Origin of the sequence: Consotaella aegiceratis (assembly GCF_036541425.1) — a bacterium.
GTDB lineage: Bacteria > Pseudomonadota > Alphaproteobacteria > Rhizobiales > Rhizobiaceae > Consotaella > Consotaella aegiceratis.
This window is the reverse complement of the sequence record NZ_JAZHFT010000003.1, coordinates 230078-286999: the sequence shown is the minus strand read 5'-3', so window position 1 is coordinate 286999 and position 56922 is coordinate 230078. Positions and strand designations below refer to the sequence as shown.

Here is a 56922-nt window from a genome sequence, read left to right as displayed (position 1 = left end):
GATGTCGCGGCGGTCTTCGGCTGCTGGACCTCGGTCTCGCGCAAATCGGTGCTGCCGGTGTTCAAGGAGCTGAATTCGATTCTCTTCTATCCCGTCCAGTACGAGGGCGAGGAATCGGAGCGCAACGTGTTCTACACCGGCGCCGCCCCCAACCAGCAGGCGATCCCGGCCGTCGACTACCTGATGGGCGAAGGCGTCGAGCGCTGGGTGTTGGAAGGCACCGACTACGTCTATCCGCGCACCACCAACAAGATCCTCGAGCAGTATCTCATGGACAAGGGCGTCGCCGCCGAGGACATCAAGATCAACTACACGCCGTTCAGCTTCTCCGACTGGCAGACCGAGGTCTCGGCCATCAAGGAGTTCGGCTCGGCCGGCAAGAAGACGGCGGTCGTCTCGACCATCAACGGCGACGCCAACGTGCCGTTCTACAAGGAGCTCGGCAACCAGGGCATCGAGGCAACCGACATCCCGGTCGTCGCCTTCTCGGTCGGCGAGGAAGAGCTGGCCGGCATCGACACCGCGCCGCTGGTCGGCCATCTTGCCGCCTGGAACTACTTCATGTCGATCGATACGCCCGAGAACGAGGAGTTCATCGACAAGTGGCATGAATTCATCGGCAATGACGAGCGCGTCACCAACGATCCGATGGAAGCCCATTACATCGGCTTCAACATGTGGGTGAAGGCGGTCGAAAAGGCCGGCACGACCGACGTGGACGCGGTCATCGACGCGCTGCCCGGCATCGAGCAGGCCAACCTCACCGGCGGCACCTCGACCATGTTGCCGAACCACCACATCACCAAGCCCGTGCTGATCGGCGAGATCACTGACGACGGTCAGTTCGACGTGGTCGACGAGACCGACGATCTGGTGCCCGGCGACGCTTGGTCCGATTTTCTGCCGGAATCGAAGAAGCTCGAGGCCGACTGGGTCGATCTGAAGTGCGGCAACTACGACACCGAGGCCAAGAAGTGTCTCGGCGAGACGGCCGCGGCGCAATAGCCGCCGCCCGCGACGACACGCTCGTCGAAGATTTGGGGGCGGCCATGCGGTCGTCCCCTGCCCGTTTCTCATAATCCGGGTCGCTTGATGCTCCGCTTGCTCCAGGGTCTCGTGACGCTTTGGCTTTTCGCCGTCGTTGCCATGCTCGCTCATCCCGCTTCGGCCGCCGACGGGGATGCGGCGGCCGTCATCCAGAAGTTCGGCGGCAAGCACAGCTACGACGAGACCGAGGCGACGATCCAGGAGGCGGCCGCCACCGGCGACCCTGCCGTCGCCCGAGCGCTCAGAGCCTTGCGGGAGGGCGACCTCTATTGGCGCGAAAGCGACGAGGCCGTCTTCATCGCCACCGGCCGGGGCGACACGCTGACCCTTCTCGATCCGATCACCGGCGAAGAGGTCGGCACCGCCGACAAGCACGACTTGTCGAAAGTGAAGGTGAAAAACTCCATCCGCAACGCGGTCACGGCTGCGCTGGGCTCGCTGACGCTGCGCTCCGACAATTCCGCGCAACGGCAGCGCGCCGCCGAAACGCTGTTCTCCGAAGCCGATCCCGAGATGATCGGCCCGCTCGACGACGCCATCGCGGCGGAAACCGACGATACGGTGCGCACGCGCATGCGGGAAGCACGGGCCGCGGCGGTTCTCGTCTCCGACCTGCCGGCGTCGGAGAAGGCCGAGGCCGCTTCGGTGCTCCAGGAGCGCGGCGACCGCGAGGCGTTGACCATGCTCACCCGCTTCGCCGCCTCGACCGACGACGAAGCCGCGCGCAAGGCGGCGCAAAGCGCCATCGCCGGCATCGAGCGCACCATCGCGTTTTGGAACCAGACCCAGAACGTCTGGTATGGCCTGTCGCTCGGCTCGGTCCTGCTGCTCGCGGCCATCGGCCTTGCGATCACCTTCGGCGTCATGGGCGTCATCAACATGGCGCATGGCGAGATGGTGATGCTCGGCGCCTATACGACCTTCGCCGTCCAGGAGGCGATCCGCGACAACGCCCCATGGCTGTTCGAGTGGTCGCTGGCCATCGCCCTTCCCCTCGCCTTTCTCGTCTCGGCCCTGGTCGGCCTGGTCATGGAGCGCGGGCTGATCCGCTTCCTTTACGGCCGGCCGCTGGAGACGTTGCTTGCCACATTCGGCGTGTCCTTGATCCTCCAGCAGACCGTGCGCTCGCTTTTCGGACCGACCAACCGGCAAGTCGGCAATCCGGACTGGATGTCCGGCGCCTTCGATGTCGGACTGATGTCGGTCACCTGGAACAGGCTCTGGATCATCGTCTTTTCGCTGGTGGTCTTCGCCGCGCTGCTCGCCCTTCTCAACCGGACGCCGCTGGGGCTGCAGATGCGCGCCGTCACCCAGAACCGCCGCATGGCGTCCGCCATGGGCATCCGCACGCCGTGGGTAGACGCGATGACCTTCGCGCTCGGCTCCGGCATCGCCGGCATCGCCGGCGTGGCCCTGTCGCAGATCGACAACGTCTCGCCCAACCTCGGCCAGAGCTACATCATCGATAGCTTCATGGTCGTTGTCTTCGGCGGCGTCGGCAATCTGTGGGGTACGCTCGTCGGCGCCATGACGCTGGGCGTCCTCAACAAGTTTTTGGAGCCCTTCGCCGGCGCGGTGCTCGGCAAGATCGTCGTGCTCGTCCTCATCATCCTCTTCATCCAGAAGCGGCCGCGCGGCCTCTTCGCCCAGAAGGGACGGTTCGCAGAGGCATGATGCAAAAAAGCTCGACATTCCGAGATGCCGGCGGCGGCCATGGGCTGATCTCCCCCCTCGTGGCGGAGATGGGCGGCAGCCCGGAGGGGGGGACACGGCGTCCGCGCAATGCAAGGACAGCTCCGGATAGGGCGGGATCACCCCCCCTCTGCCTTGCCAGGCATCTTCCCCACGAGGGGGGAGATCGCGCCAATCGCCAAGAGCAGAGTCAGGCATGCGAACTTCGCCCGCAAGCCGGTGAACGTCCGGCGGAGGCGGCTGGATGATCGTCGCGCGTTTCCTTGGCCCTCGGGTCTTCATCCTGGTCGCCGCGCTGCTGGCGGCGGCCGTGCTGGTGCCGATGTCGACGCTGTGGCTGCCGGCTTCGCATCCGCTTCACGTGCCGGCCTATCTGGTGCCGTTGCTCGGCAAATACATCTGCTATGCCATGCTCGCCCTCGCCCTCGATCTGGTCTGGGGCACGGTCGGCATCCTGTCGCTCGGCCACGGCGCCTTCTTCGCTCTCGGCGGCTACGCCATGGGCATGTACCTGATGCGCCAGATCGGCTCGCGCGGCGTCTATGGCAATCCTGTCCTGCCCGACTTCATGGTGTTCCTGAACTGGAAGGAGCTGCCCTGGTACTGGACTGGGTTCGACCAATTCTGGTTCGCCGCGCTGATGGTGCTCGTCGTGCCGGGCCTGCTCGGCTTCGTCTTCGGCTTTTTCGCCTTCCGATCGCGCGTGACCGGCGTCTATCTGTCGATCATCACCCAGGCGATGACCTATGCGCTGCTCCTCGCCTTCTTCCGTAACGACATGGGCTTCGGCGGCAACAACGGCCTGACCGACTTCAAGGACATTCTCGGCTTCCCGATCCAGGCGGCCACGACACGCGCCGGCCTGTTCGCGGCAAGCTGCATCGCGCTTGCGATCGCCGTCCTTCTCGTCGGCGCGATCACCCGCTCCAAGCTCGGCAAGCTGATGATCGCGGTGCGTGACGCCGAAAGCCGCACGCGCTTCATCGGCTGGCGGCCGGAATATGTGAAGCTCTTCGCCTTCACCGTCTCGGCGGTGATGGCGGGCATCGCCGGCGCCCTCTACGTGCCGCAGGTCGGCATCATCAATCCCGGCGAGTTCGCGCCGGTCAACTCCATCGAGATCGTCGTCTGGGCGGCCGTCGGCGGCCGCGGCACGCTGCTCGGTCCGGTGATCGGCGCGCTCCTGGTCAATTTCGGCAAGAGCTATTTCACGGCCGCCGCGCCCGAGTTCTGGCTGTTCGTGCTCGGCGGCCTGTTCGTGCTGGTCACCCTGTTCCTGCCCAAGGGGATCGTCGGCACCCTCGACCAGGGGTGGTCGGCCCTGCGTGCCCGGCGCGCCTCACGCGAGGCGGAAGCCGGCGAAGCGGTCGAGCCGGTGGACGTCGAGGAAACGGCCCCACGGCCGGCGGAGTAGAGCGATGAGCGAGACCCTACCAGCGACCAGGCCTCGCCAGGAAACGCTGCTCTATCTCGACGGCGTCACCAAGAGCTTCGACGGCTTCAAGGCGATCAACAACCTCTCGCTCGTCATCGAAAAGGGCGAGATGCGCGCCATCATCGGCCCCAATGGCGCCGGCAAGACGACGATGATGGACATCATCACCGGCAAGACCCGGCCCGACACGGGCGAAGTCTATTTCCGCGGCGAGGTCGATCTTACCCGCCACGACGAACCGGCCATCGCCTCCATGGGGATCGGCCGCAAGTTCCAGAAGCCGACGGTCTTCGAGAGCCACACGGTGGAGGACAATCTGCGTCTGTCGCTTGCCGGACCTCGCTCGATCTTCGCCGCGCTGTTTCACAAGAAGACCGAAGAGGAACGGGAGAAGATCGATCGCATCCTCGCCACCACCCGTCTGACTACCAAACGCAAGACCCTTGCCGCGGATCTCAGCCACGGCCAGAAACAGTGGCTCGAGATCGGCATGCTGCTCGCCCAGGACCCCGAGTTGCTTCTCGTAGACGAGCCGGTGGCCGGCATGACCGACGCCGAGACCAAAGAGACGGCGCGCCTCCTGCGCGATATCGCCCGGCACCACTCGGTCGTGGTGGTCGAGCACGACATGGCCTTCGTGCGCGCCCTCGGCGTCAAGGTGACCTGCCTGCACGAAGGCTCGGTGCTCTCGGAGGGCACCATTGAGCACGTTTCCAACGATCCCAAGGTCATCGAGGTGTATCTGGGGCGATAAACAACAACGCCGAACGGCCGGCAAAGGTGACCTTGCCGGAAGAATTGAGGAGTGCCGGTGGCAATCGACGCCCTATTTGCTAAGGACATGAGATATTCGCCCGGCCAAACTACCCGGCGCCAGACCCGATCGGCAGGACATCCTCATGCACATCATAGGTCTTTTCGTTGGTCTCCTCGTCGCCGCAGCCGTTTGGTACTGGCGGTTCAAGATGGTTCATTCCGCAGCGCGCGATTTGGGCGACTTCGCGGCCACGGCGCGAGGCAGGTATCGCCGAAGCCGTTTTCGCGCCATGGCCAACAATTCCACCCTGACCGCGATCGAGGATCCCCGCGCCGCCGCCGCAGTCGTTCTCGTTGCCGCGATCGAAGCCGGCCGTCCGATGACCGACGATGACGAGGCCGCGATCGAGGACTGGCTGCGGACCGTCACCGATGATCCCGATCCGACGGAAACACTGACCTTTGCGCGCTGGGCTGCTCGCCACGCCTACCAGTTCGAGGGCGTCATCCGACCTTTGGCGCCACTCCTAAAACGTTCTCTTGGCCCGCGCGAATGCGATCAGCTCATCGAGGGCGTCAGCAAGCTGATCAACCGTCGCGGCCGTGCCAATTCGGAACAACGAGGCGCCCTCCTTCTCCTTCGCGATACGCTCGTGCCGCAAAGCGTGCGCCCGCAACCTCTATGAGGCTCGTTCGATGCTGACCGTCTCCAACGTCGATCTCTATTACGGCGCGGCGCAGGCGCTCAGAAACGTCACGATCGGGGCCGGCGAGGGCCAGATCACCTGCGTTCTCGGCCGCAATGGCGTCGGCAAGACCAGCCTACTGTCGGCGATCGTCGGTCAGCACGGCATTCGCCGCGGCGACATCACGCTCGACGGCGCCTCGCTCGGCCGCGAGCCGCCTTATGCACGGGCCCGGCGCGGCATCGGCTTCGTGCCCCAGGGTCGGGAAATCTTCCCGCTGCTCACCGTCCGCGAAAATCTCGAAACCGGCTATGCGCCGCTGAAAACCGGCGACCGCTCGATCCCCGACCACGTCTTCGACCTCTTTCCGGTCCTGAAGGATATGCTGTCGCGGCGCGGCGGCGACCTGTCGGGCGGCCAACAGCAGCAATTGGCGATCGGCCGCGCTTTGGTCACCCGGCCGCGCCTACTCGTGCTCGACGAGCCGACCGAAGGCATCCAGCCTTCGATCATCAAGGACATCGGCCGCGCCATCCGCTACCTCAAGGAGCAGTCGGGCCTCGCGATCCTGCTGGTCGAACAGTATCTCGACTTCTGCCGCGAGCTTGCCGACAAGGTCTACATCATGGATCGCGGCGAGATCGTCTTCGAGGGCGTGGCCGAGGACCTGGACGACCCAGACGTCCGCCGTCACCTGACGGTCTAGGCGGGCAAAAGGCGATCTACCGCGCGACGGCGATGTCACCCAGGCCGACGAAGCCGCCCGGCCTCGTCTTGAAGACCTTGAACAGCTTCTCCTTCCCCGGTGTCGACTCGATGAAATCGAGATAGGCGCGCTTCAACAGCCGGCGCGCTTCCAGGAAGATCGCGTCGTCGCCCATCCCGGAAAAATCGGCGGCCGCGAGATACTGGCCCATGCGGCGCATGATGTGCAGCCGAGACACGTTCACGACCTCGGCCTCGTAGGGCAGCAGGAAATAGAGGAAGAAGTCCTCTGCCGACGAGAGCTTCTCGATCTGATCGAGAACCGAACTGCGGGCGTTGTCCGTCATGATGGTCTTCCTTCGCCAGAGAAACCTATTCGGCGGCCTGGGCGGCGGAAAACGCCGTCCAGTAGAGCCGTTCGAGATCCTGCCGCGAGGGTGTCGCCTTGGTGAGCGTCACCTGCGTCCGGATCAAGCCGAGCATCGTCTTCGCGGTCTCGACATCGTCGGGCAGCCCCACCTCGGCCAACGCCAGCCGCAGCCCCGCCAGCCCGGAATGCTTACCGAGGACGAGGGTATGACGGCGGCCGAAGAGAGCCGGCGGGAGCGCTTCGTAGGTCGCCTTGTCCTTGAGAAGCCCGTCGACATGGATGCCGGCTTCGTGGGTAAAGACGGCCTCGCCGACGATCGGCTTGAACACTGGGAGCTGCCGCCCCGAGGCCCGCTCGACCAGGGCCGAGAGATCCATCAGTGCCGTCAGGTCGATCCCCGTCGTCCCGCCGGCGTAGGCGATCGCCGCGGCGATCTCCTCCAGCGCCGCGTTGCCGGCGCGCTCGCCCAGCCCGTTGACGGTGACGCTGAGATGACCGGCGCCTGCCGTTGCTGCGGCCAGCGTGTTCGCCGTCGCCATGCCGAGATCGTTATGAGCATGAAACTCGATGGGCAGGCCCGCTTGGTGAACCGTCGTCACGAGGCGGTGCGTTGCAAATGGGTCGAGAATGCCGAGCGTGTCGGCGAGACGGACACGGATCGCGCCGGCGGCCTTCGCTGTCCGCGCGAGTTCGACGAGAAACGCCGGATCGGCGCGCGAGGCATCCTCCAGGCCCAGCGAAACCGTAAAGCCCTGACTTCGCGCCTCGACGATCAGGTCCGCGACCTTGGCCAGCGCCCAATCGCGGTCGGCGCCGAGCTTGGCCTTGAGCTGGACGTCCGACGCAGGAACCGTGAAATGCAGACGCTCGACTCCGGTCTGCGTCGCGGCCTGCAGATCGCGAGGGTGCAGACGGCACCAAGCGACGGGCACGGCCCGGGTCAGAACGGCGGCGATCGCGCGGATGTCGGCGATCTCGTCGGCACCCATGGCGGGGATTCCGGCCTCGATCTCGGCGACACCGGCGCGGTCCAGCGCCCGGGCGATGGCGATCTTCTCGGCCCGATTGAAGGCCACGCCGGCGGTCTGTTCCCCATCGCGCAAGGTGGTGTCGCATAGTGCGACGGGCTCGGGATAGGTCATGCGGGTCAAGGCTGGCATCGACATCTCCTCACGCATGAAGCGACTGAAAGGATGAAGGTGTTTCCTGGGCGTCCTCTTCCCAGAAGGGCGACATCTCGCGAAGCCGCGCGATGATCGGCGGCAGAGCTTCGGTCACCCGGTCGATCTCGGTTGCCGTGGTCTCGCGTCCCAGCGAGAAGCGGATCGCGCCATGGGCTGCGGTGAAGGGCACGGCCATCGCCTTCAGCACATGCGAGGGCTCAAGCGAGCCGGAGGTGCACGCCGAGCCGGAAGAGGCCGCGATGCCTTCGCGGTCGAGATGAAGCAGAATCCCCTCGCCTTCCACGAAATCGAAGGCGATCGTCGCCGTATTGGGCAGACGGTCATAGGGGTCGCCGACCACGAAGCAGCGCTCGACCGCGCCGAGAACATCCCGCTCGAAGCGATCGCGCAGCACCTTGATCGCGGCGATGTCCTCCACCAGTGTCGCCATGGTGAGTTCGGCCGCCTTGCCGAGACCGACGATGCCCGGCACGTTTTCGGTGCCAGCGCGCCGGCCGCGTTCCTGCTTGCCGCCGAAGATCAGCGGCTGAAATTTGGTGCCGCGGCGCACATAGAGCGCGCCGATACCTTTCGGCCCGTGAAACTTGTGTCCGGACAGCGAGAGCATGTCGATCGCGGTGCCCTTGAGCGTGACGGGCACTTTGCCGACCGCTTGCACCGCATCGGTGTGAAACAGCGCGCCCGCCTCGTGCGCCAACTCGGCCAGCCCTTCGACCGGAAAGATCGTGCCGGTTTCGTTGTTGGCCCACATCAGCGAGACGATCGCCGTCTTCGGCGACAGTGCCGCGCGATAGGCTTCGATATCGAGGCGGCCGTGGCCGTCGACGGGAATGCGGTGAACCTTGATGCCCTCGCGCGCCTCGAGCCAGGCGCAGAGCTGCAGGACAGCCGGATGTTCGACCGCCGAAGTGACGATCTCGCGCCGCGACGGGTCGGCGGCCAACCCGGCGCGGATCGCCGTGTTGTTACTTTCCGACCCGCCGGAGGTGAAGACGATCTCCTCCTCCTTTTCAGCGCCGATCAGCGCTGCGACGGCCTGACGAGCCTGGCGCAGGGCACGCGCCGACTCCGTGCCCATCCCGTAGAGGGTGGAGGCATTGCCGAACTGCTCGGTGAAAAAGGGCAGCATCGCCGCCACGACCTCCGGATGGGTCCGGGTGGTGGCGTTGTGGTCGAGATAGATCGAGGTCATCGCGCCGGCCTCACATGGTGGTGACGGGCATGATGCGAACCGGCCGGTTCAGCATCTGCGTGATGCGCTGGCGCAGTCCTCCGAGCGTCAGCGATGCAATCTGGCATCCGGCGCAGGTGCCGGTCAGGCGCACCCGCACCATCGTGCCGTCGAATTCGACGAACTCCACGTCGCCACCATCCGCCTTGAACACCGGGCGCATCTCGTCGATGACGCCGGCGATGGCGGCAATATCCTCCGGCGTGGCATCGCGCGGCCCTTCGATCGGCGGCGCGATGCCGATGGGCAGGCCCGGCGCTCCCATCGGGCGGACCGGCGGTTTCGCATTGTGGCGAACGACGATCTGCATGCGGCCCGATGTCTGCGGCGAGGGGCTCGCCCCTGGACGCCTGAAAGCCTCAGCGGCCGGGATCAGTCCATCGGCCACCATCGCCGCGTTGGCCTCGGCCAGCAGTGATTCCAGCCGGTCGCGGCAGGCGGTGCAGCCGAGGCCCGCCTTCGTATGGTCGGCCAGCGCCTGGAGGCTCGTCAGGCGATGGCTGCGGATCACCCGCTGGATCGCCCGCTCTCCGACGGTCGAGCAGGCGCAGAGCGGCATGTCGCGAGACGAGGCCGTGCGTCCCTCGCCCGCCGCTCGGGTGTTCCACGCCGTCAGCGCCGTCGCCAGCGCCTCGCATCCCATGACGGAGCAGTAGAGCCTGGAGGCCGGAAGTCCGTCGAGCCGGGCGATCACCTCGCACTCGCTGATCGTCATGGCTTGCTCGACCGTTCGGCCGATCACCAGCTCGGTCAGCACCGAGCCGGCCGCCACCGAAGCACCGCCGCCGAAACTCTGGAAACGGGCATCCTCGATCGTCGCGGTTTCCGGATCGATCCGCAGCATCAGCTTCAGCGCATCGCCGCAAGCCAACGACCCCGCCGCGCCGACCGCGTCAGGCGCCAGAAGGGCACCGGCGTTGCGCGGGTTGAAGAAGTGGTCCCGAACGGCTTCCGAGTAGGTCAGCATCGGCGCTCGCGCCTCCGGTCAGCAGAAGGACTTGCCGCAGCCGCAGGTCGAAACCGCATTGGGGTTTTCGAAGACGAAGCCTGAGCCTTCGAGGCGCGTGACGAAATCGACGGTGACCCCCTGCAGATAGCTGCTCGACTGCGGATCGAGGAGCAGGGTGATGCCGTCCCAGTCGATCACCTCGTCGTCCTCGGCGACGTCCAGTTCGAGCGCCATGCCATATTGCAGGCCCGCGCAACCGCCGCCCTGAACCATGATCCTCAGGCCGGCAACGGGCCGCCCCGCTCCCTCGATCGCGCCGCGGATGGCGTCGCGGGCGTTTTCGGTCAATGCCAACATGTCGGTGCCTCCAAAGCGATGTGGTTCCGCATCAGGCCAAGCAACCGGCGTGCCAAATCATTTATATGATATATTTCAATATCTTGGATTATTTTCGCCGCGCCCGAACCGCGTGACGATTGCGACAATGACGGGTTCGCGACACGACGCGTCCCGTTACAACATGACAAAAAAAGGCCCGCAAGCCGCAAGGCTCGGGGCCCAGAAGCACGGCGCCGGGGAGGACAGCGCCGCGGTCAGGAGGGATCGTCGGACGGCGCGAAGCAGATCGGCTTGTCCGCGCATTCATCGCAGCTTGGCGCGAGGCACAGCGAAAACGCCGCATCCGCACAGATCTGGCGATAGAAGAACTTCTTCCAGCGCATGTTCTGATTGTTCAACTGCACGAGGCGCGGGAACCGTCGCTTCATCAGGGCGGTCAGGCGTGGACGCTCCGGCAGTCCGAGGTCTTCCCAGAGATGGCGGGGCTCCATGGCACGGCGCGCCAGGATGTCGGAAAACCAGACGCTTTCGCGCGAATTCGCCCCGCCGCGCCAGCGCATCAAAAGCGCCAGGGAGGTCTGATCGGCCGGCGGATCGGCGCGCTCCACGTCGAGATCGGGCAGATCCCGGTCCGGGAAATAGGCCGCAGCCAGCGCGTTGAAGCTCGCCCGATCGAGTCCGAGGCGATCCGGCAGCGAGCCCAGCCCGGCGTCGCGCTCGGCCAAGGCGATCGCCAGCATGCAGGCGAAGTCGCGCTGGTCGTCCTCGCTGGTGCCCGGCCTCGTCCGCGTGGGGCGAGGCGCCGGCACCACACCCGGACCGCCCTCCTCCATCTCAACCAGCCGCAGCATGGCTCTGGCATCCTTTGGTGCAGACGCGGGCACAGGCTCCGCAGCCGATGCAGGCACCGGCATTGGCGACCACCATCACCTTGCGCTCGAACTCGTCGTCGTCCTCATCCTCGATGTCGACGAACTCGCCGTCCTCGTCGACACCGCGCAAGGTCATGACCTCCTGGCCGCAGACCTTGAAGCAGCGGCCGCAGCCGATGCATTTCACCGTGTCGATGCCCTCGAGATAGGTCGGCGTAAAGGGCGTTCCGTCGCGGGTTAAGGCTTGCACTAACATCGTTTCGGCTCCTTGCCTGTCGCAATTCCGACAAAAGGGCCATTCGGCGCCGCTCGTGGAATTGCTCTAACCGGTTTCTTGCAAGATGCGGGCCAGTCCGGCGTCGAATGAGGACGACAAACGGCGTCTCAGGCCCGGGCGGCGTCGGGGAAGGTCTCGATCGTCGAAACCGCGTCCGCAGTCAGCTTGTCGCCCGCCTCGGCCAGTTTCTGAAAGCTTTCGAATCCGAAGCGGTGCACGTCTCTCAGATGCTTGGACAGCACCACGAGCCTGCCGGCGATCAGCACGATGCGGCCGAAGCCTTCGTGATGCATCTTCATCATCGGGCCCGCCATGCATCCGGTCTTCTTCTCGATCAGGAGACCGACCGCCGCATAGAACTTTTCGAGCCGCCACAGCGTCTCGGGTTCGGGATCGCCCATGATCGGGATGTCGCGGCGCTCGTCTTTGGTCACGATGTATTCCGCCAGCAGCTCGGCGTCCGACTTGTCCTCCCAGGCGCCGTAGCTGTCCTCCGCCCGAACCACCTGGACGAGTTGGGTCAGAAAGGCGCTGTCGGGCATCACGCCGCCGCGGGGATCGGCTTCGACCAGAGCGCTCATTGGATCGTTTCCTCCTCGTCGTCGTCCATGAAGCTCGGGCGCTCGGGCGCCTGCCCCAGGATCTTGCGCAGCCAGGGCGGCGGCGCGCTCTTCAGCATGGTCTGAACCCGCTCGATGACGGCAGGAATGGGCTCCGCCTCCTTCACCTTGACCGGGTGGATGCCGGCCCGCACCACCTTGGCGGCCGAGGGACCGCCGATGGCGAGCACGAAAAGCAACACCGAGCCCGCTAGCGCATCGACCTTCGGCGTGATGCGGTCCTCGGTATCGTTGTGGGCCCCCGCCTGCTCCGTCACCTGATCGAACTCGACCACCTCGACGAGGTGGGAATCGTTCGCCGTCACCTCGTAGAGGGCGACCTTCTTGGCAGAACCGAAATGCGCGTTGAGGTTTTCGAGGTCGTTGGTGGCGATCGCGATCTTCAGCGGCTTGGACGCGGCGTGCGCCGGCGCGTCGCTCATGGGGACCTCCGTTTCAATGAGACGCAGTCTGCGGGCGTGCATGATCGAACTCCTGACCGATCGGCGCGGCGCCGAAATCGTGCGGTTGCGGGCTGTGATGATGGGCCTGGACGGCGTTGGCGACTTCGTAGAGGAAGGCGCGCGTGCCGCGGTAGCCGACGCGGCAGACATCCTGCACACCGAGCCGGTCGAAGATCGGGAAGCCGGCGCGGATCAGCGGCAAGGCCAATCGCTCGGCCATCTGCCGGCCGTGGCTGTGGGTGATCAGGAGCTCCGCTTCGGCGCGTTCGGCGCGTTCGGCCAGCTCGCCGAGATCGGCGATCGCCACCTCGTCCGCCAGCACCTTCTCGATCACCGTGTTCGACGAGGCGGTCGAGACGGCGGCGACGATGTCGGCGCCCATCGAGGTCAGCGTCTGGCTGAGCGCGAACAGGAGGTCCGGGTCGGCGCCGATCGCAACCTTGCGACCGCCGATATGGAAATGCGCGTCCAGCGACGCGTCGACGAGACGCGAGCGATCGCGCTTGACCACCGTCGGCGCATCGTTCGCACCGGCGAGCCTCATCAGCTCCGCGACGAGGGAATCGACGCATTTGAGGCCGGTCACCGCGGAAAACACCCGGAACGGAACCCCCGTCCGCCGCTCGATCGCCTCGGCCGCTCCGATCAGGCTGCGCCCGACGACCAGCGTCGCAACGCTGCGGCCGAGCCTGGCGATATCGTCGAGGCGGGTGCCGCCCAGCGACGTGCCAGACCATGCATCGGCCACATGACCGTCGAGCGAGGTCGAGATGTCGGGAAGCACGATGGGTTCCAGCCCGAAGGCGCGGATGAGATCGACCAGCGCCTCGATATCGGCCGGCGTCATGTAGCTGGCGGCGAGCAGCGTCACCTGTCGCGGATCGGCCTCCAGGCGCCGCCCGCCGGTATCGGGCACCAGCTCTTCTACGATCGCCTGCACGGCCTTCGCCCAGCCCTCTTCCAGCCCGCCGGAAAAGTCCGGCGTCGAGGCATAGACGATCGCGGTGTCGGCGAGATCCGGCCGGCGCGCGCGCATTGCCTTGAGATCGCCGGCCACGTCCTCGCCACGCGTTTCGGTGAGCGCCGTCGACGCGATGCCGATGAACTTCGGATCATTCTTCTTTTTCAGGTTGCCGATCGCTTCCTCGACCTGATCGGCGCCGCCGAGAATGGTCGAGACCTCGTTCATCGCCGTGGTCTGCAGCGGTACCGCTTCCTTGAAGTGGCGCACCAGGCTGACCAGCGCGAAGGCCGTGCAACCTTGGCTGCCGTGGAACAGCGGCACGGCGCCTTCGATACCGAGATAGGCGAGAGCCGCGCCCAGAGGCGCGCTCTGCTTCAGTGGATTGGTCGATAGCGCGCGGCGCGGGTAGACGATACGGGCCATGGTCGTGGGGCCTCCCTCAACAATCCTCGAAATCGGTGGCGTCGCCCTTGACCACGGCCAGGGCAGGACCCGGCGTGGCCTCGGCGGCAGGCTGTATTTCCCAGGGGGCCGGCGCCCGCAACTCGTTCCACATCGGATTGTTGACCGAGCGGTCGATGGCGCGCACCAACTCGACCATGCCGACATAGCCGGCATAGGGCTCGTGCTTCTCCTGGTTGACGTCGATCCAAGGCGTTTTTGCCTTGAGCGCCACGAACTGGCTGCGCCCGCCCGACATCAACACGTCGGCCTCGGCGTTCTTCAGGACGCGGTACATCTCCTTCGGCGCCATGTTCTCGAACATATGCGTCTCGTCGCCCATGATCGCCTTGACGCGCGCCTTGTCGCCGTCGGTTGCCTTGCGCATCGAGGTGCCGATCACCTCCATGCCCAGTTCCTGGAGCGCCGAGACCACCGACCAGCTCTTGTGGCCGCCGGTGTAGAGCAGCACCCGCCGGCCGGCGACGCTGGGCCGATAGGGCTCCAGCGCCGCCCAGGCCTTGGCCTCCTCCTCGGAAATCAAGGTTTCGCAACGGTCGATCAGGTCGGGCGCGGCGCCGCGCTCCACCAGCATCCGGCACAGCGTGCGCAGCGCCTGGGAGGTATCGGAAATGCCGTAGAACGAGCCTTCGAACCAGGGGATGCCCCAACGCTCTTCCAGTTCGCGGGCGAGCGCGATCAATGCCTTGGAGCAGATCAGCATCGTCACCTTGGCACGGTGCGCCATCGCCACCTGACGGTAGCGCGCGTCGCCCGAGACCGAGCCCAGGACGCGAATGCCGAGCTTGTCGAGAAGAGGCTTCACCTGCCACAGCTCGCCGGACAGATTGTAGTCTCCGATGATGTTGATGTCGGTCGGCGTCGTCGTCTCGGGCTCGATCGTGCCGATCACATGCTCGAACAGCGCCTGGCCGCCGAGCTTGTTGCCGAGATTCTTGGAGCCGACGAAGCCCGGCGCGTTGATCGGGATGACCGGCGTGCCGAACTTTTCCGCCGCCGCCTTGCACACCGCCTCGATGTCGTCGCCGACCAGCGACGACACACAGGTCGCATAGACGAAGACCGCCGGCGGGCTGTGCTTTTCGATGATCTCGCGGATGGCGCGGAAGAGCTTCTTCTCGCCATGGCCCATGACGATGTCGAGTTCCGACAGGTCGGTGGTGAAGCCGGTACGATAGAGCGTCGAGCCCGAGGAGGCCGAACTGCGATTGTCCCAGCTCATGCCGGAGCAGGCGAGCGGCGCATGGACCAGATGGGCGACGTCGACGATCGGCTGCAGAGCGATCATGGCCCCGTCGAAGGCGCACCCGCCGGCGGCGGCGCCCGGTGTCAGGGCCTTGGAGCAGCCCTTCTTGCGCTGGGTTTCGCTCTTGGCTTGGTTGACGCCGCACGCCGGTTCGTTGAACGCGGCTTCGACACGGACCTTCAGCGCTTCAGCCATCGTGGGATCTCCAGATCGCTTGACAATTCGAGGATGCGGCCCGACCGGCGCGAGGCCGGCCGGGAGCGAAGACCGTCAGCGGGTGAGGTCGAACGAGATGTCGCCGCCCACCGTGCCCGACTCGGTGTCGAGCTTGTCGAAGATCGTGTCGAGGATCTTCACCAGGACGTTGATCGCGCCCTGATAGCCCCAGGTCGGGAAGCGGTGGTGGTGATGCCGGTCGAAGATCGGGAAGGTCAGCCGGATCAGCGGCACGCCGAGATCGCGCTCCAGATACTTGCCGTGCGAGTTGCCGATCAGAAGATCGACGGGCTCGGTGGCCATCAGCGAGCGCAGATGCCACAGATCCTTGCCGGCCCAGACCTGGCAATCCTTGCCGAAGGGCGAGGAGTCGAACAGCGCCTGCATCTGCTTCGCCCACTTCTTGCTGCCGTTGGTGGCCAGGCAGTGGCGCGGCTCGCCGCCGGTCTCCAGCACGAAACGGGCCATCGAGTAGACGAAGTCCGGATCGCCGTAGATCGCGTAAGTCTTGCCGTGCAGGTAGGACTGGCTGTCGGCCATGGCGTCGACCAGGCGGCCGCGCTCCAGCTTCAAGCTGTCCGGGATCGTCTTGCCGGTGATCTCGGTGACCTTCATCAGGAACTCGTCGGTGCCCTGCACGCCCATGGGATAGTGCAGAGCGGCGGTCTCCTGGCCCATCTCCCGGCAGAATTCCAGCGTCTTGCGGCTGCAGTATTCCTGCATCGACAGCGTGGTCTTGGCGTTGAGGCCGGCCTTCACCTCCTCGAGCGTGGTGCCGCCGTCGTACATGCGGAACTCGCCGTCCGAGGGGGTGTCGTAGACGTCCGAAACGTCGCCCAGAACTGTCGCCTCGACGCCCATCAGGTCGAGCATCCGGTTGAGTTCGCGGATGTTGCCGACCGCGTAGCCGTCGAAGCCCGGAATGATGTTCAGGCCTTCGCCGGGGGTGCGCTCGGTGTTCCGCCAGAAGTGCTCCAGGATGCCCTTCTGCATGTTGTCGTAGCCGTCCACATGGCTGCCGACGAAGGCCGGCGTGTGGGCGTGCGGAACGTCGAAGTCGGCCGGGACGGAGCCCTGTTCCTTCGCCTTGATGATGAAGGAGTTCAGGTCGTCGCCGATGACCTCCGCCATGCAGGTGGTGGAGACGGCGATCATCTTCGGCGAATAGAGTGAATGGGCGTTGGCCAGCCCGTCGATCATGTTGTTGAGACCGCCGAACACCGCCGCGTCCTCGGTCATCGAGGAGGAGACCGCCGAGGCCGGCTCCTTGAAGTGGCGCGACAGATGCGATCGGTAGTAGGCCGCACAGCCCTGGCTGCCGTGGATGAACGACAGGGTCTGCTCGTAGCCGGCCGCCGCAAACACGGCGCCGAGCGGCTGGCAGGCCTTGGCGGGGTTCACGCAGAGCGATTCCCGCGCCAGGTTCTTCTCCCGATACTCCCACGACTTCGTCCAGTCGGCGATCTCCACGATCTTTTCGTCGGAATGGCCGTTCTCGAACGCAGTCTTCTTGTTCTTCAGCATCTCCTGGTATTCAGGCTCTTTGAAGAGCGGGCCGTGATCCAGGACCTTCTCGGCTGACTGGGGCATCTCGTCTCATCCTTCTCCTGGCCGTCCGCCTTACGGGACGCGCGCTGAGAGTTGATCGGTGGATAAAGAGGTCGTCTGACGGGGCGGCCGGCAGACCCGCCGCCCCTGGGATCGAAATGTCAGGCAGCGACGTCTTCGGCCGCTTCCGGCTGGGCTTCCCAAGGCGCCTTGAACAGGTTCCAGACCGGATTGTTGATCGCCAGATCCATGTCACGGGCGAAGATGGCGAAGCCGTCATAGCCGTGATAGGGGCCCGAATAGTCCCAGGAGTGCATCTGACGGAACGGAATGCCCATCTTCTGCACCGGGTACTTTTCCTTGATGCCGGAGCCGACGAGATCCGGGCGAATCCGCTCGATGAACTTCTCCAGCTCGTAGCCGGTTACGTCGTCGTAGATCAGCGTGCCTTCTTTGACGTAGTGGCCGGTGCGCTTGTAGTCGTCGGAGTGGGCGAACTCGTAGCCTGTGCCGGCGATCACCATGCCGAGATCGTCATAGGCCGTCACCACGTGGCGCGGGCGCAGGCCACCGACATAGAGCATCACCGACTTGCCTTCGAGGCGCGGGCGGTACTTGGCGATCACCGCATCGACAAGCGGCTGATACTTGGCGATCACCTTTTCGGCGTTGTCCTGGATCGTCTCGTCGAAGTTCTTGGCGATGGCGCGCAGCGACGCGGCGATCTGGGTGGGCCCGAAGAAGTTGTACTCCATCCACGGCACGCCGTAGGTCTCTTCCATGTAGCGGCAGATGTAGTTCATCGACCGGTAGCAGTGGATGAGGTTGAGCCTGGCCCGCGGGGCACGCTCCAACTCGGCGAGAGTGGCGTCGCCCGACCAGTTGCCGACCACGCGCAGACCCATCTCTTCGAGCAGCATACGGCTCGCCCAGGCATCGCCGCCGATGTTGTAGTCACCGATGACGCTCACGTCATACGGTCCGGGCTCGTAGCCGGCGTCTTCCTTGCCCTTGTCGAGAACCCAGTCGCGGATCGCATCGTTGGCGATGTGGTGGCCGAGCGACTGCGAGACGCCGCGAAAGCCCTCGCACCGGACCGGGACGATGGTCTTGTCGATCTCCTTCGACTTGTTGCGCGACACCGCCTCGATGTCGTCGCCGATCAGGCCGATCGGGCATTCGGACTGGACCGAGATGCCGTTGGCGAGCGGAAACAGCTCGGCGATCTCGTCGATTACCTTGGCGAGCTTCTTGTCGCCGCCGAAGACGATGTCCTTTTCCTGGAAATCGGTGGTGAACTGCATCGTCACGAAGGAATCGATGCCCGTCGTGCCGGTGTAGTAGTTGCGCCGCTGCGACCAGGAATATTGGCCGCAGCCCACGGGGCCGTGGCTGATGTGGACCATGTCCTTGACCGGGCCCCACACCACGCCCTTCGAGCCGGCATAGGCACAGCCGCGGATCGTCATGACACCGGGCAGCGACTTGATGTTCGACTTCACGCTGTCGCACTTGGAGGCGATTTCGGTCTCGCCCTCCGGCGCCGCCTTGGCGACGGCCAGGTGCTTGGCGCGCTTCTTCTTCGCCTTGTCGGGATAGGCGGTCAGCACGTCCTCGATGAGCTGCTCGCGCAGCTCCGCATCGGTCAGCAAGGTATCCATAGGCATGGATCGGCTCCTTTGAAGAAAGGGGATGCGAGCCGGCCGGGAGGCCGGCTCCACCGTGCGGTTACGCGGTCGCGGCCTCGGCTTTGGCGATGGCGGCGAGCCGATCCTCTTCGGACTGCATGATGCCGAAATCCATCAGCATCTGCTCCAGCTCTTCCATGGTGATCGGGGTTGGGACGACGCCCTGCCCGGAGTTCGCGTGGATCTTGTTGGCGAGCTGGCGGTACTCGTCGGCCTGCTTGGAGTCCGGCGCATACTGCAGCACCGTCTGGCGACGCAGCTCGGCGTGTTGGACGATGTTGTCGCGCGGCACGAAGTGGATCAGCTTGGAGCCGAGCTTGGCGGCCATCGCTTCGGCCAGCTCCAGTTCCTGATCGGTCTGACGCTCGTTGCAGATCAGCCCGCCCAGGCGCACGCCGCCGGAATTGGCGTATTTCAGGATGCCCTTGGAGATGTTGTTGGCGGCATAGAGCGCCATCATCTCGCCGGACATGACGATGTAGATTTCCTGCGCCTTGTTCTCGCGGATCGGCATGGCGAAGCCACCACACACGACGTCGCCGAGCACGTCGTAGGAGACATAGTCGACATCCTCGTAGGCGCCGTTCTCTTCCAGGAAGTTGATGGCGGTGATGACGCCGCGGCCGGCGCAGCCGACGCCGGGCTCAGGGCCGCCGGACTCGACACACTTGATGTCCTTGTAGCCAATCTTCAGAACATCCTCGAGTTCCAGATCCTCGACCGAGCCCATCTCGGCGGCGAGGTGGAGAACCGTGTCCTGGGCCTTCGCGTTGAGGATCAGGCGGGTGGAGTCGGCCTTGGGGTCGCAGCCGACGATGAGGATTTTCTGCCCGAGCTCGACCAGGGCGGCGAGCGTGTTTTGCGAGGTGGTCGACTTGCCGATGCCACCCTTGCCGTAAAAAGCGATCTGACGAAGTGCGCTCATAACGAATTGTCCTTTGCCGGTGGTTCGTTGCACTGGGTACAAATTCCATGAGAAGGGCGTCGCCGCCGGTCTCTGACCAGGGACTTGCAGGAAGCGTGCCAACTGCGTTCGGATTTTTTAGTTGTTTGTTTTCATGATCTTAACGAAGACACGACACTCGCGACCGGCGCTCCGTCTCGTGTGACGAAGCCGACAAACACCGACAAAGTCGAACAATTCCAGGAAATGTCAGACGCGACGACCACGGCATGACATGCAGGCGGCCCGCCTCACCGAAAGCCGGCGTCACGAGCGGCCCGCCCCGGATAGGCGTCAACCAAAGAAAGCATAATTTATGGAACTATAAATATATAGTCCATATTACACTTTATGACGCAATTTAAACTTTTTTCCTTTATGTAATTATGTGAAAAATCAGGAAGAAATACATATTTTCTTCAAGATCGAATTGGCGGACACAGGGCTCGAACATGCGGATTTCAGACATTCCGTTTGTCTACAAACTCATGGCAGCCGTTGCCCTCCCTCTCATATTGGCGGCTTACCTTGCGCAGTCGAAAATCGACCAAGCGTACGTCGCCTATTCCGAGATGGCGCGTCTGGTCGAGTCCACCGCCGCCATCCAGAAGGCGGCCGACCTGATCCACACGCTGCAGGTCGAACGCGGCACGACCGCCGGATTCGTCAATTCGCGCGGTGCGCTGATGAAGGACGGGATGGTCGAGGCACGCCGAGCCACCGACGAGAACATCGCGGCCTACGAGACCGCTCTCGAAGGCTTGCTGGTCACGCCCGCCATCTCGGAATTGTCGGAACAGGCGCGCGACAGTCTCACGAAGCTCGCCGGGATGCGCGCCGAGATCGACGCCTTGCGGGCGGCGCCGCGGGCGACCTTCGAATTCTACGTCAACACCATCACGCGGATCACCAACCTGGTGGATACGATGATGAGGACCAGCAGCGAGTACCATCTGGCGGCCCGCCTTCTCTCCTACGAGGAATTGCTTCTCGCCAAGGAATATGCCGGCCAGGAGCGTGGGCTCGGCGCCGGCATGATTGCCCGAGGGCGCTTCGATCCGCCGGCGTTCTCGCCGTTCCTCGCCCTCGCCGGCTCTCAGACCATCCTTCTCGATCGGTACAAGGCGGCCCTATCGCCCCAGATGAAGAGCGCTTTCGAAAAGCGCCTGGCAAGTGCCGGCCAGGACAGGATCACGGCGATACGCGGCGAAATGACCAGGAACGGCGTCGATACCGATCTCGGTCAGATTGACAGTGCGGAGTGGTTCTCGGTGTCGAGCCGTCTGATCGACGAGTTGAAGGCGATCGAGGACGAGGAACTCGGCGTAATCCAAACGATGGCCCGCGATTTCGCGGACGAGCAATGGTCGCACTTCCTGAAGCTTTTGGTTCTCAATGGCCTCGCCTTGGCCACGACGGTCGTTGGAACGTTGCTGTTGGGTCGCGCGATCAATCGGCCCCTGCGCGCGCTCGCCCTGTCCATGCGCAAGCTCGCCGAAGGCGTCGTCGACATGCACCTCGTCGACGTCGAGCGGAAGGACGAAATCGGCCAGATGGCCCGCGCCGTCCATCGCTTCGTCGACATCACCCGTGACAAGGCCGAGGCTCAGCGCGACGAGGAACGGCGCCACGCACAGGAGCGGGAAAGCGACCGCGCCGCGGCGGCGGCCGAGCGCATGGAAAAAGCGGCCACGGTCGAACAGGCCCTGGCTGCCCTGGGCAACGCCCTCGACGCGTTGGCGAAGGGAAATGTCGGCGTCCGCATCACCGCCCCCTTCACCGCCGACATGGACACGGTTCGCACGACCTTCAACAACGCCGTCGAGACCTTGGACAAGACGCTTGCATCGGTCACCACGGTCACCCAAGTCGTGCGCCAGGGCGTCCAGGAACTGCGGAGCGCCAGCGACGATCTGGCGGGACGCACCGAGCACCAGGCCTCGTCTCTGGAGGAAACAGCGGCCGCCCTGGGTGAAGTCGCGGGGGGCATTGGAACGACCTCCAAACGCGCGGGCAGCGCCAAGGATCTGGTGACGGAAATGTCGAGATTTGCCGACACCTCCTCCGGAATCGTACGCGAGAGCGCGGCCGCGATCGAACAGATTTCCGAGTCCTCCCGGGAGATCAGCACCATCAGCAGCGTGATCGACGAGATCGCGTTCCAGACCAATCTTCTGGCACTCAACGCCGGGGTGGAGGCAGCGCGGGCGGGCGAAGCCGGCAAGGGCTTCGCTGTGGTCGCCCAGGAAGTTCGCGCGCTTGCCCAGCGCTCGGCCAATGCCGCGCAGGAGATCAAGAGATTGATCGAGCGCTCCCTTCAAGAGGTCGACCATGGCGTCGCGCTTGCCGGAAAAGCCAACGATTCGATCGAGGGCATCGTCGAGCGAGTAGCCCGGGTCCAACGAGAGGTGGAAGCGATCGTCGCAACCGCCACACAGCAGGCCGACACGATCGGAGACATCGACCGGGCCATGTCTCAGATGGACGTCGTGACGCAGCAAAATGCGGCCATGGTCGAGCAGTCGACGGCGGCCATCCATACGCTGGCGACGGAGGCCGAAAACCTGGCCCGGCAATTGGCGACGTTCACATTCACCCGCGACAAGGCCGCCAGGCCACACGCGCCGGCCCGTTCGGCGGCCTGAGCACAACGCGGCACGGACGGCGGCCGTCGCCTTGGCGACGTCGTTCAAGACGGATGGCATCGTCCAGGGCGAGGAAGCCCCTTGGCCGCTCGTCCGGTGGAAATCGGCGGGCCATCTTCCGGTCGTGGCGGGTCGGCTGATATGCGGAGGCCGCATTTAACTGTCCGGCGTTCCGCGCTATGGAACTCGTCCCGAGCGACGCGATCCAGAATCGCGCGCTCGGGAGACTTCGATCTCCGCCGTTTCACCCGCCGGCCAGCGCTGCCGACCGATTCGCTCCGCGGGAACGACACAGGCCTCCTCGCAGATGGATTCCACCGCCGACCCCATGTCCGAACCCCTCGATCAAACCGCCGACGCCCTCCTGTTCGACATGGACGGCACCATCCTCACCTCGCTCAAGGCGGCCGAACGCGTCTGGGGCGCTTGGGCGGCCCGCCAGGGCCTGGATGTCGAGGCGTTCCTGCCGACCATGCATGGCGCCCGGGCCGTCGACACCATCCGCAAGCTCGGCCTGCCGGGCGTCGATCCGCAGGTCGAAGCCGAGGCCATCACCGAGGCCGAGATGCACGACGTGGAGGGCATCGAGGCGATTGCCGGCGCGGCGGATTTTCTGGCAGGCCTGCCCATCGGCCGCTGGACGATCGTGACATCCTCACCGCGCCGCCTCGCCGTTCGAAGGCTCGGCGCGGCCGGGCTGCCCGTGCCGAACCGGATGATCACCGCCGATGACATCACCCGAGGCAAGCCCGCCCCGGATTGCTATCTCCGCGGCGCCGAAATGCTCGGTGTCGCGGCCGACCACTGCCTGATCTTCGAGGACGCGCCGGCCGGCATCGCGGCGGCCGAGGCCGCCCATGCCAAGGTCGCCGTCATCACCGCGACGTTCCATCATCCGGTGGAGACGTCGCATCCGACCTTGCGCGACTATAGCGGGCTGAAGAGCGAGGTTCTGGCCGACGGCCGGCTGCGGGTCTTCGCATCGGACTGATAACGACCGCGACAGGGGGCCGCCGCACCATGATGGCGGCGCCCACCGCGATCATGGCCATGCCGGCGCCCTCCTGTAGCGAAAGGCTATCGCCGAAGAACAGCACGGACCAGACCGCGGCGAAAATCAGATAGGCGTTGTCGAACACTCCGACGACGGGCGAAGGCGTCAGCCGGTAAGCCTGGGCGACGGCAATCGCGATGACGGAGAGGAGAACGCCGAGGAGCCCCACCAGGAGCCAATCGCGCAAGAGCAGCGAGGGCCATACGGCAAGGACGAAGCGATCGCCGTTCGCCGGCCCGAATACGGCGAGCCCGGTAATGCCGGCGGCTCCCGCCAGCGCCAAAGCGATATTGAGGGTGAACGCCATGGCGGCCGCGTCTTCCTCCTTGCAGCGACTCCAGGTGATGATCGCAGCCGCGGCGTAGAAGAACGCCGCCGCCAGAGGCAGGACGATCACGGCAGAGAGGGAAGCGGCCCAAGGATCGACCACCAGCATCACGCCAACCAGCGCCGACAGGATGGCGATCCAGCCGAACACGCCGATACGCTCGCCGAGAAAGACTCGCGACAGCAGCGCCATCCAGACCGGCGCGGTATAGTAGCAGGCCGCAGCCAGGGCGAGGGACATCGACGGCAGCGCGGCGTAATAGCAGCCCCACATCGCCGTCAGGCAGAGGCTGCGCGCCCATACCCACAGTGGTCGTTTCAGCCCCAAGCGCGGATGCCCCGCCCCCCGAACGAGGACGATCGCGCCCGGGATCAGGACGACCGCGAAGGCCGAGCGCAAGAACACGATCTGCGCCAGTCCGAGCCGATCGCCTGCGCTCTTTACGAGAGCGTCGGAGAGCGAGAGCAGAAAAACCGCCAGCACGATCGAGGCGATGCCTCGTGCATGGTCGCCGAACCGGCAGTAGCGATCAAATTTCCATTCCATGAAGACTTGGAAATCAGATCGCAATCCCCTCATAAAATGAGAAATTGCCGTCCATGCATGAGCTACAGGAATGAATTCGTTGTCCCGCTCCTTGCCGGCGCTTTCCCGACTTCGCCCTTTCGAGGCGGCGGCGCGGCTCGAGAGCTTCACGCTGGCTGCGGCGGAATTGGGGTTAACACAGACAGCGATCAGCAAGCAGATCGCCGCCCTGGAGGCGGAGCTCGACACGCCTTTGTTCGTGCGTCGCAACCGCGCCGTGTTTCTGACCGAGGAGGGCCGGCGGTTCGGCCGCATCGTCAGTTCGGCCTTGGCCGAGATCGCCGCCGAGGCGGCGGCGCTGCGTGGCGGTGCCGGACCAGGGGGGCTGGTTCTGCATTGCCAACTCTGCGAGGCGTTCTATTGGCTGATGCCGCGTCTGTCGCGGTTCCACGAGCGCCATCCCGACATCGAACTTCGCGTGATCAGCGCTCTTGCGCCACTGACGCAGGCCGCCGAGCCGTTCGACGTGGCGATTCAGACGACGGGACGGCCGTTCGGGTCCGCCCGCTTGGCGTTCACGGCTTCGGACGAAATCTTTCCGGTCTGCGCTCCGGGAGTGATCTCGCCCAAGCGGCTGCCGATCCCGCCGTCCGATCTGGGCGGTTTTCCTCTCCTGTCTCACCGCGTCGTGCCGCAGGATTGGCTGGACTGGCCCGAATGGTTCGAGGCCATCGGGCTGGACGAAACACCGACGATCCGCCCGAGCTATTTCGACAGCTTCCCCCTAGTCCTGCAGGCGGCGGTCGCCGGCCAGGGCATTGCGCTGGGATGGCGACGCACCGTGGCCGGCCTGATCGGCGAGGGAAAGCTGATCCGTCCGTGTACCGAGACGGCCCTTCGCCCCACCGAACTTTCGGTCTTTCGCGGCATCCGGCGCGGCGGTCATCGCGAGACCGACGCGCTGCTTCGCTGGCTGCGCGACGAGATGGACGAGGAGACATGACGACAGCGATCGTACCGCCGTCGCCCCGCGCTGGCTCAAAGGGTCGTGCTGGTCAGGCGGCGGCCACGATCGCCGCGACGACATCTGCGACGTCGCCCTCGATCGGCACGATCGCCTGCTCGTCCAAAAACTTCTTTTCCATCCGGGTCAGTTCGCCGGACAGCAGCGCGTAATGCGGACCGCCGGAGCGCTTCATGATCTGGCGGGCAAACGTCCTCAGCATCTGGTCGTCGAAGCGGCAGCCGAGGAACAGGAAGCCCCTGCCCTGCCGGCGCGACTTCACCTCGTCAGGAATTGGCGACTGGATGTCGATCTCTGTCAGAACCTCGACATAGTCGCTGTCCGACATCAGGAAACCGTAGTCCTTCTTGGCCAGTCCGTGCGGCTTGTAGACGAGCGAACGCCAGGCCGGATCGGGCCCCGCCTCGCACAGCGCGCCGGAAGCGTCGTAGGTGCGCGTCCAGATCTCGGCCCATTGGCCGTTGCGGGTGACGCCCTGGACCCAGCCCCAATCGGCCGGCCCGGTGCGGTAGGCGTCGATGAGCCCGTCATCGTACCAGACGTCGACCACCAGCGGCGGGCGCACCGAGGCGATCCACTCGTGGACGGGATTGCCACGCACGCCACTTGCAAAGGCCTTTTCGACGATGGCGTTGAGCGTCCCGCGAAAGCGGCGGCTTTCGACGAACTGCGCCACCGACCAGAGATTGCCGGAAGCCCGGCGCGGCGCGCGGACCTGCGCCTCGATGACGGCGGCGAGTGCCGTGGGCGAGGTCGGCACCTCCGACTGGCCGAGTGCGGCGACCCCGGCTCCGAGATAGGGGACGAGCGTGCCGGCACGCACCGCATCGAGGCATTGGTCCAGACGGGCAGACGGCGCCATGGCCGTCAATCCTCGCCGGCGCGGCGCCGCGCCTCGACCGTGATCGGCAGGCGGGGCGACGCCTCCATCGCCGGTAACTCCAGCACCCAGCCATTGGCGAGCCTGGCCCAGCCACCCCAGAGGTCCGGATTTTCGGTCTCGACGATCAGTTCCTCCAGGTCCTTCTTGGCCACATAGGCCTGAAAGCCCTTCGGCGTCTCGCTGATGATCACCTTCATGCCGTCCTCTCCTGGCTGGGCTCGGCCACGAGCTCTCTGGCCCGCATCCCGACGATCGAGCGGCGATCGACGAACTCGACCGCGTAGATGTAGAACTGCTGCAGAAAGACGCCGATGTCGCGCACATAGCCGACGTCCCCCTTCTTCACGACGATCTCGCCGATCTCGCGGCCGGCCATGGTACCGTCGTTCTTGATATGCTTGGTAGAGCGCACCTTGTCGCCCGGCATGAAGATCGGCGGCTTGTAGACTTCGATTTCGCGATCATCCGTCGACATGGGCGGCCTCCAGCTCGATCAGGCGCTTGCGCGCGGTTTCGGCGATCAGCGGTTCCGGATCGCCCATCAGCCTCAGGAGAAGATCGTCCTTGGCGCGCTCGGCCACCACGTGGCGCACGCGCATGTCTTCGTCGGAGACCATCAGCGCGAGCCGGCTGAGCGGCAGGCGTTCGGCCACCGTGCGGCGCACCAGGGGATCGGCGTCGGTCGCCAGCGCCTCCAGCCAGGCCAGCGGCACTCGGCGCGCGACGACCTTGCGCACCTCGGCGTCCGCATCACCGCTCAGCACCGGCAGCATACCCGGTTCGGCCCGGCGCGCCGCGACCACCCGCACGAACGGATCCGGGTCCTCGAACAGGAGATGCTGATCGGACGGCTCCAATCGGTAGGCGACCGCCGTGCGCACGCCGCGATCGGGGTCCTTGAGGCGCCGGCGCGCCTGCACCGCCGGCAGGCGCATGATGGCGATGGCCCGGACCTCCGGGTCGGGATCGTCGAGCAGCGGCGGCAGCCGGAAGACGGTCGCGCGACGCGCCGCCAGAGCCCTCACCTCGAAATTCGGATGGGTCAGGCATTGATCGGCCAGGTCCGGATTGAGCAGAAGAAAGCGCTCCACCCGCTTGGAATAGCGCTCGTCGGCGCAGGCCCAGCCGAGCCCGCACTTGCCCGCCTCGCCGCGCGCCTTGAACTGGCACTGGCCGCAGTCGAGCGCCTTGCCTTGCCAGTCGATCGGTTCAGGTCCGTCGGACATTCGACACTCTAGGCTGGTACGCAGGTCCCCGGTGAAGGGCAGACCTCGGCGCATTGCGGATCGTCGAACTGCCCCTCGCATTCGGTGCATTTCGCCGGATCGACGGCGTAAATGCCCTTCTTCATCTTGATCGCGCCGTTCGGGCACTCGAACTCGCAGGCACCGCAAACGGTGCAGCTTTCGACGACGATGGTCATGGCCATGATCGGTCTCCCGTCTTCAAAAGGGCGGTGTCAGGCAATAGCGGCCCGCTCGATCGCCGGAGCGTTGAGCCGGCGATAGAAAGCGGAAACCGAGGTCTCGATGTAGTCATGGGCGTAGTCGGCGATCGCGGTGATTCCCGCGGCCTCCAAGGTCTCGCGCGGACAGTCGCCGATCTTGGCGCAGAGGATCGCCGAGACGCCCTCCAGCGTCCGGATCACCACGTCGAGGCGATCGTCTTCTCCGACGCCGCCGACGCAGTAATTGTCGGCGCGGCGGTGGGTGATGAAGCGCACGCCCTTGGCGTCCACCTCGTAGATCTGAAATTCCTTGGCATGGCCGAAGTGCTGGTTGATGCGCCCGCCGCCCTTGGTGCAGACCGCGACCAGCATGGGCGACGTGTCTTCGGCCACCGTCTCGCCGGTCTCGGCAACGGCTTCGGCCGCCGCCGCGCGCCGGTCCTCGCGCTCGGAAGCCACCCATTCGCGATAGGCATCCCGCTTCGACGGATCGTAGCTGACCGTCTCGGGCACCTGGTCCATGGTGAACTCCTGGCCGCGATCCTCGCCCAGCAGGCCGACCGCATCGGCGCGGCACTGGCGGCAATGGCGCATCAGATTGGCGCCGCCGCCGCAGGCATCCTGCAGAGCCCGCAATTCCTTGGCCGTCGGGCCGCGCTGGCCGTTGAGGCCGAAGACGGTGCCGTGCTCGGGCGCCGAGATCAGCGGCATGATGTTGTGCAGGAAGGCGCCCTTCTCCTTGACCACCTTGTTCACTTCCAGGAGGTGCTGGTCGTTGATGCCCGGGATCATCACCGAATTGACCTTGACCAGAACATCCCGCGCGACGAGCAGATCGAGGCTCTCCATCTGCCGCTCGTAGAGGATGGTCGACGCTTCGATGCCGGTGCGGCGTTTTCCCTTCCAGAAGATCCACGGATAGATCGCCGTGCCGATCTCGGGGTCGACCATGTTGATGGTAAGCGTCACATGGTCGATCGCCATCTCGGCGATCTCGTCGACATAGTCGGGCAGCGCCAGGCCATTGGACGACAGGCACAGCTTGATGTCGGGCAGCTGCTTCTGCACCAGTTCGAAAGTCGCCTTGGTCTTTCGCCAGTCATAGACGGCGTCGCCCGGCCCTGCGATGCCCAAGACGGAAAGCTGCGGCACCTCGTTGGCGACCGCGATCACCTTGCGGGCCGCCTCTTCCGGGCTCAAACGCTCGGACACGACGCCCGGCCGGCTTTCGTTGGCGCAATCGTACTTGCGATTGCAGTAGTTGCATTGGATGTTGCAGGCGGGCGCGACGGCCACGTGCATGCGCGCGAAATAGTGATGCGCCTCCTCCGAATAGCAGGGATGGTCCTTCACCTTGGCCCAGATGTGCGCCGGCATGTCGGCGGGGCCGGCGGACGAGCCGCAGGAGGAGGACGAGCAGCCGCTCTTCGGGGCGTTTCCCTGCGACAGGCTTTGGGCCAGCGCGTCGCGCGAGCCGATCTTCAGTCCATCGAGGGCAATGACGGTGGCGTTCATCGGCCTGGCAACCTCTCCTGGATGACGGTTCGCACAAGGTCATGCAGGAGCCGTGCCAAACGTACGAACCAAAGCAATATCAAGGCATTGGGATTATCCGGTGCGCCAACTCCCTGTCGCACCTCCGACATCGGGTCTCAAATGCGACATGGATCGTCCGGCGCATCGGGTGGGACGTCCTTGCCGGGTGCCGGCCGGAAAGGTCCGTCCGATTTCAGCCGGCACCTCGAACTTTAACCTGCGCTATTCTTGACTTCCCCGATCAGCTTTCGGTAACTGGACATCCATCCAACCGAAGACCGGGCCGCTATGCTGGCGCCATTTCTCATCATGCTCCGCGAGGGCATCGAAGCCGCCCTGATCACCGGTATCGTCGCCACCTACCTGCGCCAGACGGGTCGCGGCGCCTTCATGCCCGCCGTCTGGGTCGGCGTGCTTCTGGCGATCGCGCTGTCCCTGTTCGTCGGCGCCGGCCTTCAGGTTGTCAGTGCCGAATTTCCGCAGAAGGCGCAGGAATTCTTCGAGGCGATCGTCGGACTGGTTGCCGTCTGCGTGCTCGTCTCCATGGTGTTCTGGATGCGCAAGGCCTCGCGCTCCATCAAGACCGAGTTGCACGACTCCATCGACGCCGCCTTCTCGGGCTCGTCCGGCGGCACCTGGGCGCTGATCGGCATGGTGTTTTTCGCCGTGGCGCGCGAAGGCCTGGAATCGATCTTCTTCCTGCTGGCGATCTTCCAGCAGAGCCAGGGCCCGGCCGCGCCACTCGGCGCCTTGGCCGGCATCCTCGTCGCCGCCGTGATCGGACTGGCCATCTATGGCGGCGGCGTGCGCATCGACCTCAAGCGCTTCTTCCGCTGGACCGGCGCCTTCATCCTCATCGTCGCAGCCGGCATTCTGGCGAGCGCGGTGCGCAACCTGCACGAGGCGGGCGTGTGGAACGGGCTGCAGGAGCGGGCGTACGACCTTTCCGGCGTGCTTTCGGTCGACAGTCCGCTGGGCACGGTGCTTTCCGGCATCTTCAACTATCAGGACGCGCCGACCGTCGGCGAGGCGATCGTCTATGTCGTCTTCCTCGCGGTGTCCCTGTTCCTCTTCTTCCGGCCGGAAAACCGCTCGTCGCAGGCGCCCTCCCCCACCATGGAGCAGACCAATGCCGGCGCCTGACCGCAAGACGCATGCGCCGTCGCGGCGCTGGCTGATGGCTGGCGTCGTGGGCGCTGCGGTGCTGGTCGTGGCCGGCGGCGCCGCCTTCTACTATGCCTCGCTGCACAGCGACAACGGCAAGAGCGCCGGCGATGTCGAGGTCGCCGTCACCGCCAGCGCCTGCGAACCGAACGAGTTGACGGTGCCGGCCGGCAAGCGAAGCTTCGAGATCGTCAACCGCTCCGACCGTCCCGTCGAGTGGGAAATCATCGACGGCGTCATGGTGGTGGCCGAGCGCGAGAACATCGCACCGGGCTTCCGTCAGACCGTTTCGGCGCGCCTCGTGCCCGGCGAATACGAAATCACCTGCGGGCTTCTCTCCAATCCGCGCGGCGTCCTGCGGGTGACGCCGTCCGGCGAGGCCGATCAGGCGCAAGGACAGCAGCCGACGTTGCGCGCCTATCTCGGGCCGCTGGCCGAATACAAGGTCTTCCTGGCGATGCAGGGCTCGGCCATGGTCAAGGATGCCGAAAAGCTCGCCGAGGCCATAAAAGCGGGCGATCTCGACAAGGCCCGGTCGCTCTATGAACCGGCCCGTCTGCCCTACAAGCGCGTGGAACCTATCGCGGTCCGCTTCGCCGACCTGCAACACCGGATCGACCCGGTGGCCGACTATCTGGAGGGCCGCGAAGCGGACCCGGCCTTCACCGGCTATCACCGGCTGGAATACGGCCTGTTCTCCCAGCAGAGCCTCGCCGGACTGGAACCTATTGCCAGCGGGCTGATCGACGATCTCACCGCGCTGAAGGATCGGCTTCGTGGCCAGAAGCTCAGGCCATCCCTTCTGATCGACAGCGCCGCAGGCATGGCCCGGCAGCTCGGCGAGGGGCGGCTTGAACAAGGCGAGGAGCGCTATGCCGGCACCGACCTCGCCGGCGTCGAAGCCAATCTCGCCGGCATCCGCAAGATCGTCGACCTACTCGTGCCGGTCGTCGAACCCGCGTCGCCCGACGCCGCGAAAGCCGTTCAAGCCAAGCTCACCGGCGTCGAGGCCCTTTTGGCCAAGGAAAAGAGCGGCAGCGGCTTTGCCCCTTACGACCAGGTCAGCCAGACCGACCGGGACGCCCTGATCCGCGCGTTCCAGGAACTGGCCGATGCTCTCGACACGCTCTCGCCAGCCATCGGGATCGGTGAATCATGACGGACTCGCAAGCCAAAACCCTGCGTGACAAGCTTTCGGCCAGCCGACGACAGGTCCTGTTCGGCCTCGGAGCGGCCGCCGGCGGCGGCATCGCTCTCGGCTTCGACCCGGCCCGTGCCGAGGGCGATGCCGGCTTGGCCAAGACCGGCGAGAAGCAGGTCGCCGACGCCCCGACGGGCAAGGAGGAGCAGAGCGACCGGCAGCCGTTCTACGGCAAGCATCAGTCCGGCATCGTCAATCCTCGTCCGGCCCACGGCATGCTGGCTTCCTTCGACGTGGTGGCGCGATCGCCGGAGGATCTCGAGCAAATGCTCCGGGCATTGACCTCGCGCATCGCCTTTCTCATGCGGGGTGGTCCGACGCCGGAGCGCGATCCCCGGCTGCCGCCACCCGATTCGGGCCTGCTCGGCCCGACGATCGAGCCCGATAATCTCACGGTGACGGTGGCGCTTGGCGCCTCGCTGTTCGAAAATCGCCCCTGGCTCGAACCGCACAAGCCGAAGCGGCTCATCCGCATGGTCGAGTTCCCCAACGACGCACTGCAAAGCGAGCTGTGCCACGGCGATCTCAGCCTTCAGTTCTGCGCGAACCTGCAGGACACCAACATCCATGCCCTGCGCGACATCGTGAAGAACCTGTCGTCCTTCATGGTGATGCGTTGGATGCAGGAAGGCTCCGTTCCGGTGATGGCGCCGAAGCACGACGGCACGACGGAAAGCGCCCGCAACTTCCTCGGCTTCCGCGACGGCTCGGCCAATCCCGATTCGACGGACGGGCAGATGATGGAGCGGATCGTCTGGGTCGGGGAAAACGACGACGAGCCGGAATGGGCGAAGGGCGGCACCTACCAGGCCGTGCGCATCATCCGCAACTTCGTCGAGCGCTGGGACCGCACGCCGCTGCGCGAACAGGAGCAGATTTTCGGCCGCGAGAAGGACAGCGGCGCGCCGCTGGATGACGGCAGGACCGAGCAGGACGTGCCGAACTATGCCAGAGACCCGGACGGCGTTTTGACGCCGCTCGATTCCCACATCCGGCTCGCCAATCCGCGCACCGAGCTGACGGAGGAGAACATCATTCTCCGCCGCCCCTTCAACTATTCCAACGGCGTGACGCGATCCGGCCAGCTCGACCAGGGACTTCTGTTCATCGCCTATCAGGCCGATCTGGAGAAGGGCTTCATCACGGTTCAGAGCCGGCTCGATGGAGAGCCACTGGAGGAATACATCCAGCCGATCGGCGGCGGCTATTTCTACGTGCTGCCCGGCGCTCACGATCAGGACGACTATCTCGGCCGCACGCTCCTCGAAGCGGCGGCCAACCTCTCGCCAACCCAGTCATGACCAGCAGAAAAGGAAACTGACCATGACCCTGAAGACGTTGCTCGCCGCCAGCGCCCTGGCCGTCTCCGCCAGCACCAGTGCCATGGCGGCCGCCGACGCCACGCTCGACCTGGTCGAGCCGATCGCCGACTACAAGATCTACGTCTCCGAAAAGACCGACGAATTGGTCGAGGACACCCAGGACTTCGTCGACGCCATCAAGGCGGGCGACATCGAAAAGGCCAAGGAGCTCTACGCGCCGACCCGCATGAGCTACGAGGCGATCGAACCCATCGCCGAGCTCTTCAGCGACCTCGACGTGTCGATCGATGCCCGCGCCGACGACTACGAGAAGGGCGAAGAGGACCCGACCTTCACGGGCTTCCACCGCATCGAATACGTCCTGTGGGAGCAAGGCTCCACCGAAGGGCTCGATTCCTTCGCCGACAAGCTGATGGAAGACGTCAACGATCTGGATCAGCGCATCGCCGACCTCACCTTTCCGCCCGAGACCGTCGTCGGTGGTGCGGCAGCGCTGATGGAAGAGGTCGCCGCCACCAAGATTTCCGGCGAGGAAGACCGTTACAGCCACACCGATCTTTGGGACTTTCAGGGGAATTTCGAGGGTTCGGAGAAGATCTTCGAGCTCGTCCGGCCGCTCATCGAGTCGGATGATCCGGAGTTCGTCGAAACCGTTGCGGGCAATTTCGACGACGTCGAGGAGACGCTGTCGAAGTACAAGACCGACGACGGTTACGAGACCTACGACAAGCTGACGGACGAGGACCGCACGCTTCTGTCGGCCCGCGTCAACACGCTGGCCGAGGATCTCTCCACGCTGCGCGGCAAGCTCGGCCTCGACTAAGACGATCGGCGGACGGCATCGCCGCGAAACCGAAAGCCGGGCGCGGGCCTGCGGGTCTCGCGCTTGGCATTGCGGGATGCGGCTCCGGATGGCCCGTTCAGAACTTCACGACGTCGATGCCGTGCTTCTTCAACGCGTAGCCGATCTGACGCGGCGTCATGCCGAGCAGCCGGGCCGCTTTGGCCTGCACCCACCCCGAGCGCTCCATCGCCTCCACCAGCTCATCGCGCTGGCTGCGGCCTGAACCGTTGAGGTGGGCGCCGGTGTCGCGGTCGGGCGATGCCGGCGCAGGCGGCGCGATCGACACCGGAATTGCCGGACGCGAGACGACCGGCGGCCGCGGCGGATCGATCCGCGTGGGCTGTGGCGAGTTGAACACCGGCAGGTGCATGCGGCCGCCGTGCGCCAATCCCCCGACCGGGGCCTCGCCGCCAGACTGCAGCCGCCAGAGCTGTGGCGAAAGACAGGCGTCCTGCTGGCACGCCATGTCGAGTTCCTCGATCACTGGGCCGCTGGTCAACGCCGCGGCGCGGTTCACACAGTTTTCGAGTTCGCGCACATTGCCCGGGAAGGAGCACGCCTGGAGCAGTTGCAAGACCCTTGGGCTGAATCGGAGACGGGTGCCGTTCTCCTGATTGAAGCGGCCCAGGAACGCTTCGGACAAACGCGGGATGTCGTCGCGGCGATCGCGAAGCGGCGGCAGGATGATTGGAACGACGCAGATCCGGAAATAGAGGTCGGCCCGGAACTGGCCCGCGGCCACCGCCGCTTCCAGATCGCGGTTCGTGGCGGCGATCAGCCGCACGTCCACCTTGACCGTCTTGGTGCCGCCGACGCGTTCGAATTCACCCTCCTGCAGAGCACGCAGGAGCTTGGCCTGGAAGGACGCCGAGATCTCGCCGATCTCATCGAGAAACAGCGTCCCGCCGTCCGCCAGCTCGAACCGGCCCTTCTTCTGCGCCATCGCGCCGGTGAACGAGCCCTTTTCGTGGCCGAACAGCTCCGATTCCAGCAAGGTTTCGCTCAGCGCGGCGCAGTTCAGCTTGATGAAGGGCTTGTCGGCGCGATCGCTGAGCTGATGGATGGCCCGTGCGAACAGCTCCTTGCCGGTGCCGCTCTCGCCCCGCAGGAGCACTGTGGCGCGTGTCGGCGCGACCTTGCGGATGCGCTCGTAGACCGCGCGAATGCCCATGCTCTCGCCGATGATGTCGCCCGCCGGGGCCTCGGCCACTCCGCCTTCGTCCTTGTAGGTCCGGTAATCCTTGAGCGCCTTGGCCGCCTCGCTGGCCTCCGCCATCAGCCGTTCACGGTCGCGCGCCACGATCCGGCGAAAGCGCAGCGACTGCGCCATCAGGCTCGCGACCATCTTGATCAGCCGCAGATCCTGATTGATCTCCCAGGGCTCGTCGTCCTCGAGCGTTCGATAGGCGACGATGACGCCCATCACCGCCGGCGAGGGATCGCGATCGAGGATCGGCGCGGCGATCAGCGTGACCGGTCCGCTCGCGCCGAAGTCGGGAGGGACGGCATCGGCGCCGAGCTCAGCCTGGACGTTCTGGATGACCGTGGCGATCCCGGTGCCCAGCACCGTGCGCACCACCGCCGGCGGAATGGCGCCGCAGGATGCGGGCTCGGCGTCGTCGGTGTGCGTGGTCGCGGCGATGACATACGGATTGACCTTGGTGTCGGCCAACGGATGATCCGGATCGACAAGCAACGCCACCGCACCGCGGCGCAGTCCCATGAACGAGGACAGGACACGCAGGACGGGAGAGAACATCTTGCCGGCCTCGACCGGACCGGCAAGAATCTTGCCGACTTCGTAAAGCACGTCGAGTGAGCGATGCTCATGCTCTTGCACATGGCTGTTGGGCTGCCGGATGCGCGAGATCGTTTCCACCATCGATACCCTCGATGTGAACGTGAACGCGGCTCCTCCCCACAACCAAGAAAGCACTTGCCGGGTCTCAAGGCAACCAACCAACTTGATGAAAGTTTAGGCACTTGCGGTGTACGCAAAGCCCCTTTGCCTCAATGCCGGTCCGGCTTGTGGAGCGGAGCGGCCGCCGCACGCCGATCCCCGGCATGGCTGCGCGGTGCATCGGAGGCGGCGCCGACCGGCCAGTCGGCGGTGCGCCGGCTGAGGGCCAGGAGGTCGTGCACCTGGCCGGTGATCTGGCGTCGCACCTGCCGATCCAGCTTGTTCATCCATGCGTCGGGGATGGCGTCGACGCCGTAGGTGGCGCCGGCGAGCATGCCGACGAGCGCGCCCGTGGTGTCGGCATCGCCGCCCTGGTTCACGGTCTCGACCAGGCAATCGCGGAAATTGTCCGTCGCGAAATAGTAGTGCAGCACCGTCTGCACCGTATCGACCACGAAAGCCGAGCTCAGCCCGCGATAGGGCTGATAGCGAAAGGCGTCGCGACGGGCGACCATGGCGTCCGCCTCGCGCCGGGCGTCGTCCTTGCCGCCGCCAGCAATCAGCAGGCGAACCATGTGGCCGAGGCCGATCGTGGCGATGTCGGACAAGGGATGGTTATGGGTGGTGTGCGCCTGATCGCGCGACCAAGCCTCCATCAGCGGCGGATTGAACAGGGATGCGAGCACGACCGGCAGGTTGCGCATCAATGCGCCGTTGCCCGCGTCGCCCTCGTTGAACGGGGTCGCCGTCGTGCCGTGCACGATGAAGCGCTGGATGCCGCGCCGACAGGTGTTACCGACGTCGACCGGCCGGCTCCGCAGCCAGGCAGCAAAGGCATTGCACACCGCTTCGGCCGAAAGGCCGCTGCGCGTCACCAGCGAATCGCCCAGCACCAAGCTCATCTCGGTGTCGTCGGTGACCTGACCGGGTTTCAGGCGCAGCCAACCGCCGCCGACCATCTTGGTATGAAGCTTGTGCTGCGCCCGAATCTCGCTCGGCGTCAGGAACTCCACCGTGGCGCCGAGGGCATCGCCGACGGCCAAGCCGAAATAGGCGCCGAAGGCGCGATCACGAATCGTCGTGTCGATGCTCTGGGCCATGGGCCGAGCTCCCGTCCGCTACGAGCAAGCCTCGCGACTTATTTGTTCCTCGACCGCCTAAAATGCCAAGCTGGCATGAAGCCGCAGGTGGCGGATTTTATTCTAGAAATAGCTGGCGTTGACGCGGTAGTCGCCACCGATCGCCAAATACTCGCCCTCGCCTTTCAGCGCGTGTCTAGGCAGCAGATCATTAAAGAACAGCAATTTTGCGACCGGGACGTGTGCCTCCAGGATGGTATCGCCGAAACAGCCCGCGATTTCGCGATCTCCGGTAAAGCTGATCAGGTTGTTGAGCCTCAGCACGACGGTCCGCCGATCCAGCCTTTCCACGATCTGGTGTTCATCGAAATCGTTGACGCCGCGATAGAGCGTCAGGTGCTGCGCATCGCCGCAGTGCCACGCGGGCAGGCACCACTGGCAGTATTCATAGAGCAGATCGAGCTGCGCGTGAATGGCGTTGTTGTGGAAGCGGCTCGTCATTTTCTCTTCGACATAGGCGCTCCAGGCAGCCCCGCCGACGCGGTCGAGCGGCGCCTTGTGATAGGTCGGAAACAAGCCGAACCGGCTTTCCACCCAGCCCTTCAGCACCGCGCCTTCCGGCCCGTTGCTGTCGTAGCCCCAGCCTTTGAGAAGCCGCAGATAGCTCGAGCGAAAACGGCGCGGCCCGGCGACCTGCCGACGCTCGTGCTGTTCGGGATCGAGACCGAACAAGGCGCCCATGTAGCAATCGAAGGCCTCGGCCGCCTCTCCCGCGCTGGTGGCGTCGGCCAGCATCTCGAACAGGCTGGGATTGAACTCCTTCACCCCGGCGATACGCAGTCGCTGCGGCCGGTCGTTGAAATCCACCGAAGCCAGGAGATCGGTGGACAGGCCGACGAGGTTGGTCCCGTGCCCCCGTACGTTGCGGACGGTTCGAGCCCGGTCGATCGGCCCCTCGCGCGTTTCTCGGTCGCGCACCTCCTCCACCAACTCGTCCACTGCCGTCCCCTCGGTCCACCCGATTCAATGAGCCTGACAGATGGGCCCGATGCAACCCCGGCCTCGCAACTTACGCCGAATTTTCGGCTTTGCGCGAAGTGTGACAGTCGAAGGATTGGCCTATCATTGCGATGACGACTCCCCAAGAAGAGGCTATGTCGACCAGGGCGGACCATCACCTCGCGTTGAGGATGAGAGCATAAGCGTGTTTGCGCGCCTGACTGCGATCAACTACACGATGTGAAGAACTTCGCAGGATTGCGATCCGCCGGGGAGAGGCGAAGAGGCATGCCCATGTCCGATGCTGAGATGACGTCCAAGATCGTTCCCATCATCATGGCCGGAGGGGCCGGCTCGCGGCTTTGGCCGGTGTCGCGCGCCTCGATGCCGAAGCAATTCATCACCTTGCTGGACGATTTTCTGTCGCCGTTCCAGGCGACGGTCCGGCGTGTCACCGGCGAGGACTTCGCGCCCCCCATCGTCATCACCAACAACGACTTTCGCTTCATTTGCGCCGAGCAGCTGGCCGAGCTCGGGATCGAGGCCGAGATCGTCCTGGAGCCCGAACGGCGCGACAGCGCCGCCGCGGTGGCCGTCGGCGCGCTGATGGCCGAGCGGCTGACGCCGGGCGCCCTCTGTCTGGTGCTCGCCTCCGACCACGTCATCAAGGACGAGGACGGGTTCCTGGACGCGATCCGCGCGACGTCACGAGCGGCGGCGGAAGGCCGGATCATGACCATCGGCATTACCCCGGACGGTCCGTCGACGGCCTACGGCTACATCCAGATGGGCGCCCAGGAGCTCAGCAACGGCGCCCGCGTTCTCGAACGCTTCGTCGAAAAGCCCGATGCGGCGACGGCCGAGCGCTACATCGCCGAGGGCTATGTCTGGAACAGCGGCAATTTCGCCTTTCCCTCCTCCGTCATGATCGACGAACTGGCCCGTTACGCGCCCGAGGTGCTGGAGGCCTCGCGCGCCGCCATCGACAAGGCGCAGCGCGATCTCGACTTCATCCGGCTCGATCCGGCGGCCTTCGCCCACTCGCCGAAGATCTCGATCGACTACGCGGTGATGGAGCGCACCAAGCTTGCCGGCGTGCTGGAAGCCGAATTCGGCTGGTCCGACATCGGCTCGTGGGATTCGCTGCACGCCATCCGCGACAAGGATGCCGCGGGCAACGTGCTGAAAGGCGACGTCATCGCCTTCGACACCACCAACAGCCTCGTCCAGAGCGACGAGATCCTGACGACCGTGCTGGGGCTCGACGGGGTCGTCGTGGTCACCACCCAGGACGCCGTGCTGGTGGCGTCCAAGAGCCGAACCGCCGACGTCAAGCGGCTGGTGGCCAAGCTCGAGGCCGAGGACCGCAAGCAGGCCACCGAGCATCTGCGCATCCACCGTCCGTGGGGCTGGTATCAGCGCATCGACATCGGCCCGCGCTTCCAGGTCAAGCACATCAGCGTCAAGCCCGGCGGAACGCTCAGCCTGCAGCGCCACCACCACCGCGCCGAGCACTGGGTGGTCGTCCACGGCACCGCCGAGGTGACGATCGACGACACGATCGCGTTCTACCATGAGAACGAGGCGGCCTATCTGCCGATCGGCTGCGTCCACCGGCTGCGCAACCCGGGCAAGATCGACCTCAAACTGATCGAGGTCCAGGTCGGCAGCTACACCGGCGAAGACGACATCGTGCGGATCGAAGACATCTACGCCCGCGTGGCTCCGGCATAGGACGAGGTCGGGCCCGACGCGGCAATGCGCGCCGGGCTGGACGCTCAGCCGACCGAACGCGCGGCTGGGCGCGGCAGACTTTGGTCGTCGCGGCCAAGCGGACGCAGGGCATGTCCGTTCGCGTCGAAAAGACGAAGCGCGTCGGGCTCGGCGCTCAGCGCCACCGTCGTGTCGCGTTCCAGCTTGACCTCGCCTTGAAGCTTGGCGACGAGCGGCTCCTCGCCGCGGCCGATATCGACATAGACCAGCGTCACCTCGCCCAGCGATTCGACCAGTGTCACGGTGCCGGAGAAGAGCGCAGGGCCGCGATCGACCAGATGGAGATTTTCCGGACGTACGCCCAGATGTCCCGCCTGTCTCGCGCCCGAGGAGATCGAGATCGGCAGCACCACCCGGTTGCCGCCCTCCGGCTCGACGACGGTCTCCGCCCCGGTCGGCTCGATCTTCGCCGGCAGGATGTTCATCGACGGCGAGCCGATGAACTGCGCGACGAACAGGTTGTCCGGATCGTTGTAGAGCTCCATCGGCGTGCCGACCTGCTCGACATGCCCCTTGTTGAGGACGACGATCCGGTCCGCCAGCGTCATCGCCTCGACCTGGTCGTGCGTGACGTAGATCATCGTCGTATCGCTCATCCGCTCGTGCAGGCGGGCGATCTCGATGCGGGTGGCGACGCGCAGGGCCGCGTCGAGATTGGACAGGGGCTCGTCGAACAGAAAGACCTTGGGATCACGAGTGATCGCCCGGCCGATAGCGACACGCTGGCGCTGGCCGCCCGACAGCGCCTTGGGCAATCGGTCGAGATAGGGCTCGATCTGCAGGATCGCCGCGGCCTGGCGCACGCGACGGTCGACTTCCTCCTTGGAGGCGCCGCGATCGAGCTTCAGGCCGAAGGCCATGTTCTCGTAGACCGTCATATGCGGATAGAGCGCATAGGACTGAAACACCATGGCGACGCCACGGGCCTTCGGCGTCAGCGAATTGACCACCTGGCCGTCGATCTGCAGGGTGCCACCGGTGATGTCCTCCAGCCCGGCGATGACGCGCAGCAGCGTGGACTTGCCGCAGCCCGACGGGCCGACGAACACGATGAACTCACCCGAACGGATATCGAGGTCGATGTCGTGCAACACGTCGACCGAGCCGAAAGACTTCTTGATCTTGGTCAGCTTCAGATGCGCCATGGTCGTCTCCTCATCCGGACTGCTCCTCCCAAAGCTTGCTATAGTTTGCCGATAAAGCCGTCATGGCCGGCGAGCTCGATCCGACCGGTCCCAAGCCGCCCCTGAAAGCCGTGCCCCGCGAGAGGGCTCGGCATGAGGTCGGACGGCAGCTCGAACACGGTCGGATCGGGATCGAGATTGAAAACGACGAGCAGCCGCTCTCCCTCGTGCTCGCGAACGAAGGCCAGGACGTCCGCGGACGATGGCAGGAAGGTTTGGCTGCCCTTGATCAGCGCCGGATGGGCGCTGCGAAACGCCAGCAGTTTGCGATAGGCGTGAAGCAGCGAATCGGGCGTTCTTTCCATCTGTTCGACGGCCCGCGGCAGGTGGCCCGCCGGGATCGGCAGCCACGGCCTGGCCGTGGAAAAACCGCCGTTTTCCAGCCCACCGTCCCAGACCATCGGCGTGCGACAGCCGTCGCGGCCCTTGACCTCGGGCCACAGATTGATGCCATGCGGATCGACCAAGTCCTCGTAAGCGATCTCGGCCTCCGTCAGGCCGAGCTCCTCGCCCTGGTAGAGACATACCGAGCCGCGCAGCGTGAGCAGCACGCCGGCGGCGAGCCGCAGGATGCGGTCGGCGTCCCCGCGCCCTTCCGCCCAGCGCGTCGCATGGCGCGTCACGTCGTGGTTGGAAAATGCCCAGCAGGCCCAGCCATCGGCCGCCGCCTCCTCGAAACGTTCGATCGGCCGCTTCAGGTCTTCCACCCGCGGCATGCGGCCCGACAGGAAGTCGAAGGCATAACACATGTGCAGCTTGTCGCCGCCACCCGTATAGGCGCCCATCAGTTCGGCGCCATGGATCCGCTCGCCGATCTCGCCGACCATGGCAGCCGGCGGATATTCGTCCAGCAGCGCGCGCAATTCGCGGAAAAAGACGAGGTTGTCCGGCCGGTTCTTGTCGTAGACGTGGTCCTGCCAGTTGTAGGCTTCGCTGCGCGGCGCCATGATCTCCGAACGCAGCTCCAGCGCCAACACCGGATTGTCGCGCAATTCCCTGTCATGAAAATAGAAGTTGGCGGTGTCGAGCCGGAAGCCGTCGACGCCTCGGTCCAGCCAGAAGCGGACGTCGTCGAGCAGCGCCTGGCGCACCTTCGGATTGTGGAAGTTGAGGTCCGGCTGGCTGGTCAGGAAGTTGTGCAGATAATATTGCTGGCGCCGCGAATCCCATTGCCAGCTGGTGCCGCCGAAGACCGACAGCCAGTTGTTGGGCGGCGTGCCGTCGTCCCTGGCGTCGGCCCAGACGTACCAATCGGCTCTCGGATTGTCGCGGCTCTGCCGGCTTTCGACGAACCAGGGATGACGGTCCGACGTGTGCGACAGCACCTGATCGATGATCACCTTGAGCCCCAGTCGATGAGCCTCCGCCACCAGCCCGTCGAAGTCGGCGAGCGTCCCGAAGATCGGATCGACGTCGCGGTAGTTCGAGATGTCGTAGCCGAAATCCTTCATGGGCGAGGTCATGAAGGGCGACAGCCAGATCGCATCGACGCCGAGCGAGGCGACGTAAGGCAGCCGCTGCCGGATGCCTTCCAGATCGCCGATCCCGTCGCCGTTCGAATCCTGGAACGAGCGCGGATAGATCTGATAGAGCGCCGCACCGCGCCACCAATCGCGGTCGACGGCTCTTTGGCTGGCGTGGGGGTTGGTGTTTTCGGCGATCGTATCCAATCAACTCTCCATTACGCGGCCGCCTCGAAGGCGGCATGATAGGTGATCTCGCCGGTCGCTGCCGGCGGCTCGATCACGAAGCGCTGCACGTTTCGAGTGGGCAGGCCCCGGTAGGTCAGAGCCGCGTCGCTTTCGAAACCCAATCGGCGATAGAAGGCGGGATCGCCGATCAGGACGCAGCCTTTCGCGCCGGCCCCGCGCAATCGGCGCAGGCCTTCCTCGACGAGCAGCGATCCGATGCCCTGATGCTGGACATCGGGCCGGACGGACAGCGGGCCGAGACCATACCAGCCCGCCTCCCCGCTTCCGACGAGCGCCGGGGAGAAGGCGACGTGGCCGACGATCTCGCCGTCCGCCTCCGGGCCGGAATCCACGGCGACGAGAGACAGCGTCATCGCGCCGGCTTCCCGCAGCCGATCGATGATCGCCGCCTCGGTCCCGTCGCTGTGCGGCGCGTCGCGAAACGCCGCGTCGGTGAGAGCGCGGATCGCCGCTGCGTCGGAAGCCGTCTCAGGCCGGATGCGGATCGCCCGGGTCACGCCTTATCCTTTGACGCCGCCGGCCGTCAGGCCGGAGATGATCTTGCGCTGGAAGATAAGAACCAGAACGATCAGGGGAACGGTCACGATCACCGAAGCCGCCATGATCACGCCCCAGGGGATCTCCTGTTCGGAGGCCCCCGACAGGAGCGCGATGGCGACCGGCACCGTGCGCGTGTCGTTGTTCGACACGAAGGTCAGCGCGAACAGGAACTCGTTCCATGCGGCGATGAAGGCGAGCAGCCCCGTCGTCACCAGCGCCGGCCACATCAGCGGCAGGAAGACCTTGAGCACGATGGTCAGGGGCGCGGCGCCGTCGACGATCGCCGCCTCCTCGATCTCCACCGGCAGGTCCCGCATAAAGGTGGTCAGCACCCACACGGTGAACGGCAGCGTGAAGATCATGTAGGCGAAGATCAGCGAGAACAGCGAATTGTAGAGCCCCGCTGCGCGGACCATCTCGAACAGGCCCGCCAGCACCGCGATCTGCGGAAACATCGACACGCCGAGGATGGTGAGCAGGAGCAGCGTGCGCCCGGCAAAGCGTATGCGCGACAGCGCATAGGCCGCCGTGACCGCCAGGAACAGCGAGATCACCACCACCGAGGTCGCAACGATCACCGAGTTCAGGACATTCAGCGGGAACACGCCCTGGGTCAGGAGATCGACGTAGTTCCTGATGTCCACGTGGGTGGGCAGATAGTCCACCCGGAAGAGCGCCGTGCCCGATTTGAAGCTCGTCAGCACCGCATAATAGAACGGGAAGATCGAGAACAGGACGATGAACGCCACCAGCAGATAGAAGCTGGTCTGCTTGACGATGGTAGGCATCAGCGGCCTCCCTCGAACTCGAGCCGCGCCGCCTTGATGTAGACCAGCGTGATCATCGCGATGACCAGGAAGAGCAGCGTCGAGGCTGCCGAACCATAGGCGAACTTGTCGAACTGGAAGAGGTTCTCCTGGGCGAACACCGACATGGATTTGGTCTTCGTGTTGTTCGGCGTCAGCACATAGATCAGATCGAAGACGCGCAACGCGTCGAGCGCCCGGAAGATCACCGCCACCAGGATGGCCGGGCGGATCAGCGGCAGCGTCACCTTCCAGAACACTTCGACCGGATGGATGCCGTCGATCTTGGCGGCCTCGTAGATGTCGCCCGGCACCATCTGCAGTCCGGCGAGGATCAGGAGCGCCATGAACGGCGTCGTCTTCCAGACGTCGACGAGGATGACGGCGGCCATCGCCGTATCGGGATTGGCGGTCCAGGCGATTGGGGCCGACAGCACGCCGATCGACATTAGCATGTCGTTGATGATGCCGAACTGATCGTTCAGCATCCAGGCCCACATCTTGGCCGACACGATGGTGGGAATCGCCCAGGGGATCAGCACCGCGGCGCGCACGAGGCCGCGACCGACGAAGTTTGCGTTGAGGACCAGAGCGAACACCAGCCCCAGGATGGTCTCGATGACGACCGAGATGACCGTATAATAGACGGTGTTCCAGACCGCATTCCACCAGTTCGGGTCGACGAGGAGCCCGAAGTACTCGCCGGTGCCGTCGCCATAGTCGACATATTCGAGATAGTTGCGGATGCCGACGAACTCCGCGCCGCCCAGATCGTCGAGACTGGCGTTGGTGAAGGAGAACCAGATCGTCTTGATCAGCGGCCAGCCCGCGACGATCGCCAGCACGACGATCATCGGCGTCAGGAACATCCAGGCGGAGCGCAGCCGCTGGCTGGAGAGCTGGGACCGAAGAGCAGCCGCCTGATCGGCCTCGAAAGACTCTTCGGTCGGCGGCGCGCCGAGATGAACGTTGGCCATATCTCCTCCCGCTAGGCTCGAAACTGATAAAACCGGAAAACCGCAAGCTCGGAGAGGCGCCTGAGCCTCCGCCGATCGTCCCGCCGGCGCCCCGTCATTCCCAAGCGCTCCGTTTCAGGCGGCGCAGCTGGGTCTCCAGGCGCTTCAGATTGTCCTCCGCCGATCCGCGGCCCGCCAGCGTCTCGTTGACGGCCGTCCAGAAATCCTTGGAGACCTCGTTGTATTGCTTCTTGGTCGGCGCCGTCGGTCGGGGGACCGCATTGAACATCACCTCCTTCCATTGCGGGATGAAAGGATGCGCCTTGGCAATGTCGGGGTCGTCGTAGAGCGCCGCGATGGTGGGCAGGAACGAGCCGTCGATGGCGTTCTTCTTCTGGTTTTCCGGCGAGGCGAGAAACTTGACCAGCGCGATCGCGTCGTCGGGACTGCGCGAGAATTTGGAGACGGCGAGGTTCCAGCCTCCGAGCGCGCCGGCCGCTTCGCCGTCTTCGGCAGAGGGCAGCGTCTTGACCGCAAACTTGCCGCTGACCGGCGAGTCCGCCCCTTCCGACAGCGAATAGGCATAGGGCCAGTTGCGCATGAAAATGGCGTTGCCCGTCTGCCAGACGCCACGCGCCTCTTCCTCCATGTAGGTCAGAACGCCCTGTGGCGCGATCGTGCCGATCCAGCTCTTGGCCTGTCCCAGTGCCGCGACGGCCTTCGGATTGTTGACGGTAATCTCGCCGTCGGCCTCCACGATGTGGCCGCCGCCATGACTGGCGACCCATTCCAGGCCGTTGCAGGTGAGACCTTCATAGGGCGCGCCCTGGAACACGAAGCCGTTGAGGCTGGCATTGCCGGCCGCCCGCTCCTTTTCCAGGATCATCGTCGCCGTGTCTTCCAGATCCTTCCAGGTCTCGGGCGGCTCGGCGCCGTATTTCTCGAGCAGGTCGGTGCGGTAGTAGAGCGCCGGCGCATCAGTATAGAGCGGCAGCGCCACGAGCTTGCCGTCGACGGTTTGGGATTCGATGATCGAGGGAATATTCTGGCCGGCGATGTCGGCCGCGGCATCGGACAAATCGACGAAATATTCGACCAATTGCGGCGCCCAGATCACGTCCGTCCGGTAGACGTCCACATCCGGGTTGCCCGCGGCGAGCCAGAGCCGGTATTGGCCGAACTGCTCGGTCGAGGACGACGGCATCTCGACCACCGACACATGATTGCCGGTCTGGCTCTCGAACGTGTCGAGTTGAGCACGCAGGTTGACCATGTCGGCGCCTGCCGAGACGGCGATCGCCAGATCGGCCGCTTGCGCGCTGCCGCCGGCAGCCGCCAGACAGGACGTAAAGCCGGCCGCAAGCGCGAGGTCCACAAGCCTCTGCATCGTTTCCTCCCATGGATTATGCCGAGGGCGAGCTCCCGGTCACCCCGAACGGGACGTCTAAAAGAGAGCGGCGGCCTCCCAACCGCCGCCCCCTTGGTTCACGCTACTCCCAGGCGCTCCGCTTCAGGCGGCGCAGCTGACCTTCGAGCGTCTTGAGATTGTCCTCGGCGGTTCCACGCCCGGCCAGCGTCTCGTTGACCGCCGTCCAGAAGTCCTTGGATACCTCGTTGTACTGCTTCTTGGTCGGAGCCGACGGACGCGGCACGGCCCCGGCCACCACGTCCTTCCACTGGGCAACGATCGGCTGGGCCTCCGCGACCTCCGAATCCTCGTAGACGCTCTCGATGGTCGGCAGCTTGGAGGTCGACAGCGCCCGTTCCTTCTGCGCCTCGGCCGACGCCAGATACTTCACCAGATCGATCGCCTCGTCCTGATGCTGGGAGTATTTCGAGACGGCCAGGTTCCAGCCGCCCAGGCAGGCCGCGGAATCGCCCCCCTCACCGGCCGGCAGCTTGACGACATCGAACTTGTCCTTGACCGCCGAGTCGCCGCCCTGTCCGAGGGCATAGGCATAGGGCCAATTGCGCATGAAGACTGCATTGCCCGTCTGCCAGACGCCGCGCGCCTCCTCTTCCTTGTAGGACAGCACGCCCTCCGGTGCGATCGTACCGATCCAGCCCTTGGCCGCGTTGAGCGCGGCGGCAGCCTTCTCGTTGTTGATGGTGATCTCGCCGTCGGGCGAGACGATCTGGCCGCCACCGAAGCTTGCGACCCATTCCAGACCGTTGCAGGTCAACCCCTCATAGGGCGCGCCCTGAAACACGAAGCCGTTGAGATTGGAATTGCCTTCCTTCTCCAGGATCTCCTTGGCGTCGGTTTCCAGCTCGGCCCAGGTCGTGGGCGGCTCCATACCGTATTTCTCGAGCAGGTCGGTGCGGTAGTAGAGCGCCGGCGCGTCGGTGAACATCGGCAGTGCGATCAGCTTGCCGTCTACGGTCTGGGATTCGATGATCGAGGGGATGTTCTGGTCGGCGATGTCCTTGGCCACGTCCGTGAGGTCGACGAAGTGGCTCGCAAGCTGCGGCGCCCACACCACGTCGGTGCGGTAGACGTCGATGTCCTCGTTGCCGGCCGACAACCACAGGCGGTACTGGCCGAACTGATCGGTGGTCGACGAGGGCATCTCGACGATCTTGACGGTGTTGCCGGAGTGTTTCTCGTAAGCATCGAGCTGGGTGCGCAGATCCTGAATGTCCTGCCCGGTCGCGCCCGAGACGATCGAAAGCTCCGCCGCGCCCGCGGGGCCGGCCAACATCGCCGCGCCTGCCAACAGCGCCATACAGAGTTTGGTTGTCTTCATGATGTCCTCCCTTACCAATTGTCGATCACCGGACTTGCCGCCGGCTTTGGCCATCGCCAATCTCCGCAATGGCCGGCCCACCGGCACATCTCTCCCCGGGGCGGGGCAAAGAGCCCCCCACGCCAGCGTTGTTAGCCGAATGGTAGGCCGTTCAGGCTGCGTTACAATAGGGAAAGGCTCATTTTGCAGGGGAAACCGGAGGGCGACATCGGACGCCGGACGAGGGCGGTCCGTCCGCTGCGGGACTGATCTTTAGGGACAGCGCCTGCAACCAGGTAGCGAAACGCCTCTCCGCGAGCGGCCCCGCAAACAAGGCACGGCGCGCCATGGCTAACGGCATCGAGCGAGGATGGGCCCGACGGCTCCGGGGGGCTTACCCAGGGTGGCAGGCGGCTTTCCGGATCCGTCGCCGTCCAGGGAGCCTAGCGCGCTTTGCCAGAACCGGCCGCGGCGGAGCCGGGCCTCCATCGATCCGCAGCCATCATCCTCGCGCTCATTCCGCCACCAGGGAATCCGTCGAGTGGTGATGAAAATGGCCGTGGCTCAGATCCTCTGCGTGGAGCGGCAGGGAATCGTTCTCGAACAGCTCGGGATACTGCTCGGCCAGCGGCGGCAAGGCCTGGAAGATCTCGCGCAGATGCACCCGCGTCGCCTCGGCCGCTGCCTCCTCGTCACGCCGCGAGACGGCATCGAGAATGGCGCGATGCTGGGCGATGAGGAGCGACAAGGGCGTCGCATGCGGCAGGCTGAGATAGCGGACCCGGTCCATCTGGGCCTTGCCGTTCTCGATGACGCGCCAGGCTGCCTCGCAGTCGACCGCCTCGGCAAAGGCATGATGAAACGCTTCGTCGAGCGCCAGGAACCGCTCGTGGTCGCCGCCCCCCGCAGCGAGTTCCTGCTGCCGGATCAGTTCGCCGATCGCCGCGATGGCCGACGTGGAGGCCGCTCTGCAGCAGGTCCGGACCAGCGCCACCTCGACCGCCTCGCGGACGAAACGGGCATCCGCGACCGCCCGTAGCGAGATCTTGACGACGAAGGTGCCACGCTGCGGCAAAATGCGTACCAGGCCGGCATCGGCCAGCTTTATGAAGGCCTCGCGCACCGGCTGGCGGCTGGCGCCGAAACGGGCCGCGATTTCCTTTTCCGAAAGCGCCTGCCCGGGCTTGAACTTCATCTGGATGATCGACGCGCGAAGCTGGGCGAAGATCTGCGGAGCGAGCGCCCCTTGCCGGTCAATGGTCTTCATCATGATCAAAAAATCGCTTGCATTCGGCAGCTTTCATACTACCATACCAGTCCTGATCCGCAAGTCCAGTCATCCGGTGCGGATCTTGTGAGGGAGATAGGGAGTCCATGTTCAGTTTAAGCAAGACACTTTCCTTGGCCGCCGCCGGTGCAACGCTTTTTCTCGGCGTTCAGGTTGCATCCGCTCAGGACTACCAATTGAACGTTAGCACGGCCCTGACCGCCGAAGACCCAATTTACGAGGGTCTGGAGCAGTTCCGCCAGCGCGTTTCCGAGCGCACGGACGGCCGTCTCGAGGTTCGCCTGTTCCCGAGTTCGCAGCTCGGCAAGGATGAGGACGTCCTGGAACAGGCCCGAGCCGGCGCCAATGTCGCCGTGCTCGTCGATCCGGGCCGCCTCGCCGTCTTCGTCAACGACATGGGCGTGCTCGGCGCGCCGTATCTGGCCGACGGCTACGACGGCTATCGCAAGCTCGTGACGTCGCCGTTGTTCGCAAAGTGGGCCGACGAGCTGCGCGAGGCCTCCGGTCACCAGATTCTGTCGATGAACTGGTGGCAGGGCGAGCGCAACCTGCTGACCCAGGAACCGGTGAGCAAGCCGGCGGATCTGGCGGGCGTACGCATGCGCACCCCCGGCGCGCCGGTCTGGATGGAAACCATCTCGGCGATGGGCGCCACCCCGACGCCGATGGGCTGGGGCGAGGTCTATCCGGCGTTGCAGCAGAACGTCATCGACGCTGCCGAAGCCCAGGACACCGCGATCTATGGCGCGCGCCTCTATGAGGTCGCCAAGCACTACACCAAGACCGGCCATATCGGCCTGATCACCGGATTGGTGACCAGCGCCCAGTGGTTCGACGGCCTGCCCGAGGACATTCAGACGATCCTCAAGGAAGAGGCCCTCGCCGGCGGCGACGTCGCCTCGAAGGCGACCGAGGACGCCGTGGCCGATGTCGACGCCAAGATGGAAGTGGAGGGCATGTCCATCGACGAGATCGACGTCACGCCGTTCCAGGAAGCCACCCAGGCCGTCTACGACAAGCTCGGCTACGGCGACCTGAAGAAAGAGATCGACAAGGTCCTGGCCGAATAGGCGGCGCGCAAGCGAACCGGAAGAGGCGGCTCCGGCCGCCTCTGTCAGACCTCCCAAGACACATCACTTCCGGCAGGGTTATCCCCCATGCTTTCCGTCCTTTCGTGGCTCGAAGGCCTCCTCGGCAAGCTGCTTCTTGCGGCGATCGTGGTCCTGGTCTTCGTCGCCGCCGTCGCGCGCACGCTCGACCATCCGCTCATCTGGTCCGTCGACCTGGCACAGGCGCTGTTCGTCTGGCTCTGCTTCCTCGGCGCGACCCGTGCTCTCGGCCGCCGCGCCCATATCGGCGTCGACTATTTCGTTCAACGGCTTCCGCTCGGCTATCGGCGCGTCCTCGACTTCGTCCTGGCTGCCGTCGCCGTCGTCTTCCTGGCCACGATGGCCTGGTTCGGACTGCAGCTCACGCTTCTCAACTGGGAGCGCGTCTACGGCGACAGCGGCATCTCCTACGCCTGGGTGACGATCGCCGTGCCGATCGGCTGCGCTCTGCTCGCTCTGATCCTGCTGGGCCAGATGGTCATTGCGGTCCGCGACCGCAAACTGATCTTCGCCAGGGACACCAGCGCGGCGGAAACCGGCCCGCGGAGCGAGGCCGACGACCTCGTCCAGCAGGAGCTTTAGGCCATGGTGCTGCTTTCGATACTCTTCTTCCTGCTGATGGTCGCGGGTATGCCGATTGCCTTCGGCATCGGCATCGCGGGCTTCAGCTTCTTCGCCACCAGCCCGTTCATCCCGATCTCGATCGGCGTCCAGCAGGTCGCCGCGATGTCGCAGAGCTTTCCTCTGCTGGCGGTTCCGCTGTTCGTGCTCGCCGGCCATATGATGAACAAGACCGGCATCACCGAACGCCTGATCGACTGCTCCAACGTGCTCGTCGCCTGGATGTCCGGCGGCCTGGCACAGGTCTGTATCCTGCTGTCGACCTTCATGGGCGGCGTGTCCGGCTCGGCCGTCGCCGACGCCGCGATGGAAGCCCGCGTGCTCGGCCCCAGCATGATACAGAGCGGCTATTCGAAAGGCTTCACCGGCGCCTCGATCGCCGTCGGTTCGCTGATCACCGCGACCATCCCGCCGAGCCTGGGCCTCATCCTCTACGGCTTCGTCGGCAATGTCTCGATCGGCCGGCTCTTCCTGGCAGGCGTCGTTCCCGGCATCCTGATGATGATCGCGATGATGGTGACGGTGTGGCTGGTCGCCCGCAAGCGCGGCTATGGCTCGGTCGGCGCGCAGAAGCCCACCCTGCCCCGTGTCGGCCGTGCCGTCTGGCATGCGAAATGGGCGCTGATTTTTCCGGTCGCGCTGCTCGTGGCGATCCGCTCCGGCGTCTTCACGCCTTCGGAAGTCGGAGCGTTCGCGGTGGTCTATGCCGTGGCCATCGGCGCCTTCGTCCATCGCGATCTGACCTGGGCCTCGTTCAATGAGGCGCTCAGCGAAAGCGTCATCGACATCGGCGTCATCGCTCTGATCATCCTGCTCTCCGGCATGGTCGGGTATGCCATCGTGTTCGAGCAGGCTCCTCAGACGATCGCGCAGCTGATGCTCGGGCTGTCGAGCCAGCCGCTCGTCGTCATCCTGATGATCCTGATCTTCATCTTCGTCTGCGGCCTGTTCGTCGAGGCGACGGTCCTGACGCTGCTGCTGACGCCGATCTTCGTGCCGATCATCACGCATCTCGGCGTCGACCCCGTACATTTCGGCGTGCTGATGATGAGCATCATCACGCTTGGCGGCATGACCCCGCCGGTCGGCGTGGCGATGTACGCCGTCTGCAGCATTCTCGACTGCCCCGTCGAGGAGTACCTGAAGGAGTCGATCCCCTTCCTGATCGCCATCCTTCTCGTGATCACGGCCTTGGCGCTGCTGCCCGGCGTCGTCCTGTTCCTCCCCAATCTTTTGATGTGAGTGCCGTACCGTGCAAGAATCCTTCAGATGGTTCGGTCCGTCCGACAACGTATCGCTGCCTGAAATCGTCCAGACCGGTGCTTCGGGCATCGTCACGGCGCTCCACGACATCCCCTACGGAGAAGTCTGGAGCATCGAGGAGATCGAGAAGCGCAAGACGCAGATCGATCGCGAATCGGGCGGCCGCCTGTCATGGGTCATGGTCGAGAGCCTGCCCGTGCACGAGCGCATCAAGCTCGGCGACGGCGATCTCGAGCCGCTCTACGCCAACTATCGCACCTCGCTCGCAAACCTGGCGGCGTGCGGGATCAAGACGGTGTGCTACAATTTCATGCCGTTGCTCGACTGGACCCGCACGCAGCTGGCCGAGCCGCTGCCGGGCGGCGGCACCGCGTTGCGCTTCAACATGCATGAATATGCCGCCTTCGAGGTCTTCATCCTGGAGCGCAAGGGAGCAGCCGACGAGTTCGACGCCGACGTCCTGGCCCGTGCCAAGGCCTGGTTCGACGCCTCGTCGGAAGCGGACCGCAAGCGTCTCCTCGATTCGATCATGGCCGGCCTGCCGGGCGCCTACGAGCGCTACGACGTCGCCGGTCTGCGCGAAGTCCTGAAGCGCTACGGCGGCATCACCGTCGACGACATCCGGGCCAACTACGTGAAGTTCCTGCAGGCGGTCATCCCGGCGGCCGAAGAGGCGGGCGTGCAGCTCTGCGTCCATCCCGACGATCCGCCGCGGTCGATCTTCGGCCTGCCGCGCGTCGTCAAGGACGCGGACGACATCGGTTTCATCATGGAAGCCGTCCCGTCGTTGGCCAACGGACTGACCCTCTGTTCGGGCTCGCTCGGTGCCAATCCGGCCAACGACGTGCCGGCGATCGCGAAGCGCTTTGCCGACCGGATCCACTTCGCCCACCTGCGCAATGTCAGCAAGGAGCCGGACGGCTCGTTCCAGGAGGCCGAGCACCTGTCGGGCGACACCGACATGGTGGCGCTGGTGCGGGTGCTGATCGGCGAAGAACGGCGCCGGCACGAGGAAGGACGCGCCGACGCGACGATCGTCATGCGTCCGGATCACGGCCACGAGATCCTGTCGGACGTGGGTCGCAAGACCCATCCCGGCTACCCGCTGCTCGGCCGCATGCGGGGCCTCGCCGAATTGCGCGGCGTGATGGCCGCCTTGGCTGCCATCGACAGCCGTTCCTAGGCGGCTGAACCTTTCAACGGGGAAACGGCGGTCGTGTCGGCCGCCTCCCTGATGAAGGCTGGCACGACCAGGCCGGCCAAAATCGACACTTTGCTCTGGGGCCTGCAGTCACTGCAGGCCTTTTCTTTCGGCGCTCCAGGTCCATGCTCGGCTCCGCCGATATCGTCCCTTTTCGGACGGGTGGCGCGCCGCGGCGGGGTAATCGTGACCTCTCTGTGACCACGGCCCGCCAAGTTTGCCCGACAGCGCAGTCGTTTCGTTGGGTCTGTTCCAATTATTTGAGGGCCATCTTGCTGCGCCGCGAACAAAATATCGGACGATAGAAGCCTGGCATCGGAGCGACAGGGCGACCCGATTGTCAAATCGATTGAAGCACTTGTGAGAAAGTTCAGCGAGAGCCATTCGAAGGAAGACGCCTCGACGGAGGAACTCGACGGGTCGCTCCGACTTATCTCCCGGCGGTGCGACGCCTTGCCTCAGTTTGCGGACGCACCCATACTGCCGCCACGTTGCATGAACAGGCGGATGAGACAGGACATATTGACCAGCGTGAACGCCAATGTTCGGCGTGTCATTGTGATAGATCAAATCGACCCTTGAATGGACCGCAAGGGAGCCTTCGCCAAAACAAGATTGCCCGCGTCGGGTTTGGCGATCATATCGTAACCAGTCGATGCCAGGGTTCGATTGAGCGGACCGGTATCGCAGGCGATGCGACGCCGGTCTCCGATGAGCAGCCCACCGCACCGCCGATGCCACCGGACCGGCGACCGCTTCATGCGGTTGCGGACCAACGGACAAAAGGGATTCATTATGGATACTGTTTCCGACGACGTCATCGTTGCGGACCCCTGGGACGGGTTCGTCGGAACCGCTTGGCGCGACGCGATCGACGTGCGCGACTTCATTCAGGCGAACTACACCCCTTACTCCGGGGACAGCACCTTCCTGTCAGGCCCCACCGCCCGCACCACGGCGATGTGGGAAAAGCTCGGCGAGCTGTTGGCCCAGGAGCGCGAGAAGGGTGTCCTCGATGTTTCGGCGGACAAGCCGAGCAGCATCATCGCCCATGACGCCGGCTACATCGACCGGGCCAACGAAGTCATCGTCGGCCTGCAGACGGACGCCCCGCTGAAGCGGGCGATCATGCCGAATGGCGGCCTGCGCATGGTCGAAGGCGGTCTGTCCGCTTACGGCTTCGAGGCGGATCCGATCGTCCACGAGATGTGGACCCACCATCGCAAGAGCCACAACCAGGGTGTCTTCGACGCCTACACTCCTGAGATCCTGGCCTGCCGCAAGTCGGGCATCATCACCGGCCTGCCGGATGCCTATGGCCGCGGCCGCATCATCGGCGACTATCGCCGCGTGGCTCTCTATGGCACCGACGCTTTGCGCGCGGCCAAGCAGAAGGAGTTCCACGAGCTCGACGACGCGGTCTTCACGGAAGACACGATCCGTCAGCGCGAGGAGCTTTCGGAGCAGTTCCGTGCGCTCGACGAGCTTCGCGAGATGGGCGCCAAGTACGGCTTCGACCTGTCCCGCCCGGCCCAGAACGCCCGCGAGGCGGTGCAGTGGACCTATTTCGGCTACCTGGCCGCGGTGAAGGAGCAGAATGGCGCAGCCATGTCCTTCGGCCGCGTGTCGACCTTCCTGGACATCTACGTCCAGCGCGACCTGGAAGCCGGCCTCATCACCGAGGATCAGGCGCAGGAGATGGTCGACGATCTCGTCATCAAGCTGCGCATCGTCCGGTTCCTGCGCACGCCGGAATATGACGAGCTGTTCTCCGGCGACCCGACCTGGGTGACCGAGTCGATCGGCGGCATGGGCCTGGACGGCCGTCCGCTGGTGACGAAGTCGAGCTTCCGCTTCCTCAACACGCTGTTCAACCTCGGCCCCGCGCCGGAGCCGAACCTGACCGTGCTGTGGAGCTCGCAGCTGCCGGAAGGCTTCAAGAACTTCTGCGCCAAGGTGTCGACCGATACCAGCGCCATCCAGTACGAGAACGACGACCTGATGCGGCCCAAGTGGGGCGACGACTACGGCATCGCCTGCTGTGTCTCGGCCATGCGCATCGGCAAGCAGATGCAGTTCTTCGGTGCTCGTGCGAACCTCGCCAAGTGCCTGCTCTACGCCATCAACGGTGGTGTGGACGAGAAGAGCGGCAAGCAGATCGCGCCGGGCTTCGAGCCGATCAAGGGCGACGTCCTCGACTACGACGAGGTGCTGGCCAAGTTCGACAAGATGATGAATTGGCTCGCCAAGACCTACGTCAACGCGCTGAACATCATCCACTACATGCACGACAAGTATGCCTATGAGCGCATCGAGATGGCGTTGCATGACCGCGACATCCTGCGCACCATGGGCTGCGGCATCGCCGGCCTCTCCGTGGCCGCCGACTCGCTGTCGGCCATCAAGCACGCCAAGGTGCACGTGATCCGCGACGAGAAGGGCGTGGCTGTCGACTACAAGATCGAGGGCGAATATCCGGCCTTCGGCAACAACGACGACCGGGTCGATAGCATCACCTCCTGGTTGGTCGGCGCGTTCATGGAGAAGGTCAAGGCACAGCCCTATTTCTACCGCGACGCGATGCCGACGCAGTCGGTCCTGACGATCACCTCGAATGTCGTCTACGGCAAGAAGACCGGCACCACGCCGGACGGACGCCGCGCCGGCGAGCCTTTCGCTCCGGGTGCCAACCCGATGAACGGCCGCGACAAGAAGGGCTTCGTCGCAGCGGGTGCCTCGGTTGCCAAGCTGCCTTACGACGAGGCGTTGGACGGCATCTCCTGGACCGCGTCGGCGACGCCGGGCTCGCTGGGCAAGACCAGCGAAGATCGGGTGACGAACCTCGCCAACTGTCTCGACGCCTTCACCAAGGCCGGCGGCTTCCACGTCAACGTCAACGTCTTCAACCGCGAGACGCTGCTCGATGCGATGGATCATCCCGAGCTTTATCCGCAGCTCACGATCCGCGTCTCCGGCTACGCCGTGAACTTCGTCAAGCTGACGCGCGAGCAGCAGCTCGACGTCATCAACCGGACGTTCCACGAGCACATGTAAGACACCGACAGAGGTGCCGGGCGGAACAGCGATGACCGTCGATCCGCCCGGTTCCGACCCTGGTGGGCCCGCGCCCACCGCTTCCGCGGCCCCACGGGGCCGCAAAACACGCGGACAGGAGACTGCTCCGATGGCCTTCAGAGATACCACCGCTCCCCATGCCCAGGTCCACGTTCCTCACGGCGTGCACCTTCCCGCCGATCACGGCTACCTGCACTCCGTCGAGACGGGTGCGGCGGTCGATGGCCCGGGCATGCGCTTCGTGTTCTTTACCTCCGGCTGTCTGTTCCGCTGCTCCTACTGCCACAACCCCGACACCTGGAAGCTCCATAACGGCCGCTCCGTGACGCTCGACGAGGCGATGGACGAGATCCGGCCCTATGCCGGCTTCCTGCGCGTCGCCGGCGGTGTCACCATCTCCGGCGGCGAACCGCTGATGCAGGCGGGCTTCGTCGGCGCCCTGTTCTCGCGCATCAAGGAAGAGCTCGGGCTTCACACCGCGCTCGACACGCAGGGCTTCCTGCACGCGGGCGTCGAGGACGACTGGTTCGATCCGATCGATCTGGTACTTCTCGACATCAAGCATTCCGATCCCGTGAAATACCAGAAGCTGACGGCGCAGCCGCTGCAGCCCACGCTCGACTTCGCGCGCCGGCTTCAACGTCTCGGCAAGCCGATCTGGCTGCGTTACGTGCTCGTGCCGAATCTCACCGACGATCCGGACGACGTCGCCCGGCTGGCCGACTTCGTCGCCGATCTGGGCCCGGTGGTCCAGCGCGTCGAGGTGCTGCCCTTCCATCAGATGGGCGCCCACAAATGGGCGGAGCTCGGCATGAAGTACCCGCTTCAGAACTGGCCGACGCCGTCCAACGAGGCGACCGCGGCCGCCTGCGCGATCTTCGCCGAACGCGGCTTGTCGGTGCGGTAGAACTCCGGCGTCTTGCTTGCGGCGACCCATTCGTCGCGCCGCCGCATTGTCCGGGAATCCGAATAGCTCATACGGTTTCCGCTGACTTATTGATCATCCTGGCACGCCTTACATGGCGCTCATCGCCGGCCGTTGCG

At 65.0% G+C, this 56922-nt stretch carries 52 protein-coding genes (1 of these 52 running past the window's edge); 20 read left to right on the top strand and 32 right to left on the bottom strand.

The window, feature by feature from the left end; all coding sequences use genetic code 11:
• The 6 genes from urtA to urtE all read left to right on the top strand — a co-directional run.
• Window positions 1-1005, top strand: the 3' portion of a protein-coding gene (gene urtA / locus SMD10_RS04440; RefSeq protein ID WP_331684463.1) for an urea ABC transporter substrate-binding protein. 243 nt of this gene lie to the left of the window's left edge; 1005 of the gene's 1248 nt are visible here — the last part of the coding sequence; the start codon falls outside the window, past its left edge; its stop codon occupies window positions 1003-1005.
• Window positions 1006-1092: 87 nt separating this feature from the next.
• Window positions 1093-2721, top strand: a complete 1629-nt coding sequence (urtB, locus tag SMD10_RS04435; protein WP_331684436.1) for an urea ABC transporter permease subunit UrtB — start codon at window positions 1093-1095, stop codon at window positions 2719-2721.
• A 262-nt stretch (window positions 2722-2983) separates the two neighbouring features.
• Entirely contained in the window at window positions 2984-4153 is a 1170-nt protein-coding gene (gene urtC / locus SMD10_RS04430; RefSeq protein WP_331684435.1) for an urea ABC transporter permease subunit UrtC, read from the top strand.
• Between the two features lie 4 nt (window positions 4154-4157).
• Complete coding sequence (urtD, locus tag SMD10_RS04425; protein WP_331684434.1) at window positions 4158-4928, top strand: urea ABC transporter ATP-binding protein UrtD; 771 nt, start codon at window positions 4158-4160, stop codon at window positions 4926-4928.
• 382 nt (window positions 4929-5310) lie between these two features.
• Window positions 5311-5616: a hypothetical protein gene (locus tag SMD10_RS04420; protein WP_331684433.1), complete on the top strand. Its 306-nt coding sequence runs from the start codon at window positions 5311-5313 to the stop codon at window positions 5614-5616.
• A gap of 10 nt (window positions 5617-5626) precedes the next feature.
• Window positions 5627-6322 (top strand): urea ABC transporter ATP-binding subunit UrtE, encoded by a 696-nt coding sequence (gene urtE / locus SMD10_RS04415; RefSeq protein ID WP_331684432.1) that lies wholly within the window; start codon window positions 5627-5629, stop codon window positions 6320-6322.
• 16 nt (window positions 6323-6338) lie between these two features.
• Here urtE and nifW read toward each other — a convergent pair whose 3' ends face one another.
• The 14 genes from nifW to nifH all read right to left on the bottom strand — a co-directional run bounded on the left by nifW (window position 6339) and on the right by nifH (window position 19655).
• Window positions 6339-6668 carry a nitrogenase stabilizing/protective protein NifW gene (nifW, locus tag SMD10_RS04410; RefSeq protein ID WP_331684431.1) on the bottom strand — a complete coding sequence of 110 codons (330 nt, stop codon included), beginning with the start codon at window positions 6666-6668 and terminating at the stop codon, window positions 6339-6341.
• A gap of 25 nt (window positions 6669-6693) precedes the next feature.
• A complete protein-coding gene (gene nifV, locus SMD10_RS04405) occupies window positions 6694-7851 on the bottom strand; it encodes a homocitrate synthase (protein ID WP_331684430.1) in 1158 nt (385 codons plus the stop codon).
• Between the two features lie 10 nt (window positions 7852-7861).
• Window positions 7862-9067, bottom strand: a complete 1206-nt coding sequence (gene nifS, locus SMD10_RS04400; RefSeq protein ID WP_331684429.1) for a cysteine desulfurase NifS — start codon at window positions 9065-9067, stop codon at window positions 7862-7864.
• A 10-nt stretch (window positions 9068-9077) separates the two neighbouring features.
• Window positions 9078-10073 (bottom strand): iron-sulfur cluster assembly scaffold protein, encoded by a 996-nt coding sequence (locus SMD10_RS04395; protein ID WP_331684428.1) that lies wholly within the window; start codon window positions 10071-10073, stop codon window positions 9078-9080.
• An 18-nt stretch (window positions 10074-10091) separates the two neighbouring features.
• Entirely contained in the window at window positions 10092-10412 is a 321-nt protein-coding gene (locus SMD10_RS04390) for a HesB/IscA family protein (RefSeq protein WP_331684427.1), read from the bottom strand.
• A 236-nt stretch (window positions 10413-10648) separates the two neighbouring features.
• Window positions 10649-11245: a nitrogen fixation protein NifQ gene (locus SMD10_RS04385; RefSeq protein WP_331684426.1), complete on the bottom strand. Its 597-nt coding sequence runs from the start codon at window positions 11243-11245 to the stop codon at window positions 10649-10651.
• Window positions 11229-11516, bottom strand: a complete 288-nt coding sequence (fdxB, locus tag SMD10_RS04380; protein ID WP_331684462.1) for a ferredoxin III, nif-specific — start codon at window positions 11514-11516, stop codon at window positions 11229-11231. Before fdxB ends, SMD10_RS04385 begins: the two co-directional genes overlap by 17 nt.
• A 134-nt stretch (window positions 11517-11650) precedes the next feature.
• On the bottom strand, window positions 11651-12124 hold the full coding sequence (locus SMD10_RS04375) for a NifX-associated nitrogen fixation protein (RefSeq protein ID WP_432757176.1): 474 nt from the start codon (window positions 12122-12124) through the stop codon (window positions 11651-11653).
• Entirely contained in the window at window positions 12121-12585 is a 465-nt protein-coding gene (nifX, locus tag SMD10_RS04370; protein ID WP_331684425.1) for a nitrogen fixation protein NifX, read from the bottom strand. The genes SMD10_RS04375 and nifX overlap by 4 nt, the downstream gene beginning before the upstream one ends.
• A 13-nt stretch (window positions 12586-12598) precedes the next feature.
• Window positions 12599-13993: a nitrogenase iron-molybdenum cofactor biosynthesis protein NifN gene (gene nifN, locus SMD10_RS04365; RefSeq protein ID WP_331684424.1), complete on the bottom strand. Its 1395-nt coding sequence runs from the start codon at window positions 13991-13993 to the stop codon at window positions 12599-12601.
• Window positions 13994-14009: 16 nt separating this feature from the next.
• Entirely contained in the window at window positions 14010-15473 is a 1464-nt protein-coding gene (nifE, locus tag SMD10_RS04360) for a nitrogenase iron-molybdenum cofactor biosynthesis protein NifE (RefSeq protein WP_331684423.1), read from the bottom strand.
• A 75-nt stretch (window positions 15474-15548) separates the two neighbouring features.
• The gene (nifK, locus tag SMD10_RS04355; protein ID WP_331684422.1) at window positions 15549-17084 is read right to left on the bottom strand and encodes a nitrogenase molybdenum-iron protein subunit beta; all 1536 of its coding nucleotides are present in this window, start codon (window positions 17082-17084) and stop codon (window positions 15549-15551) included.
• 119 nt (window positions 17085-17203) lie between these two features.
• Complete coding sequence (nifD, locus tag SMD10_RS04350) at window positions 17204-18703, bottom strand: nitrogenase molybdenum-iron protein alpha chain (RefSeq protein ID WP_432757183.1); 1500 nt, start codon at window positions 18701-18703, stop codon at window positions 17204-17206.
• 67 nt (window positions 18704-18770) lie between these two features.
• Complete coding sequence (gene nifH, locus SMD10_RS04345; protein WP_331684420.1) at window positions 18771-19655, bottom strand: nitrogenase iron protein; 885 nt, start codon at window positions 19653-19655, stop codon at window positions 18771-18773.
• A 590-nt stretch (window positions 19656-20245) separates the two neighbouring features.
• Here nifH and SMD10_RS04340 point away from each other — a divergent pair.
• Both SMD10_RS04340 and SMD10_RS04335 read left to right on the top strand, forming a co-directional pair.
• Window positions 20246-22318 carry a methyl-accepting chemotaxis protein gene (locus SMD10_RS04340; RefSeq protein WP_331684419.1) on the top strand — a complete coding sequence of 691 codons (2073 nt, stop codon included), beginning with the start codon at window positions 20246-20248 and terminating at the stop codon, window positions 22316-22318.
• A 307-nt stretch (window positions 22319-22625) separates the two neighbouring features.
• Complete coding sequence (locus SMD10_RS04335; RefSeq protein ID WP_331684418.1) at window positions 22626-23309, top strand: HAD-IA family hydrolase; 684 nt, start codon at window positions 22626-22628, stop codon at window positions 23307-23309.
• Here the strand turns inward: SMD10_RS04335 and SMD10_RS04330 are convergent.
• Window positions 23194-24246, bottom strand: a complete 1053-nt coding sequence (locus tag SMD10_RS04330; protein ID WP_331684417.1) for a DMT family transporter — start codon at window positions 24244-24246, stop codon at window positions 23194-23196. The genes SMD10_RS04335 and SMD10_RS04330 overlap by 116 nt on opposite strands.
• Before the next feature lie 70 nt (window positions 24247-24316).
• Here SMD10_RS04330 and SMD10_RS04325 point away from each other — a divergent pair, with 70 nt between their 5' ends.
• The gene (locus SMD10_RS04325) at window positions 24317-25228 is read left to right on the top strand and encodes a LysR substrate-binding domain-containing protein (protein ID WP_331684416.1); all 912 of its coding nucleotides are present in this window, start codon (window positions 24317-24319) and stop codon (window positions 25226-25228) included.
• 52 nt (window positions 25229-25280) lie between these two features.
• On the opposite strand, the gene SMD10_RS04320 is transcribed toward SMD10_RS04325, so the two are convergent.
• From SMD10_RS04320 to nifB, 6 genes are read right to left on the bottom strand one after another with little or no spacing between them, the layout of a single operon-like run.
• Window positions 25281-26111 (bottom strand): SIR2 family NAD-dependent protein deacylase, encoded by an 831-nt coding sequence (locus SMD10_RS04320; RefSeq protein ID WP_331684415.1) that lies wholly within the window; start codon window positions 26109-26111, stop codon window positions 25281-25283.
• 5 nt (window positions 26112-26116) lie between these two features.
• Entirely contained in the window at window positions 26117-26329 is a 213-nt protein-coding gene (nifT, locus tag SMD10_RS04315; RefSeq protein ID WP_331684414.1) for a putative nitrogen fixation protein NifT, read from the bottom strand.
• Window positions 26326-26607: a nitrogen fixation protein NifZ gene (locus SMD10_RS04310; RefSeq protein ID WP_331684413.1), complete on the bottom strand. Its 282-nt coding sequence runs from the start codon at window positions 26605-26607 to the stop codon at window positions 26326-26328. Before SMD10_RS04310 ends, nifT begins: the two co-directional genes overlap by 4 nt.
• Window positions 26594-27358, bottom strand: a complete 765-nt coding sequence (locus SMD10_RS04305) for a 4Fe4S-binding leucine-rich repeat protein (protein WP_331684412.1) — start codon at window positions 27356-27358, stop codon at window positions 26594-26596. The genes SMD10_RS04310 and SMD10_RS04305 overlap by 14 nt, the downstream gene beginning before the upstream one ends.
• An 8-nt stretch (window positions 27359-27366) precedes the next feature.
• Window positions 27367-27561: a 4Fe-4S binding protein gene (locus tag SMD10_RS04300; RefSeq protein WP_331684411.1), complete on the bottom strand. Its 195-nt coding sequence runs from the start codon at window positions 27559-27561 to the stop codon at window positions 27367-27369.
• Window positions 27562-27591: 30 nt separating this feature from the next.
• On the bottom strand, window positions 27592-29094 hold the full coding sequence (gene nifB / locus SMD10_RS04295; protein ID WP_331684410.1) for a nitrogenase cofactor biosynthesis protein NifB: 1503 nt from the start codon (window positions 29092-29094) through the stop codon (window positions 27592-27594).
• Between the two features lie 309 nt (window positions 29095-29403).
• On the opposite strand from nifB, the gene efeU reads away from it, so the two are divergent.
• The 4 genes from efeU to efeO (SMD10_RS04275) are packed head-to-tail and all read left to right on the top strand — an operon-like array spanning window position 29404 to window position 33625.
• Window positions 29404-30258, top strand: coding sequence for an iron uptake transporter permease EfeU (efeU, locus tag SMD10_RS04290; protein WP_331684409.1), 855 nt, complete (start codon window positions 29404-29406; stop codon window positions 30256-30258).
• Window positions 30245-31438 (top strand): iron uptake system protein EfeO, encoded by a 1194-nt coding sequence (efeO, locus tag SMD10_RS04285; protein WP_331684408.1) that lies wholly within the window; start codon window positions 30245-30247, stop codon window positions 31436-31438. The genes efeU and efeO (SMD10_RS04285) overlap by 14 nt, the downstream gene beginning before the upstream one ends.
• A complete protein-coding gene (gene efeB / locus SMD10_RS04280) occupies window positions 31435-32781 on the top strand; it encodes an iron uptake transporter deferrochelatase/peroxidase subunit (RefSeq protein ID WP_331684407.1) in 1347 nt (448 codons plus the stop codon). The genes efeO (SMD10_RS04285) and efeB overlap by 4 nt, the downstream gene beginning before the upstream one ends.
• A gap of 22 nt (window positions 32782-32803) precedes the next feature.
• Complete coding sequence (gene efeO, locus SMD10_RS04275) at window positions 32804-33625, top strand: iron uptake system protein EfeO (protein WP_331684406.1); 822 nt, start codon at window positions 32804-32806, stop codon at window positions 33623-33625.
• A gap of 97 nt (window positions 33626-33722) precedes the next feature.
• On the opposite strand, the gene nifA is transcribed toward efeO (SMD10_RS04275), so the two are convergent.
• The 3 genes from nifA to SMD10_RS04260 form a co-directional block, all read right to left on the bottom strand.
• On the bottom strand, window positions 33723-35528 hold the full coding sequence (gene nifA, locus SMD10_RS04270; protein ID WP_331684405.1) for a nif-specific transcriptional activator NifA: 1806 nt from the start codon (window positions 35526-35528) through the stop codon (window positions 33723-33725).
• A 128-nt stretch (window positions 35529-35656) separates the two neighbouring features.
• Window positions 35657-36646, bottom strand: a complete 990-nt coding sequence (gene draG, locus SMD10_RS04265) for an ADP-ribosyl-[dinitrogen reductase] hydrolase (RefSeq protein WP_331684404.1) — start codon at window positions 36644-36646, stop codon at window positions 35657-35659.
• Window positions 36647-36748: 102 nt separating this feature from the next.
• Window positions 36749-37573: an NAD(+)--dinitrogen-reductase ADP-D-ribosyltransferase gene (locus SMD10_RS04260; RefSeq protein ID WP_331684460.1), complete on the bottom strand. Its 825-nt coding sequence runs from the start codon at window positions 37571-37573 to the stop codon at window positions 36749-36751.
• Window positions 37574-37918: 345 nt separating this feature from the next.
• Between SMD10_RS04260 and SMD10_RS04255 the strand changes: the two genes are divergently transcribed.
• The gene (locus SMD10_RS04255) at window positions 37919-39358 is read left to right on the top strand and encodes a mannose-1-phosphate guanylyltransferase/mannose-6-phosphate isomerase (protein ID WP_331684403.1); all 1440 of its coding nucleotides are present in this window, start codon (window positions 37919-37921) and stop codon (window positions 39356-39358) included.
• A 44-nt stretch (window positions 39359-39402) separates the two neighbouring features.
• Here the strand turns inward: SMD10_RS04255 and SMD10_RS04250 are convergent, their stop codons facing one another.
• From SMD10_RS04250 to SMD10_RS04215, 8 genes are all read right to left on the bottom strand, one after another.
• Window positions 39403-40542 (bottom strand): ABC transporter ATP-binding protein, encoded by a 1140-nt coding sequence (locus SMD10_RS04250; protein WP_331684402.1) that lies wholly within the window; start codon window positions 40540-40542, stop codon window positions 39403-39405.
• A 38-nt stretch (window positions 40543-40580) separates the two neighbouring features.
• Entirely contained in the window at window positions 40581-42242 is a 1662-nt protein-coding gene (locus SMD10_RS04245; RefSeq protein WP_432757182.1) for an alpha-glucosidase family protein, read from the bottom strand.
• Window positions 42243-42262: 20 nt separating this feature from the next.
• Window positions 42263-42778, bottom strand: coding sequence for a GNAT family N-acetyltransferase (locus SMD10_RS04240; RefSeq protein WP_331684459.1), 516 nt, complete (start codon window positions 42776-42778; stop codon window positions 42263-42265).
• 15 nt (window positions 42779-42793) lie between these two features.
• On the bottom strand, window positions 42794-43624 hold the full coding sequence (locus SMD10_RS04235; RefSeq protein WP_331684458.1) for a carbohydrate ABC transporter permease: 831 nt from the start codon (window positions 43622-43624) through the stop codon (window positions 42794-42796).
• Window positions 43621-44508, bottom strand: coding sequence for a carbohydrate ABC transporter permease (locus tag SMD10_RS04230; protein ID WP_331684457.1), 888 nt, complete (start codon window positions 44506-44508; stop codon window positions 43621-43623). The genes SMD10_RS04235 and SMD10_RS04230 overlap by 4 nt, the downstream gene beginning before the upstream one ends.
• A 202-nt stretch (window positions 44509-44710) precedes the next feature.
• Window positions 44711-45982, bottom strand: coding sequence for an ABC transporter substrate-binding protein (locus SMD10_RS04225; protein WP_331684400.1), 1272 nt, complete (start codon window positions 45980-45982; stop codon window positions 44711-44713).
• Between the two features lie 103 nt (window positions 45983-46085).
• Complete coding sequence (locus tag SMD10_RS04220; RefSeq protein WP_331684399.1) at window positions 46086-47342, bottom strand: ABC transporter substrate-binding protein; 1257 nt, start codon at window positions 47340-47342, stop codon at window positions 46086-46088.
• 493 nt (window positions 47343-47835) lie between these two features.
• Window positions 47836-48591 (bottom strand): GntR family transcriptional regulator, encoded by a 756-nt coding sequence (locus SMD10_RS04215; RefSeq protein WP_331684398.1) that lies wholly within the window; start codon window positions 48589-48591, stop codon window positions 47836-47838.
• Window positions 48592-48785: 194 nt separating this feature from the next.
• Here SMD10_RS04215 and SMD10_RS04210 point away from each other — a divergent pair, with 194 nt between their 5' ends.
• The 6 genes from SMD10_RS04210 to pflA all read left to right on the top strand — a co-directional run bounded on the left by SMD10_RS04210 (window position 48786) and on the right by pflA (window position 56785).
• On the top strand, window positions 48786-49679 hold the full coding sequence (locus tag SMD10_RS04210; protein WP_331684397.1) for a C4-dicarboxylate TRAP transporter substrate-binding protein: 894 nt from the start codon (window positions 48786-48788) through the stop codon (window positions 49677-49679).
• Window positions 49680-49766: 87 nt separating this feature from the next.
• Window positions 49767-50300 (top strand): TRAP transporter small permease, encoded by a 534-nt coding sequence (locus SMD10_RS04205; protein WP_331684396.1) that lies wholly within the window; start codon window positions 49767-49769, stop codon window positions 50298-50300.
• A gap of 3 nt (window positions 50301-50303) precedes the next feature.
• Entirely contained in the window at window positions 50304-51581 is a 1278-nt protein-coding gene (locus SMD10_RS04200) for a TRAP transporter large permease (RefSeq protein ID WP_331684395.1), read from the top strand.
• A 10-nt stretch (window positions 51582-51591) separates the two neighbouring features.
• On the top strand, window positions 51592-52785 hold the full coding sequence (uxuA, locus tag SMD10_RS04195; protein WP_331684394.1) for a mannonate dehydratase: 1194 nt from the start codon (window positions 51592-51594) through the stop codon (window positions 52783-52785).
• 813 nt (window positions 52786-53598) lie between these two features.
• On the top strand, window positions 53599-55857 hold the full coding sequence (gene pflB / locus SMD10_RS04190; protein WP_331684393.1) for a formate C-acetyltransferase: 2259 nt from the start codon (window positions 53599-53601) through the stop codon (window positions 55855-55857).
• A 130-nt stretch (window positions 55858-55987) separates the two neighbouring features.
• Window positions 55988-56785 (top strand): pyruvate formate-lyase-activating protein, encoded by a 798-nt coding sequence (gene pflA / locus SMD10_RS04185; RefSeq protein ID WP_331684392.1) that lies wholly within the window; start codon window positions 55988-55990, stop codon window positions 56783-56785.
• Window positions 56786-56922: the final 137 nt, after the last annotated feature.

What these genes read in the sequence shown, in the direction of transcription:
- urtB (WP_331684436.1), top strand. Translation starts at nt 1,093, where the DNA reads ATGCTCCGCTTGCTCCAGGGTCTCGTGACGCTTTGGCTTTTCGCCGTC.
- urtC (WP_331684435.1), top strand. Translation starts at nt 2,984, where the DNA reads ATGATCGTCGCGCGTTTCCTTGGCCCTCGGGTCTTCATCCTGGTCGCC.
- urtD (WP_331684434.1), top strand. Translation starts at nt 4,158, where the DNA reads ATGAGCGAGACCCTACCAGCGACCAGGCCTCGCCAGGAAACGCTGCTC.
- SMD10_RS04420 (WP_331684433.1), top strand. Translation starts at nt 5,311, where the DNA reads ATGACCGACGATGACGAGGCCGCGATCGAGGACTGGCTGCGGACCGTC.
- urtE (WP_331684432.1), top strand. Translation starts at nt 5,627, where the DNA reads ATGCTGACCGTCTCCAACGTCGATCTCTATTACGGCGCGGCGCAGGCG.
- nifW (WP_331684431.1), bottom strand. Translation starts at nt 6,668, where the DNA reads ATGACGGACAACGCCCGCAGTTCGGTTCTCGATCAGATCGAGAAGCTC.
- nifV (WP_331684430.1), bottom strand. Translation starts at nt 7,851, where the DNA reads ATGCCAGCCTTGACCCGCATGACCTATCCCGAGCCCGTCGCACTATGC.
- nifS (WP_331684429.1), bottom strand. Translation starts at nt 9,067, where the DNA reads ATGACCTCGATCTATCTCGACCACAACGCCACCACCCGGACCCATCCG.
- SMD10_RS04395 (WP_331684428.1), bottom strand. Translation starts at nt 10,073, where the DNA reads ATGCTGACCTACTCGGAAGCCGTTCGGGACCACTTCTTCAACCCGCGC.
- SMD10_RS04390 (WP_331684427.1), bottom strand. Translation starts at nt 10,412, where the DNA reads ATGTTGGCATTGACCGAAAACGCCCGCGACGCCATCCGCGGCGCGATC.
- SMD10_RS04385 (WP_331684426.1), bottom strand. Translation starts at nt 11,245, where the DNA reads ATGCTGCGGCTGGTTGAGATGGAGGAGGGCGGTCCGGGTGTGGTGCCG.
- SMD10_RS04375 (WP_432757176.1), bottom strand. Translation starts at nt 12,124, where the DNA reads ATGAGCGCTCTGGTCGAAGCCGATCCCCGCGGCGGCGTGATGCCCGAC.
- nifX (WP_331684425.1), bottom strand. Translation starts at nt 12,585, where the DNA reads ATGAGCGACGCGCCGGCGCACGCCGCGTCCAAGCCGCTGAAGATCGCG.
- nifN (WP_331684424.1), bottom strand. Translation starts at nt 13,993, where the DNA reads ATGGCCCGTATCGTCTACCCGCGCCGCGCGCTATCGACCAATCCACTG.
- nifE (WP_331684423.1), bottom strand. Translation starts at nt 15,473, where the DNA reads ATGGCTGAAGCGCTGAAGGTCCGTGTCGAAGCCGCGTTCAACGAACCG.
- nifK (WP_331684422.1), bottom strand. Translation starts at nt 17,084, where the DNA reads ATGCCCCAGTCAGCCGAGAAGGTCCTGGATCACGGCCCGCTCTTCAAA.
- nifD (WP_432757183.1), bottom strand. Translation starts at nt 18,703, where the DNA reads ATGGATACCTTGCTGACCGATGCGGAGCTGCGCGAGCAGCTCATCGAG.
- nifH (WP_331684420.1), bottom strand. Translation starts at nt 19,655, where the DNA reads ATGAGCGCACTTCGTCAGATCGCTTTTTACGGCAAGGGTGGCATCGGC.
- SMD10_RS04340 (WP_331684419.1), top strand. Translation starts at nt 20,246, where the DNA reads ATGGCGCGTCTGGTCGAGTCCACCGCCGCCATCCAGAAGGCGGCCGAC.
- SMD10_RS04335 (WP_331684418.1), top strand. Translation starts at nt 22,626, where the DNA reads ATGGATTCCACCGCCGACCCCATGTCCGAACCCCTCGATCAAACCGCC.
- SMD10_RS04330 (WP_331684417.1), bottom strand. Translation starts at nt 24,246, where the DNA reads ATGGAATGGAAATTTGATCGCTACTGCCGGTTCGGCGACCATGCACGA.
- SMD10_RS04325 (WP_331684416.1), top strand. Translation starts at nt 24,317, where the DNA reads ATGAATTCGTTGTCCCGCTCCTTGCCGGCGCTTTCCCGACTTCGCCCT.
- SMD10_RS04320 (WP_331684415.1), bottom strand. Translation starts at nt 26,111, where the DNA reads ATGGCGCCGTCTGCCCGTCTGGACCAATGCCTCGATGCGGTGCGTGCC.
- nifT (WP_331684414.1), bottom strand. Translation starts at nt 26,329, where the DNA reads ATGAAGGTGATCATCAGCGAGACGCCGAAGGGCTTTCAGGCCTATGTG.
- SMD10_RS04310 (WP_331684413.1), bottom strand. Translation starts at nt 26,607, where the DNA reads ATGTCGACGGATGATCGCGAAATCGAAGTCTACAAGCCGCCGATCTTC.
- SMD10_RS04305 (WP_331684412.1), bottom strand. Translation starts at nt 27,358, where the DNA reads ATGTCCGACGGACCTGAACCGATCGACTGGCAAGGCAAGGCGCTCGAC.
- SMD10_RS04300 (WP_331684411.1), bottom strand. Translation starts at nt 27,561, where the DNA reads ATGGCCATGACCATCGTCGTCGAAAGCTGCACCGTTTGCGGTGCCTGC.
- nifB (WP_331684410.1), bottom strand. Translation starts at nt 29,094, where the DNA reads ATGAACGCCACCGTCATTGCCCTCGATGGACTGAAGATCGGCTCGCGC.
- efeU (WP_331684409.1), top strand. Translation starts at nt 29,404, where the DNA reads ATGCTGGCGCCATTTCTCATCATGCTCCGCGAGGGCATCGAAGCCGCC.
- efeO (WP_331684408.1), top strand. Translation starts at nt 30,245, where the DNA reads ATGCCGGCGCCTGACCGCAAGACGCATGCGCCGTCGCGGCGCTGGCTG.
- efeB (WP_331684407.1), top strand. Translation starts at nt 31,435, where the DNA reads ATGACGGACTCGCAAGCCAAAACCCTGCGTGACAAGCTTTCGGCCAGC.
- efeO (WP_331684406.1), top strand. Translation starts at nt 32,804, where the DNA reads ATGACCCTGAAGACGTTGCTCGCCGCCAGCGCCCTGGCCGTCTCCGCC.
- nifA (WP_331684405.1), bottom strand. Translation starts at nt 35,528, where the DNA reads ATGGTGGAAACGATCTCGCGCATCCGGCAGCCCAACAGCCATGTGCAA.
- draG (WP_331684404.1), bottom strand. Translation starts at nt 36,646, where the DNA reads ATGGCCCAGAGCATCGACACGACGATTCGTGATCGCGCCTTCGGCGCC.
- SMD10_RS04255 (WP_331684403.1), top strand. Translation starts at nt 37,919, where the DNA reads ATGTCCGATGCTGAGATGACGTCCAAGATCGTTCCCATCATCATGGCC.
- SMD10_RS04250 (WP_331684402.1), bottom strand. Translation starts at nt 40,542, where the DNA reads ATGGCGCATCTGAAGCTGACCAAGATCAAGAAGTCTTTCGGCTCGGTC.
- SMD10_RS04230 (WP_331684457.1), bottom strand. Translation starts at nt 44,508, where the DNA reads ATGTTCCTGACGCCGATGATCGTCGTGCTGGCGATCGTCGCGGGCTGG.
- SMD10_RS04225 (WP_331684400.1), bottom strand. Translation starts at nt 45,982, where the DNA reads ATGCAGAGGCTTGTGGACCTCGCGCTTGCGGCCGGCTTTACGTCCTGT.
- SMD10_RS04220 (WP_331684399.1), bottom strand. Translation starts at nt 47,342, where the DNA reads ATGAAGACAACCAAACTCTGTATGGCGCTGTTGGCAGGCGCGGCGATG.
- SMD10_RS04215 (WP_331684398.1), bottom strand. Translation starts at nt 48,591, where the DNA reads ATGATGAAGACCATTGACCGGCAAGGGGCGCTCGCTCCGCAGATCTTC.
- SMD10_RS04205 (WP_331684396.1), top strand. Translation starts at nt 49,767, where the DNA reads ATGCTTTCCGTCCTTTCGTGGCTCGAAGGCCTCCTCGGCAAGCTGCTT.
- SMD10_RS04200 (WP_331684395.1), top strand. Translation starts at nt 50,304, where the DNA reads ATGGTGCTGCTTTCGATACTCTTCTTCCTGCTGATGGTCGCGGGTATG.
- pflB (WP_331684393.1), top strand. Translation starts at nt 53,599, where the DNA reads ATGGATACTGTTTCCGACGACGTCATCGTTGCGGACCCCTGGGACGGG.
- pflA (WP_331684392.1), top strand. Translation starts at nt 55,988, where the DNA reads ATGGCCTTCAGAGATACCACCGCTCCCCATGCCCAGGTCCACGTTCCT.